This is a genomic window from Bacteroides sp. GD17 (assembly GCF_038448625.1).
GTDB lineage: Bacteria > Bacteroidota > Bacteroidia > Bacteroidales > Bacteroidaceae > Bacteroides.
The window spans coordinates 57,672-115,342 of the sequence record NZ_JBCEZS010000007.1 but is presented as its reverse complement, the minus strand read 5'-3'; the positions used below and the strand labels follow the sequence as shown (position 1 = coordinate 115,342).

The window sequence follows — 57,671 nt, the reverse complement described above, 5'->3', positions numbered from 1 at the left end:
CTGCTGTTCCCGGTATGTTTTCAGGTCGAAGAATCCCTTTTCCACCAGTATATCCACAATACCCTGCATTTCTTGCTCGTTGATGTCTTTTCCCGCCTTATTGGTGAAGAGCAGGCATTGCTCTTCATCCCATTTCAGGTAATATCCGTTTTCTTTGTGTATCTTGCACAGCAGCTTCATAATTGCTGCTGTGCTTTTCAATCCGAATTTAGCTTCTGCCAATTCTATCGGTACTTCGTCCATGAAGCTTACTTTGAACGGGAAATATAGCATTCCCCCATACGTCATTGCCATTTCTTCTAATTTTTAGTTTTTAATTTTTCACTTTTCGTTCTCAATTAATCGGTCTCCATTCCAGGAAGTTTTCCATTTGGAAGCTTCTCCATGCTTGCAGTTCCACGTCCCAGTAGACGATGGTGCTTGTCACTTTGGTGATGTCATACTCTCTTTGGAAGCTTGTTTCGTAGAACCGAAGGGTTGCCTTTACCAGTTTGAATGTCCCGTCCTGTTTGTGATAGGCTATGAGCGCGTAGCCGTATTGCATGTGGTCGATAAGACTTTCGATTCTTTCTGCCATCCAAGAGGCACACGTTTCCGTGTACCCCTTTTCAAGCATGATACGTATTTTCCATAGATTTTTGAGTGCTTCGTGAAGTGAAGCGGGCTTTTTCATTTTCTTCATTTTGTTCAATTTGAGTTAATAAATTTGTTGTTTATTCAGCAGATAATCAGGTATAAAAAGAAAGATGCCTTCTTCTTGAGGAAGCGGCATCTTTTCAGTTGTGGCTTGATCTTTGCTAAAGTGGCGGCAAAGATAAAGCCTTTTCATGATAAGTTGATCGTCGTTAATTATTGGCTGTGTTTTGTTATTATTTATTCTTTTTATTCTTTGGTTTCTTACGGAGGTATTCTTTCCAAATTTCGGTAAAGTCATCCTTTATTGTATTGAATGATAAAGGTTTTCCGCTTTTTGTGACGAATATCTTCCGTTCGGTAATGAAACGCTCTAACGTAGCTAGTCCGGCTTTCGGATCCACTCCCATGTCTCCTTTCAGGAACATATCCAGAAGGAGTGTTTCCAAGCGTTCTCGCTCTTGATAAATACCTGGTATATCTGCTCCACGTTTAGGACCTCTCTTTTTCTTAATATCTTGTTTTAAAGTTAGTTCACTATTATTCCTGTTCACGTTTGCAGTTTTTTTTATCCTGCTTTTTATAACTATTCTTATTCATATTCGTATATTTTTTAAGCTAAATAATTAGCGACGAAAAAAAATCACGAATGGCGAAAATACTCTTTTGCGTAGTAATGAGCAAGGATTGGATGCAAATTGTTGAGGAAAGGAGATTCTTTTTTGAATACAACTAGTTTTATATCAGTGAGTTATCGTTGATTTTGGAGGCGTTTTTTAAACGTTCGTTTAATGGACGCAAAGATAAGGCAGTTTTTTGAATCTCCCAAAATGTTTAATAAAAATATTTCTATGATTGCACCTTTTATACTATAATGCATTGTATATTAGAATATTGCATCCTAACATTTCTATCTTTAATTTCCGCTCCTTTTTAACTTTTACGCCTCTTTTATTTTTCTGAAAACTTGACGCCCAAAAAACGAACGTTTATTGAACGCTTTTTGCTTGTAACTCGTTCGTTTATACGGTTTTATATACATTTATTTGTCGATACGGTTTGAAAGAGCAAAATGTCTCGATCGAGCCGCGAAGCGTACCCAAAACTGACTTCCACTTATCTATTAAACTTCATCAAGTGCTTGAAAATCAAAAATATTGGTTCGCAGCTCGTACACTAAGTAAACAGGAGTTTGCTGTAAAGAAGCGTATTGAGAAGTTGAATTTGGAGGAGCAAATGGATGTAGAATGCTATCTTCCCACCCGTACTGTGGTTACACAACTAAAATATCGTCGGAAGCGTAGTGTTGTTCCAGTTGCTCGTGGTCTTATCTTTATTCATGCCACCAAACAGTCTGCCTGTGATATCCCTAATGTTTATGGTGTTCAAGTTTTCTATATGAAGGATCTTTCCACGCATTCCATGCTGGTAGTTCCTGATAAGCAAATGCAGGATTTCATGTTTGTGATGGATTTGAGCCCTGATGGTGTTTGCTTCGACAACGAGCCTCTCACTATTGGCAAAAAGGTTATGGTCGTCAAAGGGGAATTTAGTGGCATTGAAGGTGAAATTGCTACGGAAGCCAATAAAACATACGTTGTTATTCGTATTACAGGTGTTTTGGTGGCGAGCATCAAAGTTCCAAAATCCTATCTGAAGATAATCAAAGCTTAAAATATTTTTGTTTTTTGTTGTCATCCTGAGCTTGTCGAAGGATCTCTTCTCTCTTATTTCATATTTGCAAATTATAAAACTCAATAAGATGAATTCTCTACTTTCTCGTGCTCTTGAGCTTCAACAAGCAGCTCACGATCTTATGTATCTGAATGTGGATGCTGGACCCATTTATTCTGATGATTTTTGTCGGCTGAATAAAGACGTTCTTGTTAAATCAGATTCTCTATTCTCAGCAAAAGGTTCTGATATTGAAGAAGAAGCCAATCTGTGTTTGGCTCTTTTGATGGGGTATAATGCTACTATTTATGATAATGGGGATAAGGGGCAAAAAAAACAGGCTGTTTTAGATCGCATCTTTAATATTTTGGAGCAACTTCCAGCTTCTTTGTTAAAAATCCGTTTGCTGACTTATTGTTATGGAGAGGTTTATGAGGAATATCTGTTTCAGGAGGCTCATTCAATTATTAATAGTTGGGATAAGGCGATTTTGACTACTGAACAAGTAGAGATTGTTGAAGAACTGAAGAACTTTAAAGATAATCCATATCCCTTTGAAGAAATAGAGGAGGGAACTCTATGATATTTTAATTTTCTATGAACATCTTTTATCCAAGTGTGGGGTGAAAGTCCCTCTGCTTACTATGTTAATTAGAGGTGTTTATAAATCCATGGTTTGTATGACGAGAATATCGGAAAGCAATAAACGAATAGCTAAAAATACATTGATGTTGTATTTTCGCATGTTTATTACTATGGCTATTTCTTTATATACAAGCCGGATAGTACTGAATGCTTTAGGTGTAAATGATTTTGGGATATACAATATTGTCGGTGGTATTGTTGCTTGCTTTGCATTCATAAATTCTGCGTTAACGTCTTCTTCTACTAGATATATTTCGGTTGTTATAGCAATAGGTGACTTTTGTGAACGAAAAAAAGTATTTAGTGCAACATTTATTCTACATTTAGTATGTGCATTAATTATATTTCTTATACTTGAAACTATAGGCTTGTGGTTTGTTAATAATTATCTGGTAATACCTAATGATCGTATTTTTGCAGCAAATATCATATATCAGTTTTCTATATTTACGAGTGTAGTCACAATCATTACAGTGCCATACTCTGCTACAATTGTAGCTAATGAAAAAATGGAGGTCTTTGCCTATTTGGCTGTAGTTGATGTAGTGCTTAAATTGATTTTATCAATATCTATTTTTTATTATTCTAAGGATAAGCTGATATTGTATAGCTTTCTTATGATGCTGTCATCAGGATTGATTGCTGTATTGAATATTATATACTGCTATAAAAAGTTTGCTGAATGTCATAAACTATTTTTTAAAATAGAGACAACAACAATGCGGTCTATGTCTAAGTACATAGGCTGGAGTATGTATTCTAATCTAGCTCATATATCTTATTTGCAAGGAATTAATATACTGTTGAATTTATTTTTTGGTCCGGCAGTGAATGCTGCAAGAGCTCTGGCAGTTAATGTTCAAAGTGCGGTTATGGGATTTACCAACAATTTTCAGATGGCTCTAAATCCACAGATAATAAAGAATTATGCAGATGGTTCTACAGAGGTGCTATTAAAATTGGTATATCGAAGTGTTCGTTTCTCATTCTATTTATTATCTGTATTAATAATACCTATATTACTATCTGTCGATGTATTACTAAAGAGTTGGTTAGGTATTGTTCCGACCTATACATGTGTGTTCTGTCGGTTAATTTTGATTGCAAGTTTTGTAAATGCCTTTAGTAATCCTTTAATGACTTTAATTCAAGCTAATGGAAAGTTAAAGATAAATAGTCTTTATACCGGGAATTGTTTGCTATTGATACTTCCGGTATCTTATCTTTTTTTAAAACTAGGGTATGAACCTCCAATTGTTTTTGTTATCAATGTGTTCTTTTACATATTAGCGTTTATTATCAGACTATATATTGTGAAAGGCTTTATGGATTTTGCAGTGAAAAACTTTGTATGGGTCTGTTTGGTGAAACCATTTGGAGTTATCCTTCTTCCTCTTATTCTATCAATCACTTTTAATTCAATAGTACCTAGGACACTTTTAGCGATGATTATTTATGATATGGCAGTCTTTCTTCTGGTTTTAATTTTTATATATTTGTTTGGCTTGGAGAACGGAGAGAAAGATTTTTTAAAAAATAAAGTTATATGTTATTTGCATAGAAAATGGGAAAAGTGAAAATTTTAATTTCGGTTTATGCCGGTATTACTAATAAAGGAACAGAAGCCCTTTTAAGAGGAACTGGTAAAATTTTGTACGATAAGTTTGGGGATAATATAGAACTAAGTATGTCTTCTATTCAGCCTCATATAGATAAAACTAAAGAACTTCCATATTATCAATATTATTATTTGAGAGATTTAAGTAGTCTTCCTAAAATAGGGCTAATTATCAGATGTTTATTGAAAGGTCTTAAAATATTGAGATTGGAGGATCTATCCTTTACACTTAATTATTCTCCACTATATAGAGCAGTGAAAAAACAGGATATCTTTATTGAGATGGGTGCAGATAATTATGATGTGGAATATGGTAGAGGTTATTTGAGCCTATATAAAATCCATGATTGGATAAGACGCCATTCTAAAGTCAAAATGTTACTTTATAATTGTTCTCTTAATAAAGAATCTGTAACAACTGATTTTATAAGGGAAATAGAGCGGTTTGACCTTATGACAATCAGGGAAACAGAAACTTTGAGCAATTTGTCGCAACTTTATGCGGGTGATAAAGCCTTTTATTGTCCTGATCCAGCATTTATAATGGAGTCGAAGAAAACTGAACTTCCTTCTATTTTAATAAAAAGAGACTGTGTAGGGATAAATTTGAGTAATCTGATAGTACGTAATGTGTATGCTCCAAACGCTAAGGAGATTGCACTAGCCAATTATTATTATTTAATTGATACTATCTTGGCAAAAACAGAAATGGGGATTCTTTTGTTGCCACATGTTATGAAAAATGCAGATTTATCAGTTCTGAAAGTTTTATATGAAAAATATGTAGATAATGATCGGGTTTATTTGCTGGATAATGAAGATTTATCTGCTCCTGAAATAAAATATATAATCTCCCATCTTAAATTTTTAGTAACGGCTCGTACTCATGCATCAATTGCTGCTTACTCAACATATATTCCGACTCTCGTTTTGGGGTATTCAGTAAAATCAAAAGGTATTGCAAAAGATTTATTTGGGGAAGTAGAAAAATATGTTATTTCAATAAAGAACTTGCAGAACAAAACAGATCTTTGGAAATGTTTTGAATGGATTATGCAACATGAAGATGAAATTAGAAACCAACTTAAAAAGGTAGTTCCTCAGTATATCGAACAGTCGAAAAAGATAGGTAATCTAGTTAAACAACTTATGAAATAGATGTTACACATATGAGTTCTATACGTTTTTGTCTTATATTAATGTTTATCTTATTCTGTTCTGTTAGTTGTAATAATACAGGTAAGAAGGTTATTGCAGGAGCTTATAATAGAAAATGTTCAGTTTTTAAGTCTATACCTCCAATAGTTGAGGGAAAAAAAGAAATTATATTCTTGGGACATTCTTTAATTAATGAGTTCTTAATCAATGAGTATTTAAGCCCCGGAGATTCTTTGAGACTTATTAATATGGGGATAGGTGGAGACGATACTCGTGGAGTGTATTATCGTCGGCATATCGCATTTGATCGGAAGCCTAAGGCTATTTTTATGGAAGTAGGAATTAATGATCTTCATAATTCTGAGCCTAATGATACAATATTGTATTACTATAACTTGATATTGAGAGATGCACGGGATATGGGAATTAAAGTTTATCTATCGAATATATTTCCAAGTAAGCTCTCTTTATCTAATGATATTAAATATATAAATAATAAATTGAAGGAAATGTGTTTGCTATATAATCATCAATATATTGATGTCTATTCAGTCTTTCAATATGATGATTCATTAGATCCTGTTTATGATTGTGGTGACCATGTACATCTTTCTGGCAGGGGGTATATAAAATGGGCGGAAATTATAAAGCCATATTTATGAATATTCTGAAATCTATTTATTACAGTTTAAAAAATAAAGCCTATATAAGAATTTATAGGCATACGAGATTTGTTTTGAGAAGTGGAGCCTCGTATAAATTTGTAGGAAAAGTTGAGGTCGGAAAAGTTTGGTCAGGATGGGGATTCTCACAACCTACTACTTTTTTAGTCAAATCAAATGGGAGAGTTGAAATAACAGATTTTGCAGCGCATTCTGGTTCTACAATAGTTGTAATGGAATATGCTGTTCTAAAAATTAAATCCGGTTTTATTAATCGAAATACGACTATTGTATGCTCCAAAGAAATTACTATTGGTGAAAATATCACCATTGCTCAAAATGTAATTATTCGAGATTCAGATATTCATCATTTGATTGTTGATGGAAAAGAATTAGAGAATGCAAAACCTATTTGTATAGGTAACAATGTATGGATAGGAACAGGAGCAATCATTCTAAAAGGAGTTACTATTGGAGACAATGCTGTAATAGCAGCCGGTGCTGTTGTGACAAAAGATGTGCCTGCAAATACACTTTTTGCGGGGAATCCTGCTGAAATGAAAAAAACTAATGTGCAATGGTGCAGATGAATGTTCGTTCAATTTCTCATAATGATTGTACGGGATGCTATGCGTGCCAAAACATTTGTCCTCAAAATTGTATAATATTAAAAGAAGATGACAAAGGATTCTCTTATCCAATTATTGAGGAAGATAAATGTATTAATTGTGGTTTATGTTATCGAATTTGTCCAACAGTTAGGCCATATAGTTTTGAAAAGGATTATAAAGTACAATCATATTCCCTTAATGCTTCTTATGATATCTGTCTTAAATCATCCTCTGGTGGCGTTTTTTCAGTATTTGCTAATTATATTATAAGTAGAGGTGGCGTTGTTTTTGGAGCTAAGTCTAACGGACTAGAGCATGTATGGCATGATGAAGCTTCGTGCCTTGAAGAACTTGATGCATTGAGACGATCAAAATATTTTCAGAGTGATATTGGCTTTACTTTTCGGAAAATAGAAAAAATCCTTCATAATAATCAGTTGGTACTTTTTGTAGGTACTCCCTGCCAAGTTGCAGGTTTGAAAAACTTTCTTCGTAAAGAATATGCAAATCTTATTACTTGCGATTTGATATGTCATGGGATTCCTTCAAAGATGGTTTTTCGGAGGTTTATTAAAGAGGTAGAAGAGCTGAAGAAAAAACGAATTGTTGCTTATTATAGGGATTCTTCTCAATGGGCTCCTGTCATATTTACTACGAAATATGCAGATGGTGAAATAGACACATTGTCTTATGATAAAGACTGGTTTAACCAGTTGTTTCATTCTAACCTTATACAACGTCCATCGTGTCGTCATTGTCAATTCTGCAAAATTCCAAGAGTAGGGGAATTTACTTTAGGTGATGATTGGGCTTATTATAATAAGAATATAGGTAATACTGAGAGGTTAAAATATGGTCGCTCCTATTTATTGCTGAATAATAAAAAGGCAGACATTTTTTTTGAAGAGGTTAAAGCTGATTTTGTTGACATAAAAAATGCGGGTTATATCAGAGGAGGACATATTACTGTTCGGCCCAAGAAAAATCTATTAACTCCATATTTTTATGCTGATGCTAAAAAAAACGATATAACGAAAATCATGTGGAAATATACAACAAGGCAATCTATTCCTTTGAAAGTTCTTTTATTTCTTATTTATATGCCGAATCGAATTATTTCGATAATCAATGCTGTTTTGAGAAAATTGATATATTGTACGAAGAAACTATTGTAAACTAATATATTCAACTTATTATTTTATGAAAATTGGACTATTAGCATATCATGCAGCATGCAATTTTGGTGCAAATCTACAGTTATTGTCTACTGTAGAATATTTAAAAAAAGAATTTGAATCTGTCCTAGTTATAAATTGGGTGCCTATAGATTTAGAAGAATATTATAGAGACGTGACTCCAAAATGCCAATATAAGATGCATTTGCAGTTTCAAAAAGAGTATTATCATTTGACTTCTCTTTGCAGAACAGCAGAGGATGTAGCAAATGTTATAATGATGGAAGGTATACAGGCTGTAATTATTGGAAGTGATGCAGTTGCTCAATGTCATCCTTTTATTTCTAGGATTTCATTTCCGACACTCACATTGTTTTCTGTAAATAAGTTGACAGAAGATAGGAAATTCCCCAATCCTTTTTGGGGAACATTTAATGATTATTTAAAGAAACCAATTCCTATAGCTGTTATATCAGCGTCATCTCAAGACACAGCCTTCAATTTGATTGGTGAGAAAACCCGAAAAAAAATATCCGGTGCTATTGAATCTTATAAATATGTTTCAGTAAGAGATGTATGGACACAAAAGATGTTTAGTTCTTTGACCCGAAATGCTATTAATCCTCCTATTACTCCAGATCCTGTTTTTGGATTTAATCATAATGTGTGTATGAATATCAGTTTAGATAAAGATTTTATTATTCGGAAATTCGATTTACCGGAAGATTATTTACTATTTAGTTTTCATGATTCACGTACAGTATCTATCGGCTGGTTAGAGCATATAGAAAAATTGGCAGCCGAGAAGGGTTTGTGCTGTGTGGCGATGCCTTTTACAAACGGATTAAAATTTGAGAATAAACTCAAAAAGAAAATAGATCTTCCTTTATCTCCGTTAGAATGGTATTATTTGATTAAATACTCAAAAGGATATATTGGTCATAATATGCATCCGATTGTAATCGCTCTTCATAATGCTGTACCGTTTTTTAGTTTTGATAATTATGGAACACGGTACGTGCGTGGTGGATTGCTATCTAATGAAAAAACAAGTAAGATATACCATATACTGTCTGAAGCTGATTATATGGAAAATCGAAGTTCATGTATCAATCGTTTATCTACCCCACCTGTTCCGGATTATGTCATGCAGAAAATACTAGATTTCGATGTGGAGAAAGCAAAGAAATTTGCGGATACATATTATCAAAAATATAGGTTTATGATGCGCGATATGTGTAGTTCGCTAAAATTGGCGTTGGATTAATATGGATAATTCTCTAAATATCAGTCTATAAAATTGGATGACTACCCCATATGAAATACTAAATCATTAAATATTTAATATAAAAAGATGAAAGCTTGTTTTATGGGCTTGGGGTATATTGGCTTACCCACAGCTATTATTGCTGCTAAACATGGTATTCAAGTAACCGGAGTTGACATTAATCCTAAGGTGGTCGCAATGACCAATCAAGGTCAATTGCACATTATTGAACCAGGTATGCAGGAACTTCTTCAAGAAGTTATTTCTTTCAGTCAACTGAAAGCTTCTACCACTCCTGAAATAAGCGATGCTTATTTTATGGTTGTTCCTACTCCTTTCAAAGGGAATCATGAACCTGATATATCTTATGTGGAAGCTGCAACTCGTGCCGTTATTCCTTTGCTGAAAGAAGGTGATTTGTACGTTATAGAGTCTACATCCCCAGTAGGCACTACTGATAAGATGGCAGAATTGATTTTTGATTTACGTCCGGAATTGAAAGACAATATTTTTATAGCTTATTGCCCTGAGCGTGTTCTTCCCGGTAATGTCATTTATGAGCTTGTTCATAATGACCGTGTAATCGGTGGAATGAATGACGCTTCAACAGATAAGGCTATTGAATTTTATAGTCGTTTTGTAAAGGGAAGGCTTCATCGTACCAATTGTAAGACGGCTGAGATGTGCAAACTGACAGAGAATTCTTCGCGTGACGTACAGATAGCCTTTGCAAACGAATTATCTCTGATTTGTGACAAGGCCGGTATCAATATTTGGGAACTGATAAGTTTAGCCAACAAGCATCCACGTGTGAATATCCTTCAGCCGGGATGTGGTGTAGGTGGACATTGCATAGCTGTAGATCCTTACTTTATTACGGCAAATTTTCCGATGGAGTCTAAGATTATCTCCACAGCTCGTGAAATTAATAACTATAAAGCCTTCTGGTGTGTGGAGAAAGTCCAGAATGCTATGCTCAAGTTTGAGTTGGAGCACCATCGCCAACCTGCAATTGCCATGATGGGACTTGCTTTTAAACCAGATATTGATGATTTGCGTGAGGCTCCTGCCAAATACATTACTACTAAAGTAATGCAAAGTTGCAATAATGCAGATATTCTGGTTGTAGAACCCAATGTTCAGGAGCATAATGTCTTTAAGCTTACAGACTATAAGGAAGCTTATGCAAAGGCTGACATTGTAGTATTCCTGGTGGCTCATACTCCTTTTAAGTCTCTTCCTTATGATGACGGGAAAGTCATTCTTGACTTCTGTGGCATCTACAAGAAATAATCAATTAGTTTTATAACATGAGAAAAATAATGCTGGTCTTCGGGACACGTCCCGAGGCCATAAAGATGGCTCCTCTGGTGAAAGAATTTCAGAAGTATCCGGAGAAGTTCGAGACCATAGTATGCGTTACTGGTCAACATCGTGAAATGCTTGACCAAGTATTGCATCTCTTTGAGATCACTCCCGATTATGATTTGAATATCATGAAGCAGGGACAAGATTTGTATGATGTAACTGCTCGTGTTTTGACCGGTATGCGTGAAGTCTTGAAAGAGGCACGTCCAGATATTGTTTTGGTTCATGGTGATACCACAACCTCTACTGCAGCGGCTTTGGCTGCTTTCTATCAGCAGATTCCAGTGGGACATGTGGAAGCTGGTCTTCGTACTCATAATATTTATAATCCTTGGCCTGAGGAAATGAACCGCCAGATAACCAGTCGTATTGCTACTTTTAATTTTGCTCCAACTCCCCTTAGTCGCGAGAATCTTCTTCAAGAAAACATTGATGAAGCCAAAATTACAGTTACAGGGAATACGGTGATTGATGCACTTTTTTGGGTAGTGAATAAGATAAAGAATGATATTGCTTTGAATAATGTGCTGAAAGATACATTTCTTAAAGCAGGATATGATATTGAACGTTTGTCAGACGGTAAAAAGTTGGTTCTTATTACAGGGCACCGCCGTGAAAACTTTGGCGAAGGTTTTATCTACATGTGTTCTGCTGTCAAATATTTGACAGAGAAATATCCGAATGTAGATTTTGTTTTTCCAATGCATCTCAATCCTAACGTACGTAAGCCTATTTATGACGTATTTGGAGAGAATCTTAAAGGACTGAGAAATATCTTCTTTGTTGAACCTCTTGAGTATCTGTGCTTTGTATGTTTGATGGAGAAATCATCAATTATACTTACCGATAGCGGTGGCATTCAAGAGGAGGCGCCTGGATTGGGAAAACCTGTACTTGTGATGCGCAATACCACAGAAAGACCAGAAGCATTGAGTGCAGGTACTGTAAAACTTGTAGGCACAGATTATGATAAGATTGTAGACGAAGTAAGCCTATTGCTTGACGATGCGGTTGTTTACGAGAGGATGAGTAAGGCTATAAATCCTTATGGAGATGGTTTAGCTTGTAGAAGAATTGTAAATGCGTTGAATTGAATCATTTGAAACAAATGAGATCATGTTTTTGGGGGATGGATTACATTCGTGTGAAACTAAGATATATTTAATCCACTAATATCTAATGCTATATTTTCTATTTGCGATTATCTGTTTTACTTCTTTTTGTGAGATCTTTGATAAACGTTTTGGGAATTTTACTCATAAATCATATTTTGTATTCTTTCTTATTTTATTTGCTCTAGCTACCTTACGATGGGAACGAGGGACTGACTGGGAGGCATATTATGATTACTTTTCTTCTATTCAAAAATTGGATTTCTCTAATAATTTTGAGTGGGGATTTGTACTATTAAACTATATTGTCCATGTAATATTTGAGAATTATACAGCTTTATTATGCATACAAGCTTTGATTTTTTATTTGTGTATAAGTAAAATAATAAAAAAATATTCTGTTTATCCATTATTTAGTCTACTATGTTTTTTTGCAGTAACAAAAGGGGGGATTTTTTTTATTCGTCAACATATTGCGATGGCTATACTTATGTATGCAGTAAAATATATAATTTCATCTGAAAATAAAAAATTTATACTTTTTCTTGTTTTAGCATTTTGCGTGCATAGAACAGCAATTTTCTTTTTACCAGTTGTTTTTCTTTGGAAAGTGAAAGTCAATTTCCGATATTATATATTGGGCTTGGCAATAATTATTGTTTTCTCGTTTATGTTAGAAACTTTATTATCTTCATTTTTTGGTAATATTGGGGGATTAATAGGTTATAAGATTAATAATTATATAAATTTAACTTCTTCGGGGGAAGACTACGGTGTAGAATTATCACATCAAGTTATTTTGATAAGAGGAATAATAAAAAGAACCGTAATCATTTTTTTATATTTTTTCTACATGTGCCCTGTCTTGGACAAAAATCCTTTGGTGAGAGGATTTTTTAATGTGTATATGTATGGCGTTTTTTTATATATATTATTGGCTCCTTTATCGGAGCAGCTAGCTAGAGTTTGTTTGTATTTTGATTTATTTGATATCTTTCTATTTGCATATTTACTCTATTTTCAAAAAAATGTAAAAAATAAATTAATAATTTTCTTTTTCGTTACATTTGTTTCTTTAGGACGCTTATATAGCGGTATTGAAATTAGAAAAGAGCTTTATATTCCATATAAATCAATTTTTAATAAAGAACTTCCTGTAGAGGCATATTAAAATATTTATGAAGTTATTGTTTATAACAAGAGTGGACCCTTTTCAGATAGGAGGAGGGGCATTTGCTACTAGAGCATATTTAGATGCTTTTATTGATTTGTCAAGCCATGTGACTCTAATGTTGGCTGATTGTTGTAAAATACCAAAATCATATAAGGATAATATTAGTTTCGTTAAAGTTCCTGATAGATCTTATTTGAATAAGATATTTTTCCCTTTTACTGGACATTTACATCGTTTTTCTTCTTTCTTTGCCGATTATTGGCATTCGTTACCTTTGGGGACATTTGATACGGTAGTTTTGAATGGGGGGATTTTAGGGGATATAGCGGAATTTCTACATGATAAAGGCGTTCGTATTATAACTCTTCATCATAATGTAGAAAGACATTTTCATCTTGATTCTAAAACAATTGAATCCTTGTATGGTATTTCTGCTTTTTATATAAATAAAAATGAAAAAAAAGCGTTGCTAAATAGTTCTTTAAATTTGACAATAAGCGAAGATGATCAACGTGAATTTAGGAAAATATATGATTTATCGGATTCTGTAAAAATAGAGTATATTGGATGCTTTGAATATAGAGGAAAGGAACTTATTTCTATACCATCAGTTTCACGTGCAAAAAAAATTGTTATAACAGGGAGTTTATGTGATTACCAAACAAAAGATGGCATTATTTATTTTTTATGCGAATTATATCCATTGGTAATTCGTAATTTTCCTGAGTATAATATTATTATAGCTGGACGTAATCCAAGTAATAAGATAAAAAAAATATGTAGAGAAATGGCAGGCGTAGAATTAGTGGAAAATCCGTCGGATATGAATTGTATTATTCAACAAGCACAACTTTATATTTGTCCAACAAGACTTGGAGGAGGATTGAAATTAAGGGTTATGGACGCATTGAGGAATGGGGTTCCTGTGATAGTACATAGTGTTTCAGCAAAAGGATATAATCTGTTTTTGGGAAAGAACTATTTTAAAGTATATTCTTCTGAAAAGGATTTTTTATTGGCTTTGAAGGATTTGCTGGATACTTCAGTTAAACCCTTAACTGTTTGTAGAGATTATTTAAACGTTTTCTCGTTTGAAGCGGGTAAGAAGAGGGTACAAAAACTGTTGCAATTATGAATTTGTATTTATTTCCCGAATGTGCAAGACTAAATAGCGGGTATGGAATAGCTGTTGATTTTGCATATAAAATGCTCCTTCCAAATGAAGATGATTTAGTGGTTTGGTACACAAATCAGAATGACATTCCATATTTTCATTCTTCTGATATTATCATAAAGAAGCCTTCATATAAATCTTTAAAACGTTTTCTAAATTTATGTTTTAAGAGACCTAGCCTTGAAATAAAAAAAGAACAGTTACTTTTTTTAAGGAGTTTTGAATTTGATGTGATATATTGTGATGAAGTGATATTTTATAGAGCTATTCGAGAACTTTTTCCTGATAAATATATAAAAGTCCGATTTCATAATTGTTATGCTAGAATTAGAGATAGGAAGCGTTTGTTAAATTTAAAATCTGATTGGAAATTCAATGTAAATTTGAATTGTTTTTATAAATTAGAGAGTGAAATTTTTAAAGATGACAATGCGGAAAAAATTTTCTTATCAGAAGAAGATCGTACTTTTTATTCATTAATGACGGGTAGAAAGGATGCTGTTGTATGGGCATTCATGCCTAATATGAATATAGCATATGCTAATCGGGGATCTATACTTTATAAAAAGAAAATAGTATGGTATGGAGGAGTTAGTACTCATAAAAAAGCTTCATTACGATACTTTATAAAAGAAATCTTTTATAGAATCCACAAGAGGAGGTTGGATATTGAGTTTCATTTATGGGGAAAAGGAACATCGGAATTTGATGATCCCTCTATGCATATTTATGGTCATGGGTATTATATAGGGACAGATATACCATTATCAGGTGAAGCTTTATATATTAATCCGGATATTTTAGGGGGAGGTGTAAAACTTAAGCTAATATCGTATATAGAGGCTGGTGTTCCCTTCCTTAGTACGCCTTTTGGATTTGAGGGATATTCTTACGATTTGGTCGATAACAAATATTGTTATGTTGCAGAATTCGAGAAATGGGAAAATATAATATTATCTTTACTTTAATCTATAGTTATGAAACAGATTATTCAAGATATTAAATCAGGTCAAACCATATTAGAAGAAGTTCCGGTTCCCCAAGTCAAATTTGGTTCTGTATTAATCCGAACAACATGTACTTTGGTTTCTTTAGGAACAGAACGCATGTTGGTTGAATTTGGAAAAGCAAACCTGATAGACAAGGCTCGGCAACAGCCGGATAAAGTAAAGCAGGTACTTGACAAGATAAAAACAGATGGCTTGCAGCCTACACTTGCAGCTGTATTTAATAAGTTGGGACAACCTTTGCCTTTGGGGTACTGTAATGTGGGAAGGGTGGTTGCAGTTGGTAAGGGAGTTACTGACCTTGTAGTAGGCGACCGTGTTGCTTCGAATGGGAATCATGCTGAATTTGTATGTATTCCTAAGAATTTAGTAGCCAAGATACCCGATAATGTATCGGATGAGGAAGCTTCATTCACTGTGATAGGTTCTATAGGTTTGCAGGGTATCCGCTTGCTTAATCCACAGTTAGGAGAAACTATTGTTGTAATTGGTTTGGGATTGATTGGTTTGGTTGCTGCGGAACTGTTGAAAGCCAACGGTTGTCGGGTAATAGGTGTGGATTATGATAGGCAGAAAGTTGATCTAGCAAAACAAAAAGGGATTATAGCCATCAATCCGAGAGAAGGTGTAGATTCGGTCAAGTTTGTAGAAGGGTTGACTGAATCCATCGGGGCTGACGGGGTACTGATCACAGCTTCTACCAAGAGTAATGATGTAATTCATCAGGCTTGCGAAATGTCAAGAAAACGAGGACGTATTGTTCTCGTAGGTGTTATTGGGCTGGATATGCGTAGGGATGATTTCTATAAAAAGGAATTGTCTTTTCAGGTTTCTTGTTCGTATGGTCCGGGGCGTTATGATGAGAATTATGAGAATAAGGGTCAGGATTATCCATTGCCTTTTGTCCGTTGGACGGAGAAGCGCAACTTTGAGACCATTCTTCAGACCCTTTCATCGGGTGCATTGGATGTAAAGTCACTTATAACAGAAGAGGTTGTATTGGATGACTACTTGAAAATATATGGTGATATGCGTAAGCAAGGATCTATTGCTTCTATTCTAAAATTTCCTGCAGATTCGAGAGTGGAAACTGTAGTTGCTGTAAATGCCAATACTTTTAGCGGTTCGAATGGTCAGATAGGTATTATTGGTGCCGGTAATTTTACATCGGCAACAGTCCTTCCTGCCCTAATGAAAGCAAAGGCTTGCATAAAATATATAGCTAGTGCTCAAGGACTCTCTGCAAAAATATTGGCTAAGAAGGCGGGTGCTGCTAATGCAACTTCTGACTATAAAGAGATTCTGAAAGATGAATCTGTGGATATGGTCTTGATTACCACCCGACACAATCTACATGCTCCTATGGTTCTGGAAGCACTCAAAGCAGGAAAGCATGTATTTGTGGAAAAGCCGTTATGTCTGAATGAGCGGCAATTGGGTGAGATTATGGAGGCTTATGAAAATGCTCCTAAAGGAGTAACTTTGACTGTTGGATTCAATCGGCGCTTCTCTCCATTTGCTGTCAAGATGAAGCAGCTGATGGGGGAAGGTCCAAAGAATATAGTGGCAACCATGAATGCGGGATTTATTCCTACCGAGGTTTGGGTGCATGATCTGGAGGTTGGTGGAGGACGTATCATTGGAGAAGCCTGCCATTTCATTGATTTGTGTTCTTATCTGGCCAATAGTAGGGTCGTATCTGTATGTATGAATGCTTTTGGACAGAATCCGCAGGAGAATACAGATAATGCCAGCATATTGTTGCGTTATGAAAACGGTTCCAACGCTGTCATCAATTATTTCGCAAACGGCAGCAAGGCTTATTCCAAAGAACGTGTGGAAGTGTTTGCTCAGGAACGTATCTTGATATTGGACAATTGGAGAAAACTTACGGGTTATGGAATAAAAGGTTTTTCCTCCATGACTTCAAGAATGGATAAAGGACACAAACGCCAATTTGCATTGTTGAATGATCGTATCATGAATGGGGGCGAATCATTGATCCCCTTTGAGAGTATAATTAATACGACTAGGGCCTCATTTGCCTGTATTGAAAGTCTGAGAGAAAACAGATGGGTGGAAGTGGAATAATCACTTTTTATAGAACGATACGCTATCTTAAGCCGATTCAAATTCTATATAGGGGGAAACTGATTCTAAAACGTTTCCTTCCTGCCAAAATAATATGGAATGAATATCAGTTAGTCGCGAGTAATGATCTTTGTCTTGAAGATTCCATTCCTCTTGACAATTCTTATATCTGTTCCAGTGCTGTATTCTCTTTTTTGAATCTGTCCCATCCGTTCCCATTCGGGATAGATTGGAATTGGCTTGTCTATGGAAGACTATGGGCATACAATCTGAATTATTTTGAATATCTGAACCAAAGGAATTGTTCAAAAGAAGAGGGGATAGTATTGATAAATGATTTTTTGAATCAACTGCTTTCTTGCTCTGTTGGTCTGGAGTCTTATCCACTTTCTCTCAGATGTATCAACTGGATACGCTTCTTTATAAAACACAAACTGAAGGATAAAAGATATGATGTCATTCTATTTCAACAACTGGAGTTGCTGACGCATAAGTTGGAGTATCACCTTATGGGAAATCACTTGCTGGAGAATGGATTTGCCTTATTGTTCGGAGCTTATTATTTTGGTAGCAATGACTTCTACAAGCAAGCAAAACGGATATTGATTCCGGAATTGGAAGAGCAAACTTTAGTAGATGGTGCCAATTTTGAATTGAGTCCGATGTACCATTGCATAATGCTTTTTCGTGTGCTCGACTGTTATAATTTGGTGAAATGCAATCCTTCTTTTTCACGGGAACTTCTACCGATATTTGAAAAGCAATGCTGCAGAATGCTTGGGTGGCTTAGTGCAATAACTTTTAATAACGGTGATATCCCTTTATTCAATGATGCGGCATTCAAAATCGCTCCAACAACTGCAGCTCTTTTTGACTATGCCGACCGATTGGGATTGTCCTATAGGAAAACAACACTGAGAGATTCTGGATACCGAAAACTTGTAAATCTGAAGTTTGAGGCGGTTATTGATGTAGCGAAAGTTGGTCCTGACTATCAGCCGGGACATGCACATGCGGATACTTTCAATTTTGAGTTGCATGTGAACAATCGTTCGGTGATAGTTGATACGGGTACTTCCACTTACGAAGTGAATCAGATTCGTTTTTATGAGCGCTCTACAGCAGCTCATAATACAGTTGTTGTGGATAATTCCAATTCGAGTGAGGTGTGGGCCGGACATCGGGTTGGCAGAAGAGCGTTTGTTACAATTCTAGAGGAAACAGCAGACAGGCTGGTTGCTGTTCATGATGGATATTCTTCTAAAAAACTAAAACATATCCGTTCTTTTGAGATGAAAGACGGATGTTATAATATTTGCGATACCATTGCATCGGAAGCCGTGGCTTATCTGCACTTTCATCCATCTGAAAAGATAAAATTGGAGAAAGCAGAAATTATCGGTTCTGATTACCATGTAAAATTTATAGGGGCAGATTCAATAGAACTGTTTGATACTTATTATGCTCCAGAATTCAACAAAAGAGTACCTTCCGTCGGGGTAAAAATATACTTTAAAAACAAGTTGCAAACAATATTCGGATGAGACTGCTATTTTTATCCTTCTATTTTGAACCGGATCTTTGTGCCGGTTCTTTCAGAAATACGCCTTTGTTTCAGGAAATAAGAAGTCGGTTGGGAGTGAATGACTTTGTCCATGTAATCACCACTCAGCCCAACCGTTATAAAACATTCAAGATTTCCGGTCAGGCAGAGGAATATGGAGAGAATTATGTGATTGATAGAATTGCAATACCGGAGCATAAAGGTGGTATGCTGGATCAGGCAAGGTCTTTTTTCGTTTATTATCGTGAAGCGATGAAGAGGGTAAAGCATGAGGATTTCGATTTGGTATATGCCTCTTCCTCCCGGCTTTTCACTGCCTTCTTGGGAAAACAGATTGCCTCTTCAAAAAATTGTCCTCTTTATTTGGACATTCGTGATATTTTCGTAGATACAATGAAGGATATACTTAAAAATAGGAAAATTCTTCAGGTTCCGGTTATTACATTTGCCAAGATGATAGAAAAATATACATTTTCTAATGCCACTCATATCAATCTGGTGTCGGAAGGGTTTAAAGAATATTTTGGTAAGTACAGACGCCCGGTTTATACTTATTTTACAAATGGGATAGATGATGTCTTTTTGACGGCGGAAACTGATGGAGGTGAAAGGGAACAACGTCCTAGGATAATCACTTATGCCGGGAATATGGGTAGCGGGCAAGGATTGGAAAAGGTGATTCCTCAAGCTGCCAAACAACTGGGAAATAATTATTTGTTTCGTTTGATTGGAGACGGAGGGACTAAACAACTCTTGAAGCTAAAACTGGAAGAGTTGCAAGTCACGAATGTGGAGTTGCTGAGTCCGATATCCAGAAAAGAACTTCTTGAATATTATAAGCAGTCTACATTCTTATTCTTACATTTGAATGATTTGGATGCTTTTAGGAAAGTATTACCTTCGAAGCTGTTTGAATATGGAGCATTCAATAAACCTATTATAGCGGGTGTCGGTGGCTATGCTGCACAATTTGTTAAAGACAATCTGTCTAATTATATTCTTTTTAAACCTACAGATGTAGATGATTTTGTGAGTCAAATGAAAGATTATAAATTATCTTTTGAAGAAAGAGTTAGTTTTAAGAAGAAATATTCAAGAGAGAATATAATTAGAGAAATGGCTGACAGTATATTGAATATTTGTAAATCCAATTATCTTTTTCCATGAATATATTTGTTACTGGAATCCATGGTTTTGTTGGTTCCAATCTTGTTGTAGCCTTGAAGAAGTATCACCGTCTTTACGGTTTGGATATTGTTGCACCCCAAAAGGTAGGTGTGATAAAGACTTTCTCTTGGAAAGATATTGACCCCACTTCTTTTCCGCTGCAGAATCTTCCTAAGTTTGATGCTATTATTCATTTGGCAGGAAAAGCTCATGATACGAAGAACCAGTCTGCTGCTCAGGTTTATTTTGATATTAATACTGGGTTGACTCAGAAGATATTTGATTTCTTTTTGGAATCTTCTGCGAAGAAGTTTATTTTCTTTAGTTCTGTGAAGGCAGCTGCGGATAGTGTAGTGGGGGATATATTGACGGAAGAGGTGATACCGACACCGGTTGGACCTTATGGAGAAAGTAAGATTGCTGCGGAAGATTATATAAAGGAACATTTTTTATTTCCTACCACCTCCCCCTGCGGGTACTCCTCCTTCCCGAAGGAGGAGAATGAGATACACTCGGATAAGCAGGTGTATATCTTGCGCCCTTGTATGATTCATGGTCCCGGAAATAAAGGGAATCTGAATTTGCTTTATAATGTGGTGAAGAAGGGTATTCCCTGGCCTTTGGGTGACTTTGAGAACAGGAGATCCTTTACTTCGATTGATAATCTTTGCTATGTGGTGGAGGGACTGCTGACGAAGGATGTTTCGAGTGGCATTTATCACATGGGTGATGATGAAGCTTTGTCTACGAATGAGTTGATAGCTTTGATGTGTGAGGTGTTGGGGCGTAAGCCGCATATCTGGAAGATGAATAAGCGTATGATGGAAGGTTGTGCCGGATTGGGCACCTTACTCCATTTGCCTTTGAATACGGAACGTTTGTGTAAGTTGACGGAAAACTATGTGGTGAGTAATGTGAAGATCAAGGCTGCTTTGGGAATTGAACGGATGCCTGTAAGGGCAGAAGATGGGATAAGGAAGACAATCGAGTCATTTACAATTTGACAATTTACAATGTACAATTTGCCGTGCGGATGAATAGGCATGGTATGTAAACTCTTTATTTGAATGTATTATTTGATCGTATTAGTTCTGCTATTTTTGGCAGAACTTTTTTATTTTAGGGTGGCTGATAGGTGTAATATCATTGATAAGCCTAATGAACGCAGTTCACATACACGAATAACTCTTCGGGGTGGGGGAATTATCTTTTATTTCGGAGCGTTGGCTTATTTTCTGACAAGTGGTTTTGAATATCCTTGGTTTATGTTGGCGTTAACTTTGGTAGCGTTCATCAGTTTTGTAGATGACATCCGATCTACTTCTCAGAAGTTACGGTTGCTGTTCCATTTCTCGGCTATGGCTTTGATGTTCTATCAATGGGGATTATTCTCTTTATCCTGGTGGTGGATAATCGTTGCATTAATAGTTTGTACGGGTATCATCAATGCTTATAATTTCATGGACGGGATCAATGGCATCACAGGTGGTTATTCTTTGGTTATTCTTGTTGCGCTGGCTTATATCAATAAAGAAATAGTTTCTTTTGTAGAAGAAGGCTTTATCTATACGGTTCTTTGTTCTGTCTTGGTATTCTGTTTCTTTAATTTCCGTAAGAAAGCGAAATGTTTTGCGGGTGATGTTGGTTCTGTTAGTATCGCTTTCATTCTTCTTTTCCTGATTGGTAAATTGATTATTCAGACTGAGGATTTCAGTTGGATTGTCCTATTGTCTGTTTATGGTGTTGACAGTGTTCTGACTATCATTCATCGGCTGCTGCTTCATGAGAATATCGGTTTACCTCATCGGAAGCATTTATATCAGATCATGGCGAATGAGTTGAAAGTTCCTCATGTGGTGGTATCATTAGTATATATGATAGTACAAGTCATCATAATTGTAGGGTATATAGGGTGTATGGCTTATGGTTATTGGTATCTGTCGGGTACTATTCTGCTACTTAGTCTTGTCTATGTTGGTTTCATGAAGAAATACTTTGTTTTGCATCAATCATCAATTCCACCTGTTTTTTTGTAGAATCTGATAAAAGTCCCTAGGGAATTTTCTGTTCCTTTATCATAAAACAGATAGAACCATTGTTTGGAAAAGGTGATGAAGAATAAAAACTTCATCACCTTTTTTTCTTTAACTTCCAACTTTTCTGTATATTTGCCCCAATTAGAGAGGTACTGAATGAATCTATTGAAAAAAATAATATATAGGGTGTTACCATGCCTGATGGCGCTTTTATGCCATCTCTTACCTGCTTTTCCTGAAGCGGGAGATCAGCACCCGGTATTATTAATCAGTTCCTATAATCCGGATGCCCGCCAAACCTCGGGCAATATCTCAGACTTTATGGAAGAATTCCAGCGGTTAGGGGGGAGAAATACGATTGCGTTGGAAAATATGAACTGCAAAAGTTTCTCCGAATCTCCGTTGTGGAAGCAGAGGATGGAGGAATTGTTGTCTAAGTATCAAGGCAGCAAAAGTCCGGCATTGATTGTCCTTATCGGACAAGAAGCATGGGCTGCCTATTTATCTCTGGATGATTCAGTACGAGGTAATACTCCTGCTCTGAGTGCATTGTCCAGCCGGAATGCCATCTTATTGCCGGATAGTACCGCTGACTTGAAAACATGGATGCCTGAATCCGTGGATTTCTTTACTGACTTTCCCAATTCGCCTATTAGGTCCGGTTTTGTATACGAATATGATGTAGCCGGTAATATTGACTTGATAAAGAAGCTGTTTCCTAAGACCGAAAATATAGCTTTTGTTTCGGATAATAGTTACGGAGGCGTCTCCATGCAAGCCTTTGTAGTGAAGGAGATGAAGAAGTTTCCTGAACTGAACCTGATTCTGCTGGATGGTCGTGTAAACACCATTTATACGATCAGTGACAAGTTGCATGAACTGCCCGAAAACACAGCGTTGCTGATGGGAACATGGCGTGTAGATATGAATGACGGTTACTTCATGCGAAATGCAACCTATGCTATGATGGAAGCCGCTCCTACATTGCCTACTTTCTCTCTTAGCTCTGTGGGCTTGGGCTATTGGGCGGTGGGAGGTATTGTACCCGCTTATCGTGCATTGGGCAAGGAGATGGCGAGGCAAGCTTTCTACTTGCTGACCGAACCGCAGGGAGAAGAACACATGGAAGTAATCCCCAATGAAACGATACTGGACGGGAAACTTGTAAAAGAAAAGAAGTTAGATATATCCGGCATTTCGCAACCTGTAAAATTGATTAATGTCACTCCGTCTTTCTACGAGCAGTATAAGTATCAGATATGGTCTGTGCTTGCCTTTCTGTTGATTCTGCTGGTAGGTCTGCTCCTTTCCCTTTACTTCTATTATCATACAAAGAAACTGAAGGATGAGCTGGAAGTCTCCGAAGCTGCATTGCGTGAAGCTAAGGATCGGGCAGAAGAGTCCAGTCGCTTGAAGAGTGCCTTCCTTGCCAATATGAGTCACGAAATCCGTACGCCGCTGAATGCCATTGTTGGCTTCTCGGATGTACTCTCTTCCGGAGGAACTTCGGAGGAAGAGCAGCGTGGATTCTTTGAAATCATCAAGACCAATTCGGATTTATTGCTCCGGTTAATCAATGATATATTGGATGTATCACGCCTGGAAGCGGACCGCGTGACGTTTTCACTGGAAAGTTGCGATGTAGTGCAGGTATGCCAGCAGGTGGTGGCTTCGGTAGCTCAGGCACGTAAGTCGAATAATCGTTTCTTGTTTGAGTGCGATCGTGAAGTGGTGGAAATGCGGACAGATATACAGCGTTTGCAGCAAGTTGTCATCAACCTGCTTTCCAATGCGGACAAGTTCACCAAGGAAGGGACGATTACTTTGAGACTGGATATCGACGATACTGGGAAAATGGCCGTATTTTCAGTGACAGATACCGGTTGCGGCATTCCATTGGAGAAGCAGAAACAAGTGTTTGAGCGCTTTGAAAAGTTGAACGAATATGTACAGGGAACCGGGTTGGGATTATCCATCTGCAAGTTGACCGTAGAGAAGTGGGGTGGAGAGATTTGGATAGACTCGACTTACACAAACGGAGCACGATTTATGTTTACTCATCCAATGAACTTATAAACAGCCAAAAAAATAAAAGACTAATATGAAAAGATTCAGTTGTTTTGTTATCGGGATTTTCCTCCTGATGGGCGTGTTGCCTGCGCAGGAACGGGAAGTCAAACTTAAGATTGTAGAAACCAGCGACATTCATGGCAATTACTATCCTTATGACTTTATTCATCGTAAGGAAGCTGCCGGAAGTTTGGCACGTGTGCATGCTTTTGTACAAAAGAAACGTGAAATTTATAAGGATAATCTGATTCTGCTGGACAACGGTGACATCCTTCAAGGACAACCCACTGCTTACTATTACAATTATATTGATACGGTTACCCGCCATCTGGCAGCGGAAATGATGAATTTTATGGGGTATGATGCCGGAAACATGGGAAATCATGATGTAGAAACCGGTCGTGCTGTCTTTGACCGCTGGGCAGGCGATTGTCATTTTCCTGTATTAGGTGCCAATATTATAGATACTGCTACCGGAGAAACGCACTTCAAACCCTATGAGGTATTGGAGCGTGATAGTGTGAAAATTGTCGTATTAGGTATGATAACACCTGCCATTCCGGTGTGGCTGTCAGAGAATCTGTGGAAAGGTCTGCGCTTTGATGATATGGAAGCGACAGCCCGCAAATGGATGAAAATTATTCGTGAGAAGGAAAAACCGGATTTGGTTATCGGTATCTTCCATGCCGGACAGGATGCCCAGTTGATGGGAGGTAAATTTCATGAAAATGCTTCGGTGGAAGTGGCCCGTAACGTACCGGGCTTTGATATTGTGCTGATGGGCCATGACCATGCTCGTGAGTGCAAAAAGATAGAGAATATTGCCGGTGATTCGGTGCTGATTATGGACCCTGCCAGTACAGGCATCGTAGTCAGCAATGTGGATGTTACCTTGAAGCTGCGTGATGGCAAAGTGGTGGATAAGAAAGTCAACGGTGTATTGTCCGAAACCAAGAATTATGGTGTCAGCGAAGAATTTATGCAGCGCTTTGCGCCCGAGTATGACGCTGTACAGAATTTTGTTTCCAAGAAAATCGGTTCTTTTACAGAGACAATTTCGACTCGTCCTGCTTATTTCGGCTCTTCTGCCTTTATAGATCTTATCCATACATTGCAGTTGGAAATTAGTGGAGCTGATATCTCTTTGGCTGCTCCTTTATCTTATGATACGGAAATCAGTGAAGGAGATATCTTTGTAAGTGATATGTTCAACTTGTATAAGTATGAAAATATGCTTTATACCATGAACCTCTCCGGGAAAGAGATACATGATGCTTTGGAAATGTCATATAATTTGTGGACCAATCAGATGAAGTCTCCGGATGATCATCTCTTGCTGTTCCGTGAACAACGCCGTGAAGGTGCCGAAGATAGGGCATCATTCAAAAACTTCAGTTTCAACTTTGATTCGGCAGCAAGTATCATCTATACGGTGGACGTAACAAAGCCGGATGGAGAAAAGGTAACTATTCTCAGCATGGCGGACGGTACTCCTTTTGATATGGATAAAATCTATAAGGTTGCGGTGAATTCTTATCGCGGCAATGGCGGAGGTGAATTGCTGACAAAAGGTTCGGGTATTTCACAGGACGACCTGAAGGAGCGTATCATCAGCTCCACCGATAAAGACTTGCGTTATTACCTGATGCAGTATATCGAACAGAAGAAGGTGATTGAGCCGCGTGCATTGAATCAGTGGAAGTTTATCCCCGAAGAATGGGTGGTTCCGGCTGCAAAACGCGATTATGAGTTCCTGTTTGGTAAAGTTAAAAAGTAATTTGCTATCTTTGCGGCTCAATTCATAACATAAGTATTTGGACGTGAAGCAAAAAAAGAAAGTTATAGGCGCTTTGAGCTTGCTGGTACTTTTTATAGTGTACCAGACAAGCATCACTGCGTTTACTCACGTTCATTATATAAATGGGGTGCTGATAACTCATTCGCATCCTTTTCATGGTACACACTCCCATTCTAAAACATCCCTTGTTGTCATTGGGTGTCTGTCAGCGTTCTGCTCTCCCGAAGTTGATGTTTACGAAGATCAACATCCGATGCGTCCATTGCTGGCTGTACTCGAAGCAGAACCGGCCACTCCGACGGTAAAAGGGGAAGTAATACGAACTCTTTCCTTACGCGCTCCTCCTGCTGAATTCCAGTTTGTCTAATCTGTTTTTTCTTTTCAAACTTGAATTATTTTTAATTTAGAGCGCTAATTAAATGAAACAATACATATTAGCGTTGGTACTTACGTGTGTAAGCACCAGCGTAGCTTTTGCCGTAAATCCTATTAAGGAAGGCAATATGATTTCCGGCCATGTCATCGTAAAAGGTACGGAAGAGAATATACCGTATGCCACCATTCTGATTGTTGGCAGTAATCAGGGGACTGTTTCCAATGAAGAGGGACAGTTTGAGTTCCGCAAACTTCCGGAAGGAAAGTATAAACTTCGTGTGTCTGCGGTAGGGTATAAGACGCAGGAGAAAGAAGTGATGGTAAGTAAAGAGTTTACAGCTGTTGTGCATTTCCCGATGGTGGAAGAGAGCTTCATGACCGATGAAGTGGTAGTATCTGCCAACCGCAATGAAGTGAGCCGTAAGTCTGCTCCCGTGGTGGTGAATGTCATGAGTACCAAGCTGTTCGAGATGGTCAATTCCACTGATTTGGCAAAGAGCCTGAATTATCAATCGGGCTTGCGTGTGGAAAATAACTGCCAGAACTGTGGTTTTCCCCAGGTACGTATCAACGGCTTGGAGGGACCTTATTCGCAGATTCTTATAAATAGCCGTCCCATCATCAGTGCGCTGAGTGGTGTATACGGGCTGGAGCAGATTCCTGTGAACATGATTGAACGGGTGGAGGTAGTACGCGGTGGCGGCTCTGCTTTGTTTGGTGCCAATGCTGTAGGTGGAACGATCAATATTATCACGAAGGACCCTATCAACAATTCGTTCCAGATATCGAGCATGTTTTCTAATATGGATGGAAAGTCTTGGGAACAGTACATGGGAGGCAATGTATCGTTGGTTGCCAAAGACAATTCTTACGGTATAGCTCTTTATGAAAGCTATCGTAACCGCAATCCTTACGATCGCGATGGAGACGGCTTCTCGGAGTTGGGTAAGCTGAATATGAATACCTTCGGTTTCCGTGCCTATTATCGTCCCACCAACTTCAGCCGCATCAATCTGGAGTACCATACTACTAACGAATTCCGTCGTGGAGGCAACAAATTCGACCTGCAACCCCACGAAACGGATATTACCGAGCAAACCAAACATATTATCAATAGCGGAGGCATCAGCTATGATTTGTTCTGGAAAGAGTACAAGCATAAAATCTCTGCCTATACTTCTATCCAGCATACCGATCGGAATAGCTACTATGGTGCTCAGAAGGATGCAAATGCCTATGGTAAGACGAAAGACTTGACTTGGGTTGCAGGCGGTATGTACGTGGGCAATATGGACAATTGTTTTTTTGCTCCTGCCACCTTTACAGGTGGACTGGAATATCAGGACAACTCTCTGCATGATGTCATGACCGGTTATCACCGTGATATGGAACAAGACGTCCGCATTGCCAGTGCTTTTGTTCAGAATGAATGGAAGATGAATGTACTGACCATGCTGGTCGGAGCCCGTCTGGACAAGCATAACCTGATTGACAAACTGATCTTTAGCCCGCGTGTGAATCTGCTTTATAAGCCGACGGAAGATTTTCAGGCACGTCTGACCTATTCCACCGGTTTCCGTGCCCCGCAAGCCTATGATGAAGACTTGCACGTGACGGCTGTAGGTGGTGAAGGCGTACAGATAAAGTTGGCCGATAACTTGCGTGAAGAACGTTCCAACAGTTACAGCGGTTCAGTGGACTGGACTACGCATCTTGGACACTGGCAGGCAAATATCTTGGTAGAAGGTTTCTATACTGATTTGCGCCACGTATTTGTGCTGGAAGATATCGGCAAGAATGAAGTAGGAGATGTTATCAAAGAGCGCCGTAACGGAAATGGTGCACGTGTATATGGTGCCAATCTGGATGCCAAGATTGCCCACGGCAAGGAGGCTCAATTCCAACTCGGTTTTACGGCACAACGCAGCCGCTATACCCGCGAGGAAGCCTGGACGCAAGTAGACGGTGAAGATTTGACTACCAAGCGTATGCCCCGTACACCGGACTATTATGGTTATTTCACCTTTTCATCGGCACCGGCAAAGAATTTTGATTTCTCTCTTTCAGGTACCTATACCGGTAAGATGATTGTACCCCACTATGCCGGATATATTGAAAAAGACCGTATGGAGAATACTCCCCAGTTCTTTGATATGAACTTAAAGCTGAACTATACATTTGTCCTTCGCGATCATATCAAGTTTCAGTTGAATACGGGAGTGCAGAACATCTTCAATAGTTTCCAGAAAGATCTGGATAAAGGTGAGTTCCGCGATGCCGGTTACTTTTACGGGCCTACACAGCCGAGAACGTTCTTTATTGGATTTAAGATCATGAACTAATAGTGTTCTCTTTTTTCCATTTAAGGAATTTTAGAACTGTATTACCTAAAATAATCCTACATTTGTTGCCAAAGCACGAAGAAAATGGAAGATAAGAAAATAAGGAATGTAGATATTTCCCAGATACATCATTTGCCGATGATTGATTTCATCGGCAATGATTTTGCTATTTTCAACGACATAAAGGATATACCGTTAAGCGTTTATCCCACCCGTCTGAATGCCGCTTGCCTGGTTGTATGTTTGAAAGGCTACTGCAAGATGGAACTTAATTTACAGCATTACGAGTTTAAAGAAGGCATGTTGGGTATCATTCTTCCCGACCAGATTATCCAGCAAGGAGAACGTTCCGCCGACTTCTCCGGGCTTTTCATTGCTGTATCAAGGGATTTCATGGATATGGTTATACCTACCATGCAACAACTTTTTCCTATGTTCTTCATGATTAAAGAGCGGCCTTTTATTCACATTACTCCCGAAGAATCTCAATCGTTCCAGGAGTACCATTCTTTTCTTTGGAGCAAGGTGAAGCTGAAGGACAATCCTTTTCGCAAAGAAATAACCCAAGGTTTGCTGTTGGCCCTTTTCTATGAGATATACAATATTTATCAGGGACACGTTATTCAGGAACGCGTCCCTAAAAGCCGGAAGGAAGACTTGTTCGAGCGTTTCATCCGTGCCGTTTCAGAGTCTTATAAAGAAGAGCGCAGCGTCTCTTATTATGCCGATAAGATGTTCCTGACAGCCAAGCATCTTTCTACTGTTGTGAAGGAGATTAGTGGAAAGACGGCAGGAGAGTGGATTGATAGCCTGGTTGTATTGGAAGCAAAAGCCTTGCTGAAATCTTCCGAGTTAAGTATTCAGGAGATTGCCGATGAACTGCATTTTGCCAATCAATCCTTTTTTGGCAAGTATTTCAAGCATCACACCGGGATGTCACCCAAAGAATATCGCAGGCAATAAAAATAAACGATCATGGAAAAAAGAGAAATTGATCTTACCGTTTCCTGTTATGGAAAGGTAAAAGGAGTGAAGTATGATGTCGTCATTCTGCCGTGGGGAGCTACAGAACCTCACAATCTGCATTTGCCCTATCTCACAGATTGCATCTTGCCGCACGACATTGCTGTAGATGCTGCAACACTCGCATTGCAGCGTTCCGGTGTGCGATGCATGGTGATGCCTCCTGTTCCTTTCGGTGCCCACAATCCGGGACAGCGGGAACTTCCATTCTGCATTCATACCCGTTACTCCACCCAGCAGGCTATTCTGGAGGATATCGTAGCCTCTCTCCATGCACAAGGCATGAGGAAGCTGATAATCCTCAGCGGGCATGGAGGCAATAATTTCAAAGGTATGATACGCGATTTGGCATTTACGTATCCCGACTTTCTGATTATTGCCACCGATTGGTTCAGCATCATCCCTCCGAAAGACTATTTTGAGGCTGAGATTGACGACCATGCCGGTGAATCCGAGACTTCTGCCATGATGTATTATCACCCGGAACTGGTCAATCTGGCTGAGGCCGGTGATGGCGAAAGCAAGCCGTTTGCCATCCCTTCTTTGAATGAGAAAGTTGGCTGGGCGCCTCGTCATTGGGATAAAGCTACTGTAGACAGCGGAGTGGGGGATCCTAGAAAAGCTTCTGCCGAAAAAGGAGAACGCTACTTAAAGCCCGTTATTGAAAAGTTGGTAAAGCTGTTTGTAGAAGTCGGTCAGGAGGAATTGTATTGATATAAAAAGAGCAATATCCATTTACGGATATTGCTCGATTTCTTAATGTACCCTAAAAAAACAATCTCTCTACCTTATATAAAAACTAATTTCTCTATTACTTCTTATTGATGATGCAAAGTTAGAAGGTTCTTGCGGGTTATGATTTGACATAAGTCAAAAAACGTATTTCATCGTTATTTTTTCAACCATTTCCAGATATTTTTTTTCTTTTCTGTTACAGACTCTTTATTCTCACAATATAAGTCTTCGAATGTCAGCTTCTTCTGTACCATACGGTAGATGTTTCCCCAGTCGGGCAGGCCGCCCAGATTGCGGTCATCAATGAAGATGTCTGCTTTTAATTTACGCGAAAAACCATTGTGCGTCGTGTCTTCTTCCGGATAATCCCGGTTGACGGCATAGAACTCCAGTCCTCGCTCTCTACACCATTCTACGGCTTCTTGCAGCAGTTCACCTTCACGCACGGTCCATAGAATCAGTTTGTGCCGTTCCTTTATCAACATCTTCAGCGTAGCGACGGCAAAAGGAATTTCTTCTCCTATTTGTGGGTATCGGTGTTCTACGATGGTGCCGTCAAAGTCAATGGCTATGGTCATTAGTTCTGGGTTCCTGTTCCACCACCGGAGTGCTGGCTGATAGGTTCATTGGCATACTCTTCGGTATAGCCGACATAGCATAACAGTTTGACTGCTACTTGCTTCTTCTCTCCCTTTACAATGATGTTGAAAGTATACGTTTTGGCTTGAGTCTTTGCTTTACTACCAAACCGCAATGCATGGTTACCGCTGATGCTTGCATTCAATTCTTTGGTTACACTGTAAGTTCCTTCTTTACCTTCACCGGCTATAATGTATTTTTGAATGGAAGCTGCCAAGTCGGTCGAAGCACCGGCGGCGCTCAGCGCCTCGGTCGGATTGGTTGTGTATTGCCAGCCGCAGATGGTTTCAACAGTCAGCTTTACGTTTTGTGCACTGTATTCTCTATTTTCAAACTTTACTACGCCGTTTTGCCCGTTTATCTTATTGTAGCTTCCTGTTTGCACACCTTCAGCTTTTTTCTGATACTGTACTTTAGCCGAGTATTTTCCCGAGATGGTTTCGCCTTGGGGAATGGTGATTATATAACTATTGTTCTTGAATGTAACATCTCCGAATCGTGTAGCAGCTCTTGTCACGGTGTTATCTTTCTGTGCCTCCATAAAGTCTGTATCGAAGTAGCTTTCATCACTTTCGTCAGCTGTATTGGGGATACTGATTTCAATGTCGCTTTTAGCTTTGGCGTCTGTCGGAGTTGTCTGTATAGCAACGTTACTGATAGAAGTTGTTTCTTTTTGTTCTGTTAGAGGTGCATCTTCCGCTTTAGCTGCCTGTGCTTCTTCATATACTACGGCAGCAACGGTTGTTCCTGTTTCTGCAGCACCGCTCGGAATACTGATGGTTGCTTCCGGTTCTTCACTTTCGGACTCCTGATTCGGAGTTTCTATAACGACGTCTTCGTTTTCTTTGACCTCGGCAGATGCTCCTTTACTTATGTCGATGGCTTTGGCCATTTTCACATTCAGAGTAGCCTGCGTGCGGTTGGCAGCGTTGCCGGCAATTGAAATTTGATCCTCATACGCTTCCAGCCCGTTTGCCGAAAATTTCACCGTATAAGTACCGGTTTCTGTTACAGTCAGCGAATAAACACCACTACCATCTGTTGTGGTACTGTTTGTGCTGTTGATTTCCACTTTAGCTCCCGATACGGCACCATTGGCATCGACTACTGTACCCACAATGTAATATTCCGTCTTGGTTTCCAGTGGGTCCTCTACAATCTCATTTTCTTTGTCATCTTTGTGACAACCGGTCAGGCTGAAGATTATTGCAAATAGCAACAAACTTCCTAAAAACATACTTTTCTTTTTCATATACTTCGTTATTAAATAAAACAAATGCAATAATTTTATATTCAACTTGATTTCTTTCTTTGTAACTCCCGGATCAGGAAATACCGGATATAGTCCGGTTGGTAAAACCCGCTGCTTCGGTTTTCACCGGGACGTACATTATAACTGCCGCCCATCTTTTCTTCTATGTATTTGCCATCTGCTATCATACTGTACGACCATGCAAAGTAATCGGAGGGCTTTACCCTGACAAATCCTTTCCGGCTCCACTTCTTTCCCGGCAGGGGAATGGCAAAGTGGAATCCTCCGTTTATCTCCCCATCTGTATAGATACCGTACAAACCTATGGCATATTCTCCGAAATGTCTGGTGCAATCGCCTCTCACTCCATAGTCGCCATACACATATCGGCTTGCCTTCAAGTCGAATTGCAAGTTGGTGTGCGGTTCGTAGAGCGATGTCGTGACGGAGGCATTGATGCGTTGTCTTCTGCTTACGTACCATCCTTCGTCCGAGGTTACTGCCGAGAATCCCGTGGAACCGATGGAAGCTCCGAATTCCATGCGCCCGTTGTTGTTTCGGTATTTCATTTCCAGTTGGGCGCCGATGCGGTTGTTGGTGAAGTTGCCTACGGTTAATCTTCCGAAGAAGTTGTGTCTTAACCGTACATCTTGAGACAAGACAATCACGCCCGGTCTTACCCGCTTCATTTCTCCACTCAGATTGGTAGCTACAGGTAGAACTACCTGAGCTGTCAGCCGACCTCCTTTCCATAATGCCATTTCTATGGCGGGATTCAGGTTTATGGCATAAGTGTACAATTCGTCGAATGTGTTATTTTCCAGAAACAGATCCGGATACACTACAATATCCATTTTCCAGGCAGAAGATGCTTTTTCCTTACCTGCTTCTTTTAATGCCTCCATAGCCCGGTCTGTATCTACGGTAATGCCCATTTGCTGATATACTTGTGCCAGGCTGATTTCTTCGTGTCTGTAAGCTTTGATCAGAGTGTCCGGCAGGCTGATACACAGTCTCGGTATCTGATTTTCTAACACTACCAGTTGCAGATTGCCTTCCGTTTTACTTTGCAGACAAGCCTCAATCGCCTTACCTACACCACGATATGTTCCTCTATATACATTGTCTTCAAAGCTTACGGTGGTTATATCCGATGTTTGTATACATCGTATATTTTCCATGCCGATAGCTTTCAGATTCTCTGTTACTTGTGCACGAATCGTCGGAAAGCTACAGCAGCATAATATAAAAAGAATACATTTCAAACGATATCTCCTCTCAGAGTATATATAGTTTATCTTCTTCTCAGTGTATAAGCCTGCATTCATACCGTATTCCTCCCGATATACAATTAAATTCTCTTGTAAATACATGTATGGAGACGTGTTTCCATATCCTGGCAGTGCCTCCTATGTTGAAGCCGTCCGAGTCGTATTCAGCCATAACAGCTACTTCTCTGCAGAAAGCAGGAGAGTAGCTGATTCCTCCGAACGGTCCGTCTTGTATACTGTGACTGTTCAGTGGAAAGTAATACCCTGCTGTCAGTGCAAGGCGGTCTCCCTTGGCTATTGAGAAACTTTTGGTCAGCACTCCGTATGCGGTGGCAAAGTAATTGGTTCCGGTGTCCTTAAAAGGATCGTTCGCTCCTATTACTATCGATGGGTAATATCGTCCTTCCTTTAACGGCCGGATGCGTGCTGTCATGGAACGGTCCTGCTGATAATAGCCCTCCTTACCGTCATACCGTTTACTTTTCAGTAGAGTACATCGGTAGCTCAATTCCAGAAACGACAGGAATGTTACGTTAACGAAGTAATTTCCGGTGTTGAAACTGAACGGTGTCATGCCATTGGGAAGATAACTCCCTCCTCCCATAAAGGTACCGGTTTCCTGCATGTCTGCTGTCGGGATGTTCAGCAGGCCGGTGTTACCCATTGAGTATTGGGCTTGTGCTGTTAGGGTACAGCAAAGCAGGGAGAGAAGTATGTACCACTTTCTCATAACCTTTTCACAAACTTCATGTCGTGTGCCACCATGATCTTCACTAATTCCTCAAAGGAAGTTTTACGCGGATTCCAGCCAAGCAGTGTCCGGGCTTTGGTCGGGTCTCCCAGTAATTGTTCCACTTCGGCAGGGCGGAAATATTTCGGATCGACCTCTACCAATACTCTACCGGTTTTCGGATCAATACCTTTTTCATCTACTCCTTCACCTTCCCATTGCAACTCTACACCGGTTTCTCTGAAAGCAAGTGTGGCGAAATCGCGCACGGTATGATACTCACCGGTAGCTATCACAAAATCTTCCGGGGTGTCATGTTGAAGAATCAGCCACATACATTCCACGTAATCCTTGGCATATCCCCAGTCACGAAGTGAATTCAGATTTCCCAAGTACAATTTATCTTGATATCCTTGGGCTATACGTGCTGCGGCCAGCGTAATTTTGCGTGTCACGAAGTTTTCTCCGCGTCGCTCGCTTTCATGATTGAATAAAATGCCGTTTACGGCAAACATACCATAACTCTCACGATAGTTCTTCGTTATCCAGAAACCGTATTGTTTGGCTACTCCATACGGGCTGCGTGGGTAGAACGGCGTCGTTTCTTTCTGAGGCACTTCCTGCACCAAGCCGAACAGTTCTGAGGTAGAAGCCTGATAAATCTTCGTTTTCTTCTCCAACCCCAGGATGCGAACAGCTTCCAGTATACGCAATGTACCTACGGCATCTGCTTCTGCTGTATACTCCGGTACGTCGAACGATACTTTTACGTGGCTTTGTGCTGCCAGATTATAGATTTCGTCCGGTTGTATTTGCTGGATAATGCGGATTAACGAACTGCTATCTGTCATATCTCCATAATGCAGGTTGACGAGGCGGTTCTTTTTCATATCCCGCACCCACTCATCCAGATAAAGATGTTCTATACGTCCGGTATTGAACGATGATGAACGGCGCAATATACCGTGCACTTCATATCCTTTTTCGATTAAAAACTCGGCCAGGAAAGAACCGTCCTGGCCAGTGATGCCCGAAATCAATGCTACCTTTTTATTCATGATTTTTTTCTTTGAATCAGTTTGTTATTAGTATCAAGATGTAAATTTCTCTTTAGCAATATTCCATAAGAACAGGCTGTTGCCGATGATATATCTCTTCCACATTCTTTTGGGTTCCTTTATCAGCCTGTATAGCCATTCCAGTCCGTGCTCCTGCCACCACAAAGGAGCTCGCTCTATATTCTCGGCAAAGAAATCGAATACGGCTCCAATGGTCCCGACAGGTCCGTTCACTTCCAATTCCTTTAAATGTGCATAAGCCCATTTCTCTTGCTTGGGTGCGGTCATGCCAATCCAGAGCAGATCCGGCTGTATGCGGTTCACGGCAGCTATCATTTGTCGGTTATCATTTTCTGTAAATTCCGGTTTATAGGGTGGGGAATAGGTTTCTATCAGGATGTTGGGATATAACCGTACAGCTTTCACTTTTATTTTTCTTAGAGTATCATCGCTGCTTCCCAGAAAGAAGCAGGTTCCTCCTTTCCGGTTCAGCTTATTCATTTCGTGCAAAAACAGATCCCATCCGGCGATACGTTCTATCTTTTCGTGTCTCAGGAGTCTGAAAGCCAATACAATGCTTGCCCCGTCCGGGATTAATGCGTCTCCTTTCAGTAAAGCTTCTGCAAAGGCAGGATCTTTTAATGCGGTGTTGTACGAATGTGCATTGATTGTATTAATCAGTAGTTTGCCTTCGGGCAATGAGTCAAGTTCCCTTTTGTGCTTCAGAAGAGAAACAGTTTTTAATTTCAGCATGTATAGAGAAGTAATTTTTGTCAGTAGAGTACGCTACGCTGTCGCCTGTCACATGGAAAGGTATTGGGAACAGGCATATAGCTTTTGTCGGAAATATGTGGCAAATTTATGGAATGTGTATGTTATAAACAAGGAAAAACGAGGGAAATGTAATTTAGCTATACTTTTTTGTTGTTATATAAGGTGGCTTATCCTATAATTTTATCTTGTGTTACAGAATATTCCATCCGTTTACTTTTTTGAATTACCTCAATGTTGGCAACTCTATTTCTCCAATTTTTTTTCAGCGTGATTACTTCTTTACGGAATGTTCCATTATCTTTGGGATATGTAGTGAAAACAATGCAGCAGCGCATATCTTTATTGGCGATGATCCCTGCTTTATAAAATACTTGCATTGTTGCATCAATTTGCGTCAATGCATGTTTTATGTCAGTGCCTTTCAATTCGACAAAAAAGAATTTTTGTTTATTACAGATGAATAAAAAGTCACATTTGTTGCTCTGCGTATCATTAATGATACTTCCGTCTATCTTATGTTTTTCAACCTCCTCTATTTTTGCGTCCTTCAAAATAAAAATCCTTTTATTCTCTTCAGCAGAAAAACGTGCAGTACATTTGCATTTGCATATAGATAGTTTTTCTAATAATGACAGATTTGCCGGTAATACTATATTTTCAAAGCACTTGCACGCCATTATAATAAATTGCTAAGTTCATTAAATATATACGATGTCTTTTCTGAAGCTTCATCTAAATACTCGGCTCCTACGCTTCGTGTTTCTACATCCCTGATATTTTTTACAGATCCCTCTTTATCGAAGTAGTAGGAAGCTACATCGCTGAAGTTTACCAAAGACTCTGTCGGCAATAAAGTTTTCAGTTTCTCTATAATCCCATTATTTTGTTCATGTTTGGAATAGGCGTCTTGTCCCATAATCAAGTCATCTACAGCAGTCAATATATATGGACTGTGTGTCGTTATTACAATCTTATTGTTCGTTGTGACTATCTTTCCCATAATCCAATTAATGAGTTCTAATTGGACAGAAGGGTATAGGTTTAATTCCGGTTCTTCTATTAGAATCAGGTTATTGCTATCACTCTTGCTGTTATCTTCCAATACTACCCAAAGAGGTAATACAGAAAGGATACCGCTTGATGCTTGTTTCAGACTAATATTTGTTTGGTCGTTCATGGTGATGCTGTCATCCTCTTTAGAGAAATTCACCTTGATATTCAGTATATCAATATCAGTTTCTTTTCTTTTTTTTCTTGCCTTTTCATAAAGAGAACCGAAGCGGGATATGCATTGAGGTATTGTAGCACCTGCTTCCAGCAATGAAAAAATGCTATTGGAGAAAGTTGATATTAATATTCTCTCGGCCGGGATATAAATGGGTGATTGAATTCTATGCGAGCTGGCAATATTTAGTTCTGCCAGACTTGCATATAAATGATCTAATAGATTTGTTTTTTTATCTTGTTGATAATAAGCTTCTACTTGTTTTATGGCATCAGCGAAATCAATATTATCTTTTTTTTGTTTGATGAATTGTTCAATGAATATTTGTGGATTTTCACTGTATCTGAAGAGTTCGGCATCTTTATTATTGGTTTGTAGAGTCTGCCGACCGATTTTCCAGAAATACTCATCTTGTTCAAAAAAGATTTCAGTGTCTTCTTTGAATTCAAAGTTTATGTCATACTCTGTCAGTAATTGTCTGAAACTCTCAAAATCCCCATCCGGTATGGTCAGCACATCTGTACTGTTGAATATTGCCAGCAATTTAGCTGCTGTACTTTTCCCTGTAGAAGTATATCCTATGAACAGATTTACTTTGTTGAGATTGAAGTCAGCCTTCTTGATTGCACCAAAATTCTTTATTCTGAGAGTAGCCATATATGAATCCTATTTTTGTAAGGCAAAGATAAACATAAATTTGAAATAGAATATGTATTTACGTTTTTTAGTTTGTAAGCGAAGTGTATTTCTACCTTATGATGCCACCCCAGACAGTGTAGTTTAGTTACATCAGTCAGTTTGCGCAGTGTACCGTCCGGTTTCGAAGCATTCCAGCGTAGCTCACCTTTAAACCCTATTTCTTTTGCGATCTTTTCGGCCACTTCCTTTATGCTGATTTCTTTTCCCGTGCCCACATTGATGTGACAATTACGTATGTCCTTGTTCCCCGGAATATAAGTATCATTTGTTATTTGTCATTCTCAGCTAAAGTCTTCATGAGCAGTTTCTTTACAAACTTCATGTCATGAGCTACCATTATCCTCACTAGTTCTTCGAAGGAAGTTTTACGCGGATTCCACTTCAGTAATGTCTTGGCTTTGGTTGGGTCGCCCAGCAACTGTTCTACTTCCGACGGGCGGAAAAACTTTTGATCTACCTCTACCAGTACTTTTCCGGTTTTCGTGTCGATGCCTTTTTCGTCTACGCCTTCACCTTCCCAATGCAGTTCTATTCCCGCTTCTTTGAAGGCAAGCGTGGCAAAGTCGCGTACCGTATGGTATTCTCCGGTAGCAATCACAAAATCCTCCGGGGTATCATGTTGCAAAATCAGCCACATACATTCCACATAATCTTTGGCATATCCCCAGTCACGTAAGGAATTCATGTTGCCCAAGTACAATTTGTCTTGCAATCCTTGTGCGATTCGTGCTGCTGCCAGTGTTATTTTGCGAGTTACGAATGTTTCGCCGCGCCGCTCACTTTCATGGTTGAAGAGGATACCGTTTACGGCAAACATGTTATAACTTTCGCGGTAGTTCTTTGTAATCCAAAAGCCGTATTGCTTAGCTACCCCGTACGGGCTTCGCGGATAAAATGGGGTCGTTTCCTTTTGTGGTACTTCCTGCACCAACCCGAACAGTTCCGAAGTAGAGGCCTGATAAATACGCGTATTCTTCTCCATGCCCAAGATGCGCACAGCTTCTAGCATACGGAGTGTGCCCACTGCATCCGCTTCGGCCGTATATTCTGGTACGTCGAACGACACTTTCACATGACTCTGGGCTGCCAGATTATAAATTTCATCCGGTTGCACCTCCTGTATAATGCGAATCAGCGAACTACTGTCCGTCATATCTCCATAATGCAAATTTACCAAACGATCCTTTTTCATGTCGCGCACCCACTCGTCCAGATACAAATGCTCTATACGTCCGGTATTGAACGATGATGAACGGCGCATAATGCCATGTACTTCATAACCTTTTTCAATTAAAAACTCTGCCAGGAACGAGCCATCCTGGCCTGTAATACCTGAAATCAATGCTACCTTTTTATTCATGATTTTTTTTCTTTTAATCAGTTTATTATTAATGTGTAAATCTCTCTTGGTGCAGCTATCCCAGTCCGTGCCACTGAATAATATTTGCTTTTCCCGAGAAAATTATGTCGAAGTGGCACAATCTTCTAAGATATCTTTCATTCGCTTCTCAAACTTATCTAGTGTAAATTCTTTTTTAAATTTTTCTTTTCCGGCTTTCCCCATGGCAATACATTGTTCAGGATGTTCTATCAAGTACTCTATTTTTCGGGCAATCTCTTCTGGTGAATGCTTTTGTACGATGTATCCGTTTTTTCCGTTTTCTATGATATCCGGTATTCCGCCCTCATTCGTGCTGATGCAAGGAAGTGCATGCTCCATGGCTTCCAACAGAACTAAGCCAAATGTTTCATAGAGTGTAGGAAATATAAAAATATCTGCCTTTTCGAAATATCTTTGTTTTTCTTTTCCATATTTCTGTCCTTGATATACTACCATACAATTCAATTTGCGCTTTTCCACTTCTTCCTTGAAGCGTGTTGCATCTATCTCAGCTGTTTCGCTGCCTACAAACTCGCTCAAAAACAAGTACCCTTTCTCCTTCAAGATGCGGCAAGCATCGAGCAGTACCAGTACCCCCTTACTCACTAGCAGGTTACTAAGGAATAGCAGACGGGGAATGCTGTTGTACCTCCGTGCCATCGGTTCTGCTTGCGGTGTTTCTGGGATGCCGTTGGGGCATATATATACCTTGCTGTAGGGGACATACTTTTTAATATCATTGTAGAGAGTTTCTGCCAAAAGTATCACCTTCAGCTCCTTGAAGAACCGGTGGTAGAGCCAGTTGTCCAAAGAACGGTCTTGATGGGTGGATACTCCCTTGTTGTGATAGTGTACCACCACCTTTTGCCCCATGACCTTGAGCAACTGTACCACCACGAAGTCTTTGTAAAACGCTCCTCCACAGGCATTTGGCGTGACATATACCAGCTGGGGATGTATTATGCATACTGTTTTCACGATCTTGTTCAGCAGCTTTACAAACTTCCATAATTTGTATATCCCTCCTTTACCGATGTCTTGTAGACTCTTAGCGGTGGTGAGGTTGATATAATTGCAACTAAAGCTCTTATTGATGAGCTGACTATCGTGTATGTATTGTCCCATCATGGCTGCGCCATGCACGGGTGGGGGGAGGTGGAGAATGAAAAGAATAGTAGGTCTCATGCTATTTTACGATAGAATGTTTGCTAATAGGTGATATTGGGTGTATGCAGTGTGGTTGCCTTTGCCCTCTTCGTAGAGAGCCTTCTCTGTGGCAAATGCCTTGAGGTAGGGCAGATAGCAGTCTATGTCACACGCCGCAAAGTAATGCTCTATCAGTGTGTTGTGGCGGTCTATAGCTTGTAGCAGTTCGATGTCAGGAGCAAACAGTAGTGACACTTGGCAAATGTATGTAAAGAGGTCAAATCCCAGTGGGCGGTCTTTGGCCAGTTCCCAGTCTATGAGCTTCATGTGGTTTTCTTGCATCAAGATATTCCAAGGGCAGAAGTCGCCGTGTGCCAGCGCAAGTTTTAGTCCATAGTCGTCAATGTGAGCGGCTGTAAGGTGATGCTCCTTCAGCTGTAAGCATAGTTCGACAATGGGCATCGTGAGTTCTGTAGTCTCTGGCCGTTTTCCCTCTACGAATTCCGCTTTCAGATAGACATACTCCGGGCATATTTTGTAGTCTAAGAGTTGAGGTGTGAGGGAGCTGTCTTTCAACAGACGGTAGATTTCAATTTCGTTGTAAGTTAAGACTTTGGCCACTGGTTTCTGTGAGAATTTGGCGAAGAACGGCGTGTTGTTACTATTGTCATATCCTAAGATGGATATTTTTTGTTCCACTCCTGGGCTACCCATATTGAACGCCATCAGGCAGTCTGTGCCGTCCGCCTCCTTTATTTGGCGATGGGGGAAAGGCAGTTGTTCTTCGTTCACGGCTGTCAGTACCCTCACTATACTACATTTCTTGAACAAGGTCCAATAAATTTTAGATAGCTTGCCGCCGTAGGCACTGTAGAGGCCGTACATGTATTGCTGGTGGGCTTGTAGGGTGGGAAAGTAGTAGGAGGTGGTGAAAGTTTTAAATCGGAAGTAGGTCATAATTGGTGTGCTATTTGTTGATAGATATTGCTTATCTGTACTGCTTTTTCTTCCCAAGCGAAGTCCGTAGAGCGTTTCAAGGCGCCTTGGGCCAATCGCATGCGCTCTGTCTCATTATGGTAGAGACTTTCTATGGTTTGGGCTATGTCGGTGACGACTTGCTGCTTGGAGTGGATGTCTATTTTGATGCCACAACCATTAGTGACGATGTTGGAGAAGCCTAAATGATTTAGGGTAATGATTGGCAATCCTAAAGAAAGAGCTTCCAGCAATACAGTTGATGTAGCATCCGAAAGGCTGGTTATGACAAACAGATGGGATTCTTGCATTATTTGCAATGCCTTTTCTCTTGCTACCCATCCATGCCAATGTACATTTTTTAATTGCGACTTCTCGGCCAATCTTTTCCATTTAGCGGTACAAAATCCTTCTCCTATCACGTGTAGTTCTATTTCGTTTTTTAGCGGACATACTGCCAAAGCCTCCAGCAGAAGGTTCAGTGATTTTCTAGGAATGTGCAGTCCCGACCAACATACTTTTAGCTTACCCGCTCTATTTGCTATATTTGTGGACTGTGGCATCGGGGTAAACCCCACTTCTGGAATCACTACTCCTGTCTTGTTCCATAGTCTTTTCAGAGCATCTGCATCGTCTCTCGTGGCGCAGATCACCATTTTGCTTTTTGTTACAGCCTCCTTCACCCGTTTAGAGAAGTGCATCTGATATAGGTTTATTAAGTTGCGGAAGCCATAAAATAAGATGCCATATACACCCATTGATGGCAACAACCTCCAAGGGGTAATGTTAAATCCTCCCATAGGCCCCCATATCAGCGGTTTTCCTATTTCATGCAGATATCCAGGTTCTCTATATCCCACCATATTCAATTGGTGAACCACATCGAAGTTCTCTTTCTTATCCAATGTCTTGGCCAGTGCTAGCACCTTCTTTTGCCAAACTTTGTAAAACCAATAATACGATGGCGGCCATATTTTCCGTATTTTTTTATGCCGTTTTTTCTCTATAAAATAGAAATGATAGAACGGTTTCTCCTTTGGATGTTCCTCGAAGTATCGGTTCAGGTCAGGTTGAAACTTGCTTTCGGTGATGATGTGCAGTTCGTGCAGGCGACACAGACATTTCACGAAGTTCCATCCCATTCCCGGTTCACTGCCTTTGTAAGGCGAACAAGCGTAACAGTTTACGAGTATCTTCATTATAACTTTGTGTTTTTAAATCGGGGAATCATCATTTTCACAATGGCCTCCATGGTGGCGATGATGCTCTCTTGTGGAGTAGTTGTAGTGTCTATCCACACTGCTTTACGCCGACTGTGGCAGAACTTTTGCAGTATGCGTGTCTGTCGGGTCACCTCTTTGAGGCTCGTCTCCGGCTTGCGGCTGTATATTTTTTGCGGATCACCACCCAGACAGAGTATGATGTCTGGTGTGGGTACCAGGCATTCACCCAAACGCAATATCCAATGAGGTAACGAGGTGCGGCTTCGTCGCTGGTCTATATAATAGTCGTAGTAGTAGCGGTCGAAGATAAATACTTTCGACTTGGTGCGTATCTGTGGAAATACTGACTTTATATATCCCAAAGTGTAATCTAACAAGTAATATCCCCAACGAAATATCGAGCCCACCGGTCCTGATGGTTTCTGTGCATGCGGGTTGGTCACTACTATCGGCTTGTCTGTCTTCGCTTTTCTTCCTAGCAGCACACCTAACTCCGGCAGCACGTTAGGGCGGAGGTGGTTGTAGATTACGCTTTTATGAAATGCTTCGTTGATAATGGGAGTGATGGCGTTAATAATGGTGCTCTTACCGCTGCCGTCTGTTCCAAGTACAACTATTACATAGCCTGGCCTTTGGAACACACGTTTCATCTTTTTGATTCTATTGAAATTAACACTCTTTTTAACGATTGATTTTTTAGCTAGTTGACATAAGACAGACATCTGTTTAGTGATATCTTCCTTTTGAATGGCATTGTAGAATCTTTCAATAAAAAGAGGAGTAAATAGTGGACATTGAATTTGCAAATATTCCTTTTGATATACATTTTTGTTTGCATATATAGGCATGATGTATTTGTCGTCGCATCTTTCATTATTTATTATCTCTTTCAAAAATGCTATAATATTTGCATAACAATCATCTAATATTTTTATATCCTTGTAATAAGCGAGGTTTGTTTCAATAGACTTTTCCGTTATCATGACATTGTTCTGATAATAGATATTGCCTTTGAAAATGTCTATTTGGCATCCTTCATTTTCATTCAAATAGCAAACCTTAGGGCAATGTGTATCAATTAAGTACGATACCAAATGACTATTTGTTTCATCCTTCACCTTTTCTAAAATAGCAAAGAGATGGGGAGTATCCTTGGTTGATACCCATAAATCAATGTCACTCCCTCCGCTATGCTTAGGAAGAGACTGGTAATTGCGGAGCACACAATATTCTATATCTTCCTTAATGAGCTGGGAAAAAAGATTGCTTATGAAACTATTCTCTTTCATATTGATAAATCCTCTCTCTTTATGTTATTCTCTGATTTTTAATACTTTTGCGGGGACCCCTCCTAATATGCAATTGTCTGGGAATGAATGCGTAACAACGGCATTTGCCCCCACTATGCAATGGTTGCCTAGATGCACGCCTGGCAGAATCACTACTCTTGTGCCTATCCAGCAGTCGTTGCCTATGGTGATTTCTTTTTCGTATCCTGCTTGGCGGTTGATGGGAGTAAAGAGGTCAGAGTAACCGTGGCTGGTGGCCATCATCACTACGTCAGGCCCCATCACACAGTCGTCGCCAATGCTGATGGTACCAGTGAGTCGAGCATTTTGTCCTAATTGGCTGCGGTTACCTACTGTGAGGCGGTCGCCTTTGCCAAAGTAACAACCGTTTTTCACAATGACACCGATGCCACACTGTTTGAGTAACTTTTGAGCAATAAGTCGCCTTAGATAGTAACCTATCTTATATCCCGGCATGGGGTGCATGGGGATATATTGTAACAAGGCATAATACAAAAATAGATAAAGCTGTCTCATTATTTCTTATTTTTTACAAGTTTTTATTATTACATCATACACCCTTCTTGCACTATTCTCCGCATTGAAAGGAGCTTCTTTCTCTACGGAGTGTGCACCCATCTTGGCTAAGTCTTGGTGGTGGAAATAATCCAGACATAGCCGGATGGAGTGGGGGTCTAAGGGGTTGAACACATAACCGTTATCTTGATCTATTAGTTCGGGGTGGCAACCGTTGTATTGGCTGCACGCTATGGGGAGGCCGCATGCCATGGCTTCGGGTACCACGAGGCTCCAGTTATCTTCCAGCGTGGGAATAATATATACATCTGCTATGTCATAATAAATCCCTATCTGGTCATATTCTATCCGACCTACAAAGTGGATGGAGGGGTGGGTGAACTCTTTTTGATATTCCTCCATCTTATCGCCTGTCCCCACTATTACCAAATGGTCGTGCGGATGCTTAGTGAGATGCTCGTTCCAAACTTTGAGTAGATAAATTAAACCTTTTCGTTCAATGAGCATTCCTGTGAACAAGAAGCTTAATCCTTTGCTATTGAGATTCAGCTTTTGTCGGAGGTATTGCTTGGCAGCTTCACTGGTGTGTGCTATATTCTCTTTCAGTCCTTGACTGTCGGCGTTCATGCCTCCAATGAATATCTTATTCTCTTTGATGCCTATTGACTGTAGGTACTTCTTGCATTCTGCTCCATTCACTAAGTAGCCAGTTACGAAATGGTCGGTTAACTTACGGTGTAGCGTTTTTACCCATGGGTTGTTCTTCTCGGTATGTAGGGTGCGCTCATAGCCTATATATACCGGTATTTTCTTTTGTGTGGCGTATGTTATCACAAATGGTGTCCACTGCCCAAATCCTTCGGTAATTAGCGCATCGGGGTTTATTTGGGCAATGGTGCGTATCAGTCCACGGGTAAGCGAGAGGCATATCAGCTTGGTATAATAAAACTTCTCGTTGATGAAGGGAATGGCATGTTGCCCCATCTTCACGGGTATGTCGTTTTTCAGTTTCTGGAAGCGGATGTCGTTTTCGTAACGGCGCTCTGAATAGAGCACATAGAAGTTGTTGTCTAACAGCCGATTCAGTTCCATGTAGAACGGGATGCGGTAGGCGGCAAATATGGGATTGCAATATAATACTTTCATAAATCTTGGCTTTTAAGGTTTAAGAAGTGAATCACTCTTTCTTTATACTCCTTCTGCTTGTGTAGATAGGTTTCGATGTGTGCTGTGTATTGTCTGTAGATGGTCTCATTTAGTACCAGGTCAGGAGAGAGGTGGCGGATGTCATCATAGAGATATCCTACCTGCTCGTCCTCGATAAATCTTAGCGCATTGCACCGACGACCCACCACAGGTGTATAGTTGAACAGCGTGTCCAGCACCACACCGCTGCTGCGGTTGCTATAAACCCCTTGGTAGTTGAGAATACAGTAGCGTGATTGGCGTATGTAGCGGTGATAATCGTCGTCGGATACAAACTCTATGTGTAGCTCTATGTTTTCATGTTCTTTGGCTATTTGCCGCAGGGCGTGGGCGTAGGCGGTGTCGTGGGTGTTGCCGGCTATTAATAACCGATGACCAGTGTTGCCCAACCATTCAGCGGCTTCCAACACCCCCTTGTCCGGCCAAATGCTGCCCACTATGGCAAAATCGTACTTTTTTTCAAAGTATGAGGTAGAGACCATTAGCCGATCATAGTGAGGGTAGATGTAGTCTGTCACTTCACAGTATGGCCTGTCGTATGCTTGGCCTATGCGACTGTTGGGGCAGATTATTCCTTTAATTTTTTTTTTAGCCAAGTTGTAGATCCACCGTTTGATAGGCGATGAGAGAGACTCTTCGCTATATTGAATGCAATGGATGTTGTTCCACTTCTTGGCAAACAAGGCTATCCCCACAAAGGTGGTTACTGCGCCCGACATCTGCAACACAATCACATCCTTGGGAGTAGTTATGCCGAACAGATAGTGGCAGTTCATTAATACCCTCCACTTGTTGCGAATGGCGCTCTTGCTATTTACGGAGTCGTAAGGCAGAGCAAGCAAGTCCTCTTCCTCGAAGTTGATTTTATAGACAGGCCCGCCTCCCACTAGCACAAGGCACACATCTTGATAGAGATCCAGATAGTTTTGTGCCAAAGCAAAATAGTGACCAGTACAATGCCCTTTATTGTTATTACTTTTCACGTCTGCTATAATTAGTCTTTTCATTTATTTTTGATGCTTTGAAATTTATTTTTGATATTTTTGTATAACAAGTCGTATAAGTATGCTATTCCTAGCGAGGCTGTGATGGAAGCTACAAAACAAGCTACGTTGTAAGGGAAATATAGGTATGCCCATTGATAATCTAAGCTACTGCACCACAAAGAATGGAAAATGGAGTCGAACAAGTAGCCTATCAAATAAATGTTTAGCGAAAGTGCGGCTATTTTGTTGACCACCATCCTGCCACGATTTCCCATTGAGAAGTCTTTGAGTAGCAAGAATAACGCCACTGCCAGCACCAGATAGACTAAACTGTCGTGTCCTCCGTAAAAATAAAGGTAGCATTTGTTTCCTGTCACTATATTCATTAACGATTCTCCTACGACTATTGTAGCTATTACTGTTATTAAATGATTTCTTTTGAGTTTCCATTGTACTGAGCGGATGTAATGCCCTATCAAATAAAAAGTGACGGGGAAAGCTATTATCCAGTAGTCAGGAAGAATGTTATTTCCATTTCTGTTGGTGAATGCAGGCAGCGAGGTAAGGGCAATGAACGTTAAGATAGCTATTTCGATGCCCGATAGTTGTTTCTTTTTCTCTCCTATTTTATAATTTATATTGGCATATTTAAGACCTGTAATCATGGCATTGATGAGCGGTGTCATAAAGAACAGTCCTATCCACATGTTGATGTACCACCCGTTTTCGGTGGCGTGATAGGAGAGTAGTTTCTGCATATAATTTCCTATACTATAGCTTTTTCCATCGAAGAATCTTACGCCGAAATAGCACAAAGTACCCAATACAACATAGGCTATCATAATGTCAATACAACGTTTCCACTTACCGTGTACATAGTAGTCTTCCACTGTTTTACTTCCATTAAGGTATCCTGTTAACAGCAGAAACAAGGGCACGCCCGCTTTGCCCAACACCACGAAGATGTCTTGCAGTGGGCCTATGTTTTTGCATAAGTTGTGGTTGAGCATCACTAGGAGAATAGCAAATGTGCGAATGAGGTTTAAAGCGGGGAAGAGTGAGGTATTCATACTACTTTTTTATCTGATAATACAGTTGTACATATTGTTTGTATTGTTCATTGGAAAATAGCAATGAGCGCTTTCTGCAATTTTCAGTGGTATAGGTATCTCTGTGGCTTGCCACCTGTTTCACAGCTTCACACAGTTGTTGCAGATTTCCTTGTTCTACCACCATTCCTGTCTTAGTATCTATGGCTTCCGGGCTTCCTCCCGTGTGGAAGGTAACAACGGGAGTTCCAGCTGCAAGTGATTCTATGTTGGTAGTAGGGAAGTTGTCGGCTAATGTGGGGTTACAAAATACTGCGGCGGATTGATACCATGCCACTATTTCATCTGAAGTGGAAGTACGTCCTACACAAATTATATTTTTCTGGGCCAAACATTTTTTTTTCTTTTCGCCAATACTTCCCACAAGCACTATTTGATAATCATTGGGTAGTAATTCGGCCATTTGCTCAAAATAGGTCATTCCCTTGCGGGGTTCCCAATTGATAGCACATCCCAGAACTATTTTTTTTTCTTTGTCAATGTGATATTTGCTATGTACGTCACTATTGGATTTCTGTGTAAATTTAGTTGTGTCTACACCATTGTAAATCACTTCCACCCGATTTTTTTTGAACATTGATTCTTTAACGAACGAGGCCAACCATTGTGAGGGGGTAACGATGACAAGATTCTCGAAAGCGGTATGCCACTGTTGGCGTATCTGCCATTGGTATTGGGTGCTGTCTATCCAAGTTTCACATTGAGGGCAATCCCCGCATCCAGTTTTCCAACGGTTGCAATTCACTTCGTCAAAATAAGGACACTGACCTGTAAAAGCACGGCAGTCGTGCATAGTCCATACTATGGCTATGTGGTACTTGTTAGCGTGGCGCACTAACATAGGCATGTTTAGGCATTTGTCGTTGATGATGTTGAAGTGAATCACATTAGGTTTATGTTTGCGGAGTAAGTGCAACAGATGCAGAGTGTCGAAAACGGAAAATATATCTTGCAATCCGGTCATCTTATACCAACGTGAATGGATGAACCAATTGAGCCGGGTACCCCAGATCTGTTGATGGGGTAGTACGCATCGTTTGTTGCGGCCACTGTTGGGCACCATTAGTATACATTCATCCTGATTTTGTTCTATGGCATGAGCCAACGATTTATAAAAACGAGGGAAAAAGCCGGAGTTTCCTGATTGTATGATTGCAATTTTCATTTCTTCATAATTTTTTTAATATCCATATCTGTATAATTAAGCCATTTTCTTGATAAGCAGCATCCTATCAATAGGAAAAAAGCTATGTGATAGAATCTGCATCCTGTGATGTCTCCTACGAAACTGTTGAGATACCAACCTACAGCAATAATACCTATTGATCGGACGAATTTATTATTTCCTTGCCAAGTTGATTTGTAAACAGCTAAAAGAATTAACCCGTAGTATGCCAATACGTAGAGAATGCCTCCTCGCAATAGATGGTTAAGGAAAGGTACTTCGGACGTGATACGTCCGTATTTACCCATACTTGATTGGTCGAAAAACAACGAATAGTAGTGCGAAAATGCCCCCTTGCCTATGAGCCATGCGTGGTTGTTTGTCAAGTCGCTTGCCATCTCTACATATAGAAAAGTACGAGTATCGGCTGATATGGATGTATCATCAGTCTTGTTGGAGAGATACATGCTCAATTTCTCAAATGGAGTCAACTCTTTGGTGATGTGCAGCATGGGAACAAACAATATTAGAGGGGATATGGCTACGGCTGTAACAAAAAATTTGTTCCATCGTGGCTTGTTTATTACATATACCAGCAGATAGCTTGCAAAGATGAATGCAGTGATAATGACAAACATACGGGTAACAAAAATGCTCAGTATGCCTTCCAATACTGCGATAAGTAAAAGTGCTCTATAGTGTTTGTCCACATATGGATAAAATACAACTCCATAGATGGCTATCCATCCTAGCGAATTGTTGAATCCGAAAATGCAAACAATACCTGCCACAAGGTATATCCAGGTGGCTTTTTTCAGTAAAACTACGTTGTACTTTAAAGTGCCTAAATAAGTAAATAAGGGGGGCATTAATAGTAAAGCTGTATATTCGTTGCCAAAAAGGGTGATCCATTTATTGCCAAACGCATTCATGGCAGCATCGGTATTGAATATCGTCCTTGCTATTTGCACTGTAGTCATCAGCAGACAAGCCCGTAATAGTATGTTTCCCCATTTCGAGAAGTCATTGTGTTTGATTAACACAAAGGGGAATGTAAAAATACTAGCCCACATACCTGCCGAGAATATCAGTTTGATGGGGGTAGGTGCAAGAAAATAGAGTCCCCAGATGAGAGCAAGTGCCATGGTGGCGTATACCACAAGATAAATGCTTTGTTTTGATTTTTTGTAAACTCCGATCATTCTTCCAACAGCTTATCCCATTGTGACCAAATGGCGGATTGTGAAAATTTTTGTGCTTTCTTCAAAGCATTTTGGGACAGGCGGTTTCTTTCGTCCTCGTCCTGCATCAAATCGGTGAGGCGAATCCTAAACTGCTCTTCGTCAAAGGGAGGTATAAGAATGCCGTTTACATCTTGGTCTATAATGTCGGGGATGGCTGCGAAACTGTTGAATGCCATAGGTACTGCTCCGTTTCCCATGGCCTCGGGGAGGGTGAGGGGGAAACCTTCGAAGATAGAGGTCATCAAGAAGAGGGAAGCTTTTTGATAGTAGGGAGCTACCTCTTTCTTGAATCCTTCTAGTTGCACTCTTTCCAAATGGTTGCTGCGGATGTAGGCTTCTATTTCGTTTCTCTGTTCGCCGTCACCCACCATCACCAGTTTCCATTCGTTGCAGCGAGGGCTCTGTTCTATCTTTTTCCAGATGTTCAGTAGATGGGGGATACCTTTGGAGGAAGTAAACCTACCAATAAAGAGGCAGCTTTTTTCTTTTGTGGGCACTTCGCTTAATAAGGACAATGAAATGGGATTTCCTATCACTGCCATTTTACTGGCATCGGTAAGGCTGTTCATCTTCATAAAGATGGGGATATATCCAGGCGACAACATTACATATTTGTCGCAGTATGTGTATAACTGCTGTTTGCGCTTCTTCGTTTTGAGCATTCCTAATCTGTGGAAATAAGCTGTTTTGGCGTACATATAAAAGTTATACCATGGCTTTTTCTTAAATGCCTGGTATGTAGTTAAACCGCTATTGGGAGCGCTATGCTCCACGCATATAATCTTGATGCTGTCTCTACTGGGAGTATTTAGTAATAGACATTCATTGGGGTAGTAACTGTCTTGGTAGATGATGGTGTCGATGTGGTTATCAATTATTATTTGCTTATAATAGTTTTGATTTTCTTCCGCATTTACACGGGTAGGATTAGGCAATTTGAAAAAACTTATATTTGTATGCAGTCTAGCCAGTAATTCCTTTTCAGCTTGCTGATGGCACGATAAGATGCTTACTCTATGGAGCTTTTCCGATGATAGATAATTAGCCAGCAGAGTGGTGACGTTCTCTATTCCCCCATAGCCAGGGTAGCGTGCAATATAGAATAAGATAGATTTCATGAGTTTAAAGAGTTTTCTAAAAAGGATAAGGATTGCTTTTTTAACAATGCCAATCGTTCTTTGGCTTGTGTGTAGTCCACTGTTAGATTTTCCGGCAATGCGCATTTTCCCTTTTTGAGTTGAGCTTCCAATCCAAGTACTTGCGTGATGGATTCCAGACGCGAATTACGGTCGTTCTTGTTGAGGAACGTGAAGAAGTTTTTGCGATAGATGATGGAAAAGGCCGTTCCGTGAAACGAATTGGTCACCACAAATTCAGCTTCGCGCACCAGTCCTAGGAATTCACGAGGACCTGCTGCTCTTCCCGAATGATACCGACAGTTGGCCAGGTCACGAATGGAACCAATTTTCACTATTTCGTAGTTAAATTTGCGGCTCAGGGAAGAGACAAATTCGGCTGATCCTTCGGGGTCGCCCAAAATGGTGAAAAACAAGATGTATTTTTTTTTACGGGCAGGAGCAATGGCTATCTCGTTCCACTCAGTGGCGTCGCATAGCAGCGTGGGGTCGGCTACCAATGGTACTTCCTTGTTCAGAATCTTTTTTAATATCTGTACTCCGGCTTCTTCTCTTACAGATAGATGACCGATGTGTTGCAGAAAAGGAGTATATTTCTTCTGCTGTTCGCTGGTAAGCTGTTTCACACCAAAGCTGGGTGCGTAGGCTATCTTTTGATTGTCGGCCATGGGGAAGTCTAAGAAATAGCTCATGTCGTCTTCGCAAATCACGGGATGCCACACTTGGTCGCTTCCAGTGATGAGAGATTTATAATGGTGCAAGTCCGCCGTTAGTTCGTCTTTGGTGGAATAGTGCTTTTGCGAAATCCCAATTACTTCTTCTGCAAACTTATTGAAGGTGGCCATGCGCTGTCTTTCACCAAACAATCTTAAGAAATTGTTTACTATCGACCCTGCAATGGCTTTCAGCGAGAAGGTGGACCAAAAGAATATTTTTTCTTGTCCTATCTTGCCATAGTCTATCACTTCGGCTTCATGAGCCAATTTCTGTACAGTGTAGCGTAGGGCGTAGGCTTGTAGCATAGCTCCATAATTGATGGAACGGTGGTATGTCAATATTCCTACTTTTTTCATTCTTTTTGTTTTATTTATCTTTTCCAGTGCTTTTTTTAGTTCTGTTTCCACTTTTTGGTCTATCACTTTTTTCTGCTTTATCACGTAGCGGGCACGTAGGTAGGCCAAGGGGTTACGTTTGGTGATGTGCGGTCCCGCTATGCTTTGAGCTACAAAGTGGGGCATATAGGTAAACAAAGTGTGCAGATGTGTGGTGATGGATATGCCCCTGCATTCGTGCTTGTCGCAATACAAGCGGGGGTTGCGAGGTAAGCACATCTCCCAATCGGTGGCTTCGGTATGCAGATTGGTACATTTCTCAAACAGTTGCTGTCCATGGGCGTTGTTCACTATTAAGAGGGATAATCCTTTGCTTGCTTCTTCTTGTGATTGTTTGCTACCCCAATAGTCGCCCATAGTGAGATCCGCCACCCGCTCTATGGTGGCATACCGGCATTGGTAGCAGGAGGGACGAGTTACTGTGTCCGATGTAAAGGCATGGTAGAAGAAGTTTTTATGTCGGTTTTGTAGAATCATCTTTTTCCCTTCCTTAATGGCGGTGATATAGGTGTCTTTCCCCCATCCCAAACTCTTGGAGCGGAACGATACAATTTGGTTAGCATGGTTATATTCCAAATGTTTGTCCAAGATGAGATTGGACACCACTCCATGACATATCACTTCGGCAGTATAGAGGTTTGCGTTGTCTCTCTTTTTACCCAAATACGCATAGAGGGCGGCCACTTGGCAGGGAGTGCCACTAAATAACACCATTTGTTGTGCGTCGAGGTACGTGCGTACCTGTTGGTATATCCCTGTCAGGTTGCTTTGTATGTATTTCACACCTTGTATGCGGGGGAGTTCTTCCAGCGAGGTAATAAAGATGTGCTGCACGCGGTTGTTGCCAATCGCAGCACCGCAAACTATTCCACCCTTGTTCAGTATTACAGAGGATAAGGAGGCAAATACACCGCCTGAAGTGCTCTGGCTTCGCTGGTCGGGGTTGGTGTTCCAAGCAGTATAAGGAGTGTATTGATGGATGGGATTCCTTGACAGAAATATGCCGTTGTATACTTCCCCACAATGCTTTTCGCACAGATGACATTCGGTGCATTTCTGCACGTCGACTACAGGATGCCAAAGGCCGTTTTTGTCTTCCGCTATGGTTATGGCACCTTGTTTGCAGCTATTTGCGCAACACATGCAACCGGTACAATGTTCACTGTCGGCTAATAGGGGCATTGATTGTTCTCTTTTTATGGAACTCATGAGTGATTATTTATGTTGCAATTTTTGCTTTATTCTTTTTGATAACCAGTATAGGCGTAAAACGATGACAATAATACAAATTTTGTTGTGGAGAGTAGTTAACGCTCTTTTTAGGAATTTGTAATAACCGTTAGTAGGGTTATATGTTGGCAGCCATGCAGAGTAAAGTCTCAGGTAGCTGGATATTTCTGCTTTTTGAGTCTTGAAGGAGTGAGGTGTTGAGAACAGTGCCGTGAGATAGCTAAAACTAGTCATGATGTACATCCGCTGGGTGTCGTTCTCAAAGCGGGAACTTTGGAGCAGGGTGAGCAGACGTTGTGCGCATTGTAAATTTGCGTCTGCCGCTTGCTTTATCTCTTGATAGGGGCGTTTGTGCGCCGTCAGTCCGTTGCTGTGGATAATGTAATTATAGGCTGAACGATTGATCACGGACAGCCCGTTGCAATACTCCAGATATTGCAATGCAAAGATACGGTCTTCACTGATGTTGATATTCTTATTGAAGCACAAGTGATGGCGTTTGATAATCTCCGTTCTGTACATTTTGGTACAGATATACCCAAAGATGGAATATCGATTGATATCCGAGATTCCATCAAGAAGTTTTTCTCTGGGATAGATTCCCATTTGTGGAACAATCCTTTCTGTATGGTCGGTAAATACGCGGTTAATCCCTTGAAACACCATATCAACGTCTGGCGAAGTAGCAATACCTTCCGCAAAGTTTTGTAGGTAGTGGGGGGACAAGTAGTCATCCGAGTCCGTGAAGCACAGATAAGGAGAGAGGCAGAGTTCAATGCCCTTGTTTCGGGCTGTACTCACTCCGCTGTTACTTTGTGAGTAGACTACTATTCGGTCATCATAGTTTTGATATTGATAACATATCTTCAGACTGTCGTCTATACTTCCATCGTCTATTAATATGAGTTTGAAGTTAGTATGGCTTTGCATAAGGATGCTTGTTATGCATCTGTGTAAGGATTCCTGAGCGTTATAAACAGGTACAATGATACCTATTTCAATATTTAGAGTTCTTTTAGAAAGCATATTTCAAAAGTGGGTATTTATTTGCTAAATTCCTAAGGACATGGGTCAAGCCTATGGTAAACAATAATACTAGCATGTATAAGATGAAGTTGGAAATGGGCAAAATATGTCGGTCTTGCAGGCGCACCAATATGAATATAAATGTAAATTGTGAAAAATACATGATTGTGGAAATCTGCCGGATAGTAGTAGTATCCATTCTTAACAAGTAGGTTTCATCTGTTTTGAGTGCTACAATTATCAACGATACTGCCAAAGGTATCAAGGAGAAGAAAGCGTCGGAATCTTTTCTTAAGCCTCCGGAGTATTCATTGATATATTGGTTTTCTATAATTGAAATGCAAATAGATAATATACAGAGTAGTATTCCTTTACGTAAACTGATGCTGTCCATGATTCTCTGGTAATTCTCAGCTATGGACATGCCTATAGCTACATAGATGAGACCTGCCGGGAAACAATGGTATGGTCGGAATATAACATTAGTAAAAGTGGTTATGAAGTGGGTCACTATATGCTCTGCGTCAAACAGATAATTATAGGAAGCTGCTATGCAGGGCAAGACATAGACCACAAAGCTGATAAGCAGAATAGTGATATTGGATAGATATTTCTTTAGAAAATAGATGATGAATGCACATTGCAGCAAAGCCATAAGATACCAACTCCCTGCAAAACTGGTAGAAAATAGGCTGGTGTGGATGAAGTTCAGAAACTTTTCTGTGAAAGATAGATTGTGGTTGGCAAACAGACGCAGATAAATGGTAAGAGGGGCGGTGGTTACCAACCAAAACAGATAGAGCTTGGCGATGCGTTTGGTAAATAGCTTCATTTTGTCCCAATCAGGCGTTTTCTTAAATAAGAAGAATGCGGATATAATGAAAAAGCAGGGTACACCAAAACGAGTGGCGCATACAAACCAATAATCATAAAGGGCATCATTGAACCGGAAGCAGTGCAGACCAACTATGCAGATGGCGCTCACTAATTTGAGGATGTCGAGCGATTTATAAGTTCTTTCCATGATATAGTTTTTTGCGGATTTGATTTTTGATGAAGCTGCGCTCATTCGATCCTAACCCGATGAAATAGATAGAGATAAAAACAGAAGTCACTGCGGTTGCTCCTACTATCAGAAACCTTGTCAAGGATGCATCCATTGAATGGTAGCAAAACAGAGGGAGGATAAATGATGGAATTACTACAGCTATAATTCTGATTATTACGTCTTTTATATAGTTGCGTATGGAGAAGTGTACCAGATTGCATACTAGATATATCCGGACTACTTGTGCTAACACGGCGTAAAGCAAGTGTGTGAAGAACACACTTTCGGGCGAATAACCAAGCTTAAGAGTTACGTAGGCGGTGGGTACAATAAAAAGCAACGTACCTCCTACCAATATTTGATACATACGAACTTTTCCGGTAGCTTGCGAGGCTACTACAAAAGCATCGGCCATTACGTTAATCATACTGATACATAGCATGATTCTCACAAAATTGCTCGTGTGGGCTGGTACTTCTTTCAGCCACCACTGTAGCACTTGGTCGGTCTCAATCAGCAGTGGCAACGATAAGAAGTAGAGTAGGAGGAAGGAGTATTTGGAACTGGCAAAGATTAATTTACACATTTGTTCCATTTCATGGTTGGCATACGACTTAGTAATCTGCGGATTCAGAGCTAACTGAAAGTTGGAGCTAAAGCCGGTAATGGCATTCTGTACTTGCACGGCAATGCCACGGGCTGCGTTGACAATGGGGCCGAAAAACATATTCAAGATGATATTCACGCCTTGGGTGATACCTATGCTGGCTATGATGCCAAACATATTCCATCCAGCAAAACCCAGCATCTCTTTCATAAGAACGGAATCCCATACAAATTTGTATTGGGTCTCTATGAAATGACGTTTGCAATAGGTTCCGTAGATGGCTCTGATGATGACTTGAATGCAGAACATTAGGATGGCGTATATTTTCAACTTGTCATAGTCTATGCAATTTAGTAGATAGACAATCAAAAGTTTTGCAGTGACCTCGAAAATGGAAATATAGGCAAAGGCTCCCATCTTTTCGTGGGCAATGATGTCGGCATTGTAAGGCACGCTCATCATCAATACTACGCAAGTGAAGATGGATAGTTGATATACCCACATTGCAGCATCCATCCGCTCGGATGGGATACTCATTTGGGTAGTTAAAAGCCATAAGCCCAGTGTTTCGGCCAAAATCACAATGATAATGGCAATAATGGCATGTATGGTAATGCAGAGGCTGAATGTCTTTTTCAGCTTTTCAATGTTGCCTGTCCCGATTTCAAAAGTAAGGTATCGTTGGGTGGCGGTGGACATAGAACCATTGAGGAACGAAAAGAGTCCCACGATGCCACCTACCACGTTGTAGATACCGAAATCTTCTACCCCTAATTTGCTCAGAATGACACGTGAGGTATATAGGCTCACCGCCATCATGAAGAGCATGCGGAAATAGAGCAAAATGGTGTTTTGGGCTATGTGCTTATTGTTTGCTGTATTGTTTGTCATGTTTCTAGTAAACATTTAAATTTGACGTTCCTTCCAAGGAAAGTTACCATTTAATGACTTCTCTTGTAAAAAACGCTAAAAACAAGGCTGAGCTATAAAGATATTAGAGTCTATTTTGATGATCATCGGAAATAGATTTTCATAATTATGACGGTCTATTACTATTTTACGGAAGAATTTACACAGATATTTCAGCTAAATGAACAGTTGATTCCAGAAGGTAGACAGATAGC

The 57,671-nt window shown here is 39.9% G+C and carries 51 protein-coding genes and 1 pseudogene (1 of these 52 only partly in view); 24 read left to right on the top strand and 28 right to left on the bottom strand.

The window, feature by feature from the left end; all coding sequences use genetic code 11:
- The 3 genes from AAE250_RS12975 to AAE250_RS12965 all read right to left on the bottom strand — a co-directional run.
- Positions 1-294 carry the 5' end (the start) of a DUF4373 domain-containing protein gene (locus AAE250_RS12975; RefSeq protein WP_342289043.1) on the bottom strand. Its footprint begins 630 nt before the window's first position, so only the first 294 of its 924 coding nucleotides appear in the window; the start codon lies at positions 292-294; its stop codon lies off the left edge, out of view.
- A gap of 40 nt (positions 295-334) precedes the next feature.
- Positions 335-682: an SH3 beta-barrel fold-containing protein gene (locus AAE250_RS12970; RefSeq protein WP_342289042.1), complete on the bottom strand. Its 348-nt coding sequence runs from the start codon at positions 680-682 to the stop codon at positions 335-337.
- 187 nt (positions 683-869) lie between these two features.
- The gene (locus AAE250_RS12965) at positions 870-1,187 is read right to left on the bottom strand and encodes a hypothetical protein (protein WP_342289041.1); all 318 of its coding nucleotides are present in this window, start codon (positions 1,185-1,187) and stop codon (positions 870-872) included.
- 583 nt (positions 1,188-1,770) lie between these two features.
- On the opposite strand from AAE250_RS12965, the gene AAE250_RS12960 reads away from it, so the two are divergent.
- From AAE250_RS12960 to AAE250_RS12845, 24 genes are all read left to right on the top strand, one after another.
- Positions 1,771-2,307 (top strand): UpxY family transcription antiterminator, encoded by a 537-nt coding sequence (locus tag AAE250_RS12960; RefSeq protein WP_342289053.1) that lies wholly within the window; start codon positions 1,771-1,773, stop codon positions 2,305-2,307.
- Between the two features lie 88 nt (positions 2,308-2,395).
- Positions 2,396-2,890: a UpxZ family transcription anti-terminator antagonist gene (locus AAE250_RS12955; RefSeq protein WP_342289040.1), complete on the top strand. Its 495-nt coding sequence runs from the start codon at positions 2,396-2,398 to the stop codon at positions 2,888-2,890.
- A gap of 97 nt (positions 2,891-2,987) precedes the next feature.
- Entirely contained in the window at positions 2,988-4,529 is a 1,542-nt protein-coding gene (locus tag AAE250_RS12950; RefSeq protein WP_342289039.1) for a lipopolysaccharide biosynthesis protein, read from the top strand.
- Positions 4,517-5,728, top strand: a complete 1,212-nt coding sequence (locus AAE250_RS12945; protein ID WP_342289038.1) for a polysaccharide pyruvyl transferase family protein — start codon at positions 4,517-4,519, stop codon at positions 5,726-5,728. The genes AAE250_RS12950 and AAE250_RS12945 overlap by 13 nt, the downstream gene beginning before the upstream one ends.
- A gap of 11 nt (positions 5,729-5,739) precedes the next feature.
- The gene (locus AAE250_RS12940; protein ID WP_342289037.1) at positions 5,740-6,390 is read left to right on the top strand and encodes a GDSL-type esterase/lipase family protein; all 651 of its coding nucleotides are present in this window, start codon (positions 5,740-5,742) and stop codon (positions 6,388-6,390) included.
- On the top strand, positions 6,387-6,980 hold the full coding sequence (locus AAE250_RS12935) for a DapH/DapD/GlmU-related protein (RefSeq protein WP_342289036.1): 594 nt from the start codon (positions 6,387-6,389) through the stop codon (positions 6,978-6,980). The genes AAE250_RS12940 and AAE250_RS12935 overlap by 4 nt, the downstream gene beginning before the upstream one ends.
- Positions 6,968-8,176, top strand: a complete 1,209-nt coding sequence (locus AAE250_RS12930) for a Coenzyme F420 hydrogenase/dehydrogenase, beta subunit C-terminal domain (protein WP_342289035.1) — start codon at positions 6,968-6,970, stop codon at positions 8,174-8,176. The genes AAE250_RS12935 and AAE250_RS12930 overlap by 13 nt, the downstream gene beginning before the upstream one ends.
- 25 nt (positions 8,177-8,201) lie before the next feature.
- Positions 8,202-9,443 (top strand): polysaccharide pyruvyl transferase family protein, encoded by a 1,242-nt coding sequence (locus AAE250_RS12925; protein ID WP_342289034.1) that lies wholly within the window; start codon positions 8,202-8,204, stop codon positions 9,441-9,443.
- An 87-nt stretch (positions 9,444-9,530) separates the two neighbouring features.
- Positions 9,531-10,736 carry a UDP-N-acetyl-D-mannosamine dehydrogenase gene (wecC, locus tag AAE250_RS12920; protein ID WP_342289033.1) on the top strand — a complete coding sequence of 402 codons (1,206 nt, stop codon included), beginning with the start codon at positions 9,531-9,533 and terminating at the stop codon, positions 10,734-10,736.
- Between the two features lie 17 nt (positions 10,737-10,753).
- A complete protein-coding gene (gene wecB / locus AAE250_RS12915) occupies positions 10,754-11,905 on the top strand; it encodes a non-hydrolyzing UDP-N-acetylglucosamine 2-epimerase (protein ID WP_342289032.1) in 1,152 nt (383 codons plus the stop codon).
- A gap of 85 nt (positions 11,906-11,990) precedes the next feature.
- Positions 11,991-13,094 carry an EpsG family protein gene (locus tag AAE250_RS12910; protein WP_342289031.1) on the top strand — a complete coding sequence of 368 codons (1,104 nt, stop codon included), beginning with the start codon at positions 11,991-11,993 and terminating at the stop codon, positions 13,092-13,094.
- Between the two features lie 7 nt (positions 13,095-13,101).
- Entirely contained in the window at positions 13,102-14,232 is a 1,131-nt protein-coding gene (locus tag AAE250_RS12905) for a glycosyltransferase (protein ID WP_342289030.1), read from the top strand.
- Positions 14,229-15,239 (top strand): hypothetical protein, encoded by a 1,011-nt coding sequence (locus AAE250_RS12900; RefSeq protein WP_342289029.1) that lies wholly within the window; start codon positions 14,229-14,231, stop codon positions 15,237-15,239. Before AAE250_RS12905 ends, AAE250_RS12900 begins: the two co-directional genes overlap by 4 nt.
- A 9-nt stretch (positions 15,240-15,248) precedes the next feature.
- Positions 15,249-17,369 (top strand): bi-domain-containing oxidoreductase, encoded by a 2,121-nt coding sequence (locus AAE250_RS12895; RefSeq protein WP_342289028.1) that lies wholly within the window; start codon positions 15,249-15,251, stop codon positions 17,367-17,369.
- The gene (locus tag AAE250_RS12890; RefSeq protein WP_342289027.1) at positions 17,351-18,913 is read left to right on the top strand and encodes an alginate lyase family protein; all 1,563 of its coding nucleotides are present in this window, start codon (positions 17,351-17,353) and stop codon (positions 18,911-18,913) included. Before AAE250_RS12895 ends, AAE250_RS12890 begins: the two co-directional genes overlap by 19 nt.
- On the top strand, positions 18,910-20,100 hold the full coding sequence (locus tag AAE250_RS12885; RefSeq protein WP_342289026.1) for a glycosyltransferase family 4 protein: 1,191 nt from the start codon (positions 18,910-18,912) through the stop codon (positions 20,098-20,100). The genes AAE250_RS12890 and AAE250_RS12885 overlap by 4 nt, the downstream gene beginning before the upstream one ends.
- A complete protein-coding gene (locus tag AAE250_RS12880; RefSeq protein ID WP_342289025.1) occupies positions 20,097-21,104 on the top strand; it encodes an NAD-dependent epimerase/dehydratase family protein in 1,008 nt (335 codons plus the stop codon). The genes AAE250_RS12885 and AAE250_RS12880 overlap by 4 nt, the downstream gene beginning before the upstream one ends.
- A gap of 63 nt (positions 21,105-21,167) precedes the next feature.
- Positions 21,168-22,136, top strand: coding sequence for an MraY family glycosyltransferase (locus AAE250_RS12875; protein WP_342289024.1), 969 nt, complete (start codon positions 21,168-21,170; stop codon positions 22,134-22,136).
- 156 nt (positions 22,137-22,292) lie between these two features.
- On the top strand, positions 22,293-24,212 hold the full coding sequence (locus AAE250_RS12870) for a sensor histidine kinase (protein WP_294600400.1): 1,920 nt from the start codon (positions 22,293-22,295) through the stop codon (positions 24,210-24,212).
- A gap of 25 nt (positions 24,213-24,237) precedes the next feature.
- Positions 24,238-25,983: a bifunctional metallophosphatase/5'-nucleotidase gene (locus tag AAE250_RS12865; protein WP_294600399.1), complete on the top strand. Its 1,746-nt coding sequence runs from the start codon at positions 24,238-24,240 to the stop codon at positions 25,981-25,983.
- Between the two features lie 43 nt (positions 25,984-26,026).
- Entirely contained in the window at positions 26,027-26,371 is a 345-nt protein-coding gene (locus AAE250_RS12860; protein ID WP_294600396.1) for a hypothetical protein, read from the top strand.
- Positions 26,372-26,423: 52 nt separating this feature from the next.
- A complete protein-coding gene (locus AAE250_RS12855) occupies positions 26,424-28,721 on the top strand; it encodes a TonB-dependent receptor (protein ID WP_294600395.1) in 2,298 nt (765 codons plus the stop codon).
- A gap of 84 nt (positions 28,722-28,805) precedes the next feature.
- Positions 28,806-29,684: a helix-turn-helix domain-containing protein gene (locus tag AAE250_RS12850; protein WP_294600393.1), complete on the top strand. Its 879-nt coding sequence runs from the start codon at positions 28,806-28,808 to the stop codon at positions 29,682-29,684.
- A 12-nt stretch (positions 29,685-29,696) separates the two neighbouring features.
- Positions 29,697-30,458, top strand: a complete 762-nt coding sequence (locus AAE250_RS12845; RefSeq protein ID WP_294600391.1) for a creatininase family protein — start codon at positions 29,697-29,699, stop codon at positions 30,456-30,458.
- A gap of 176 nt (positions 30,459-30,634) precedes the next feature.
- Here the strand turns inward: AAE250_RS12845 and AAE250_RS12840 are convergent, their stop codons facing one another.
- From AAE250_RS12840 to AAE250_RS12720, 25 genes and pseudogenes are all read right to left on the bottom strand, one after another.
- On the bottom strand, positions 30,635-31,057 hold the full coding sequence (locus AAE250_RS12840; protein ID WP_294600389.1) for a BT0820 family HAD-type phosphatase: 423 nt from the start codon (positions 31,055-31,057) through the stop codon (positions 30,635-30,637).
- On the bottom strand, positions 31,057-32,370 hold the full coding sequence (locus tag AAE250_RS12835; RefSeq protein ID WP_294600387.1) for a carboxypeptidase-like regulatory domain-containing protein: 1,314 nt from the start codon (positions 32,368-32,370) through the stop codon (positions 31,057-31,059). Before AAE250_RS12835 ends, AAE250_RS12840 begins: the two co-directional genes overlap by 1 nt.
- 41 nt (positions 32,371-32,411) lie before the next feature.
- Complete coding sequence (locus AAE250_RS12830; RefSeq protein WP_446715755.1) at positions 32,412-33,698, bottom strand: YjbH domain-containing protein; 1,287 nt, start codon at positions 33,696-33,698, stop codon at positions 32,412-32,414.
- A complete protein-coding gene (locus AAE250_RS12825) occupies positions 33,676-34,371 on the bottom strand; it encodes a YjbH domain-containing protein (protein WP_294600383.1) in 696 nt (231 codons plus the stop codon). The genes AAE250_RS12830 and AAE250_RS12825 overlap by 23 nt, the downstream gene beginning before the upstream one ends.
- Positions 34,368-35,429: a GDP-mannose 4,6-dehydratase gene (gene gmd / locus AAE250_RS12820; protein WP_294600381.1), complete on the bottom strand. Its 1,062-nt coding sequence runs from the start codon at positions 35,427-35,429 to the stop codon at positions 34,368-34,370. The genes AAE250_RS12825 and gmd (AAE250_RS12820) overlap by 4 nt, the downstream gene beginning before the upstream one ends.
- 33 nt (positions 35,430-35,462) lie before the next feature.
- Entirely contained in the window at positions 35,463-36,182 is a 720-nt protein-coding gene (locus tag AAE250_RS12815) for a WecB/TagA/CpsF family glycosyltransferase (RefSeq protein ID WP_294600379.1), read from the bottom strand.
- Positions 36,183-36,370: 188 nt separating this feature from the next.
- Complete coding sequence (locus tag AAE250_RS12810) at positions 36,371-36,754, bottom strand: hypothetical protein (protein ID WP_294600378.1); 384 nt, start codon at positions 36,752-36,754, stop codon at positions 36,371-36,373.
- Positions 36,755-36,879: 125 nt separating this feature from the next.
- Positions 36,880-38,085: an AAA family ATPase gene (locus AAE250_RS12805; RefSeq protein ID WP_294600376.1), complete on the bottom strand. Its 1,206-nt coding sequence runs from the start codon at positions 38,083-38,085 to the stop codon at positions 36,880-36,882.
- Positions 38,067-38,390, bottom strand: a pseudogene (locus AAE250_RS12800) (hypothetical protein); the annotation flags it as partial. The pseudogene AAE250_RS12800 and the gene AAE250_RS12805, both read right to left, overlap by 19 nt.
- 5 nt (positions 38,391-38,395) lie before the next feature.
- Positions 38,396-39,487, bottom strand: a complete 1,092-nt coding sequence (gene gmd / locus AAE250_RS12795) for a GDP-mannose 4,6-dehydratase (RefSeq protein ID WP_294600374.1) — start codon at positions 39,485-39,487, stop codon at positions 38,396-38,398.
- Between the two features lie 102 nt (positions 39,488-39,589).
- A complete protein-coding gene (locus AAE250_RS12790; protein ID WP_294600373.1) occupies positions 39,590-40,693 on the bottom strand; it encodes a glycosyltransferase family 4 protein in 1,104 nt (367 codons plus the stop codon).
- Positions 40,694-40,699: 6 nt separating this feature from the next.
- Complete coding sequence (locus AAE250_RS12785) at positions 40,700-41,611, bottom strand: phosphotransferase (protein WP_294600371.1); 912 nt, start codon at positions 41,609-41,611, stop codon at positions 40,700-40,702.
- The gene (locus tag AAE250_RS12780; protein WP_294600369.1) at positions 41,608-42,828 is read right to left on the bottom strand and encodes a glycosyltransferase family 4 protein; all 1,221 of its coding nucleotides are present in this window, start codon (positions 42,826-42,828) and stop codon (positions 41,608-41,610) included. Before AAE250_RS12780 ends, AAE250_RS12785 begins: the two co-directional genes overlap by 4 nt.
- The gene (locus AAE250_RS12775; protein ID WP_294600367.1) at positions 42,828-43,502 is read right to left on the bottom strand and encodes a hypothetical protein; all 675 of its coding nucleotides are present in this window, start codon (positions 43,500-43,502) and stop codon (positions 42,828-42,830) included. The genes AAE250_RS12780 and AAE250_RS12775 overlap by 1 nt, the downstream gene beginning before the upstream one ends.
- 663 nt (positions 43,503-44,165) lie before the next feature.
- Positions 44,166-44,678: an acyltransferase gene (locus AAE250_RS12770; protein ID WP_294600364.1), complete on the bottom strand. Its 513-nt coding sequence runs from the start codon at positions 44,676-44,678 to the stop codon at positions 44,166-44,168.
- A 6-nt stretch (positions 44,679-44,684) separates the two neighbouring features.
- Positions 44,685-45,824: a glycosyltransferase family 4 protein gene (locus AAE250_RS12765; protein WP_294600360.1), complete on the bottom strand. Its 1,140-nt coding sequence runs from the start codon at positions 45,822-45,824 to the stop codon at positions 44,685-44,687.
- The gene (locus tag AAE250_RS12760) at positions 45,821-46,891 is read right to left on the bottom strand and encodes a hypothetical protein (protein WP_294600357.1); all 1,071 of its coding nucleotides are present in this window, start codon (positions 46,889-46,891) and stop codon (positions 45,821-45,823) included. Before AAE250_RS12760 ends, AAE250_RS12765 begins: the two co-directional genes overlap by 4 nt.
- Positions 46,888-47,940 (bottom strand): acyltransferase family protein, encoded by a 1,053-nt coding sequence (locus tag AAE250_RS12755; RefSeq protein ID WP_294600353.1) that lies wholly within the window; start codon positions 47,938-47,940, stop codon positions 46,888-46,890. Before AAE250_RS12755 ends, AAE250_RS12760 begins: the two co-directional genes overlap by 4 nt.
- A gap of 1 nt (position 47,941) precedes the next feature.
- Positions 47,942-49,144, bottom strand: a complete 1,203-nt coding sequence (locus AAE250_RS12750; protein WP_294600350.1) for a glycosyltransferase — start codon at positions 49,142-49,144, stop codon at positions 47,942-47,944.
- A complete protein-coding gene (locus tag AAE250_RS12745; RefSeq protein ID WP_342289023.1) occupies positions 49,141-50,346 on the bottom strand; it encodes a hypothetical protein in 1,206 nt (401 codons plus the stop codon). The genes AAE250_RS12750 and AAE250_RS12745 overlap by 4 nt, the downstream gene beginning before the upstream one ends.
- Entirely contained in the window at positions 50,343-51,506 is a 1,164-nt protein-coding gene (locus AAE250_RS12740; protein ID WP_294600345.1) for a glycosyltransferase, read from the bottom strand. Before AAE250_RS12740 ends, AAE250_RS12745 begins: the two co-directional genes overlap by 4 nt.
- Complete coding sequence (locus AAE250_RS12735; RefSeq protein ID WP_294600342.1) at positions 51,503-53,818, bottom strand: polysaccharide pyruvyl transferase family protein; 2,316 nt, start codon at positions 53,816-53,818, stop codon at positions 51,503-51,505. Before AAE250_RS12735 ends, AAE250_RS12740 begins: the two co-directional genes overlap by 4 nt.
- Before the next feature lie 33 nt (positions 53,819-53,851).
- The gene (locus tag AAE250_RS12730; protein WP_294600339.1) at positions 53,852-54,892 is read right to left on the bottom strand and encodes a glycosyltransferase family A protein; all 1,041 of its coding nucleotides are present in this window, start codon (positions 54,890-54,892) and stop codon (positions 53,852-53,854) included.
- Positions 54,882-55,916, bottom strand: coding sequence for an acyltransferase family protein (locus tag AAE250_RS12725; RefSeq protein WP_294600336.1), 1,035 nt, complete (start codon positions 55,914-55,916; stop codon positions 54,882-54,884). The genes AAE250_RS12730 and AAE250_RS12725 overlap by 11 nt, the downstream gene beginning before the upstream one ends.
- Entirely contained in the window at positions 55,900-57,438 is a 1,539-nt protein-coding gene (locus tag AAE250_RS12720; RefSeq protein ID WP_294600333.1) for a lipopolysaccharide biosynthesis protein, read from the bottom strand. The genes AAE250_RS12725 and AAE250_RS12720 overlap by 17 nt, the downstream gene beginning before the upstream one ends.
- Between the last annotated feature and the right edge of the window lie 233 nt (positions 57,439-57,671).

Bases quoted from the DNA above. Each gene is read 5' to 3' on its own strand.
- AAE250_RS12970 (WP_342289042.1), bottom strand. From the start codon at position 682: ATGAAGAAAATGAAAAAGCCCGCTTCACTTCACGAAGCACTCAAAAAT.
- AAE250_RS12955 (WP_342289040.1), top strand. From the start codon at position 2,396: ATGAATTCTCTACTTTCTCGTGCTCTTGAGCTTCAACAAGCAGCTCAC.
- AAE250_RS12950 (WP_342289039.1), top strand. From the start codon at position 2,988: ATGACGAGAATATCGGAAAGCAATAAACGAATAGCTAAAAATACATTG.
- AAE250_RS12945 (WP_342289038.1), top strand. From the start codon at position 4,517: ATGGGAAAAGTGAAAATTTTAATTTCGGTTTATGCCGGTATTACTAAT.
- AAE250_RS12940 (WP_342289037.1), top strand. From the start codon at position 5,740: ATGAGTTCTATACGTTTTTGTCTTATATTAATGTTTATCTTATTCTGT.
- AAE250_RS12935 (WP_342289036.1), top strand. From the start codon at position 6,387: ATGAATATTCTGAAATCTATTTATTACAGTTTAAAAAATAAAGCCTAT.
- AAE250_RS12930 (WP_342289035.1), top strand. From the start codon at position 6,968: ATGGTGCAGATGAATGTTCGTTCAATTTCTCATAATGATTGTACGGGA.
- AAE250_RS12925 (WP_342289034.1), top strand. From the start codon at position 8,202: ATGAAAATTGGACTATTAGCATATCATGCAGCATGCAATTTTGGTGCA.
- wecC (WP_342289033.1), top strand. From the start codon at position 9,531: ATGAAAGCTTGTTTTATGGGCTTGGGGTATATTGGCTTACCCACAGCT.
- wecB (WP_342289032.1), top strand. From the start codon at position 10,754: ATGAGAAAAATAATGCTGGTCTTCGGGACACGTCCCGAGGCCATAAAG.
- AAE250_RS12910 (WP_342289031.1), top strand. From the start codon at position 11,991: ATGCTATATTTTCTATTTGCGATTATCTGTTTTACTTCTTTTTGTGAG.
- AAE250_RS12905 (WP_342289030.1), top strand. From the start codon at position 13,102: ATGAAGTTATTGTTTATAACAAGAGTGGACCCTTTTCAGATAGGAGGA.
- AAE250_RS12900 (WP_342289029.1), top strand. From the start codon at position 14,229: ATGAATTTGTATTTATTTCCCGAATGTGCAAGACTAAATAGCGGGTAT.
- AAE250_RS12895 (WP_342289028.1), top strand. From the start codon at position 15,249: ATGAAACAGATTATTCAAGATATTAAATCAGGTCAAACCATATTAGAA.
- AAE250_RS12890 (WP_342289027.1), top strand. From the start codon at position 17,351: ATGGGTGGAAGTGGAATAATCACTTTTTATAGAACGATACGCTATCTT.
- AAE250_RS12885 (WP_342289026.1), top strand. From the start codon at position 18,910: ATGAGACTGCTATTTTTATCCTTCTATTTTGAACCGGATCTTTGTGCC.
- AAE250_RS12880 (WP_342289025.1), top strand. From the start codon at position 20,097: ATGAATATATTTGTTACTGGAATCCATGGTTTTGTTGGTTCCAATCTT.
- AAE250_RS12875 (WP_342289024.1), top strand. From the start codon at position 21,168: ATGTATTATTTGATCGTATTAGTTCTGCTATTTTTGGCAGAACTTTTT.
- AAE250_RS12870 (WP_294600400.1), top strand. From the start codon at position 22,293: ATGAATCTATTGAAAAAAATAATATATAGGGTGTTACCATGCCTGATG.
- AAE250_RS12865 (WP_294600399.1), top strand. From the start codon at position 24,238: ATGAAAAGATTCAGTTGTTTTGTTATCGGGATTTTCCTCCTGATGGGC.
- AAE250_RS12855 (WP_294600395.1), top strand. From the start codon at position 26,424: ATGAAACAATACATATTAGCGTTGGTACTTACGTGTGTAAGCACCAGC.
- AAE250_RS12850 (WP_294600393.1), top strand. From the start codon at position 28,806: ATGGAAGATAAGAAAATAAGGAATGTAGATATTTCCCAGATACATCAT.
- AAE250_RS12845 (WP_294600391.1), top strand. From the start codon at position 29,697: ATGGAAAAAAGAGAAATTGATCTTACCGTTTCCTGTTATGGAAAGGTA.
- AAE250_RS12840 (WP_294600389.1), bottom strand. From the start codon at position 31,057: ATGACCATAGCCATTGACTTTGACGGCACCATCGTAGAACACCGATAC.
- AAE250_RS12835 (WP_294600387.1), bottom strand. From the start codon at position 32,370: ATGAAAAAGAAAAGTATGTTTTTAGGAAGTTTGTTGCTATTTGCAATA.
- AAE250_RS12830 (WP_446715755.1), bottom strand. From the start codon at position 33,698: ATGAATGCAGGCTTATACACTGAGAAGAAGATAAACTATATATACTCT.
- AAE250_RS12825 (WP_294600383.1), bottom strand. From the start codon at position 34,371: ATGAGAAAGTGGTACATACTTCTCTCCCTGCTTTGCTGTACCCTAACA.
- gmd (WP_294600381.1), bottom strand. From the start codon at position 35,429: ATGAATAAAAAGGTAGCATTGATTTCGGGCATCACTGGCCAGGACGGT.
- AAE250_RS12815 (WP_294600379.1), bottom strand. From the start codon at position 36,182: ATGCTGAAATTAAAAACTGTTTCTCTTCTGAAGCACAAAAGGGAACTT.
- AAE250_RS12805 (WP_294600376.1), bottom strand. From the start codon at position 38,085: ATGGCTACTCTCAGAATAAAGAATTTTGGTGCAATCAAGAAGGCTGAC.
- gmd (WP_294600374.1), bottom strand. From the start codon at position 39,487: ATGAATAAAAAGGTAGCATTGATTTCAGGTATTACAGGCCAGGATGGC.
- AAE250_RS12790 (WP_294600373.1), bottom strand. From the start codon at position 40,693: ATGAGACCTACTATTCTTTTCATTCTCCACCTCCCCCCACCCGTGCAT.
- AAE250_RS12785 (WP_294600371.1), bottom strand. From the start codon at position 41,611: ATGACCTACTTCCGATTTAAAACTTTCACCACCTCCTACTACTTTCCC.
- AAE250_RS12780 (WP_294600369.1), bottom strand. From the start codon at position 42,828: ATGAAGATACTCGTAAACTGTTACGCTTGTTCGCCTTACAAAGGCAGT.
- AAE250_RS12775 (WP_294600367.1), bottom strand. From the start codon at position 43,502: ATGAAACGTGTGTTCCAAAGGCCAGGCTATGTAATAGTTGTACTTGGA.
- AAE250_RS12770 (WP_294600364.1), bottom strand. From the start codon at position 44,678: ATGAGACAGCTTTATCTATTTTTGTATTATGCCTTGTTACAATATATC.
- AAE250_RS12765 (WP_294600360.1), bottom strand. From the start codon at position 45,824: ATGAAAGTATTATATTGCAATCCCATATTTGCCGCCTACCGCATCCCG.
- AAE250_RS12760 (WP_294600357.1), bottom strand. From the start codon at position 46,891: ATGAAAAGACTAATTATAGCAGACGTGAAAAGTAATAACAATAAAGGG.
- AAE250_RS12755 (WP_294600353.1), bottom strand. From the start codon at position 47,940: ATGAATACCTCACTCTTCCCCGCTTTAAACCTCATTCGCACATTTGCT.
- AAE250_RS12750 (WP_294600350.1), bottom strand. From the start codon at position 49,144: ATGAAAATTGCAATCATACAATCAGGAAACTCCGGCTTTTTCCCTCGT.
- AAE250_RS12745 (WP_342289023.1), bottom strand. From the start codon at position 50,346: ATGATCGGAGTTTACAAAAAATCAAAACAAAGCATTTATCTTGTGGTA.
- AAE250_RS12740 (WP_294600345.1), bottom strand. From the start codon at position 51,506: ATGAAATCTATCTTATTCTATATTGCACGCTACCCTGGCTATGGGGGA.
- AAE250_RS12735 (WP_294600342.1), bottom strand. From the start codon at position 53,818: ATGCCCCTATTAGCCGACAGTGAACATTGTACCGGTTGCATGTGTTGC.
- AAE250_RS12730 (WP_294600339.1), bottom strand. From the start codon at position 54,892: ATGCTTTCTAAAAGAACTCTAAATATTGAAATAGGTATCATTGTACCT.
- AAE250_RS12725 (WP_294600336.1), bottom strand. From the start codon at position 55,916: ATGGAAAGAACTTATAAATCGCTCGACATCCTCAAATTAGTGAGCGCC.
- AAE250_RS12720 (WP_294600333.1), bottom strand. From the start codon at position 57,438: ATGACAAACAATACAGCAAACAATAAGCACATAGCCCAAAACACCATT.